The organism is Mucilaginibacter sp. OK268, assembly GCF_900103125.1.
Classification (GTDB): domain Bacteria; phylum Bacteroidota; class Bacteroidia; order Sphingobacteriales; family Sphingobacteriaceae; genus Mucilaginibacter.
This window is the reverse complement of the sequence record NZ_FNJV01000002.1, coordinates 461371-519041: the sequence shown is the minus strand read 5'-3', so window position 1 is coordinate 519041 and position 57671 is coordinate 461371. Positions and strand designations below refer to the sequence as shown.

The following is a 57671-nucleotide window of genomic DNA, read 5'->3' as shown; positions in this document are numbered from 1 at the left end:
GTTGGCCAAGGCGGAGCTGGTTGAGCACAGCCTGGAACCGGGAGATCCTGGAGTATAATTTGGGAGATATACCTACATATTGCTTAAACCTGCGTTCAAAACTACGCTCCGAAAGTTGCAGATAATCCTGCAACTCCTTGAGGGAGATATTTCCTTTGGATTGAACAATACGGGTTATGGCAAATTGCATGGTCTCATCTTCGTACCGGGTATTTTTTTGGAGCTTAAAAAACAGGTAGGCGCACAATACCTCTATGCGGTCGGCCAGTGATTCAGTCTCCAGTAGCTGCTCTGATAATAAAAAGCCGTCTTTGCGGGCTATCAGGTCAAGGCAGGTGCAATCGTCGGTAAGTTCATAGGCATCAAACCCGAATATGGCTTTGATGGCGTTTGGGAAAAAACAAACACCAATGGTACTAAAAACGGCGCCAAACTGGATATCGGCATGGCGGGTTGATTGCCCGTAGATGAAAATATGGGGTAGTTTTTTATCAAACTGGTACATCGGTCCCTTATCCGGCGATTGAAAGATCAGGCCCGGGCAGCCTTCGGCCATGGTTCTGAAAGAACGGGTAAACACAGCCGAATCGTCGCTTTCCAGTGTCCAGAAAAAGCGGATGTGGTTTTTTAGATAGTCAGGCGGTGATAACTGACGGTAATTCATTATGGTTTCAAGCAGGTGATATACAAATATAAGTATATTCTTTATCAGATATTTATGCGATAATCCTCTTTTTTATGGACGTTATTCGCATCATTACAAACCAATATCTTTTTCAAGTTTGTCATCCTGAGCGGAGCGAAGGATCTATTCGTAGGTATGTATGGCGCAGACCCGCTCTTGGCCGCGGGAGGGCCAGTCACGTTTGTCATGCTAAACGGAGGGTAGTATCTGTTGTGAACAGATATGTTGAAGAAGATCCTTCGTTCCTCAGGATGACAAACTTTTTGGGTTGCAGGTATCACCTGATTGCAATTAAAGAAATCCTGGTAATCCCGAAATCCAATAAATCATGGTTCAGGCAATTATCTGCTTTCGCCCGAAGCTGTTCTGCTGACGGGGAAGAAGAAATCAGTAATTCACTAAATCATTAATTCAATAATTAAAAAAGCGCCCTCCGGAAAACCGGAAAGGCGCTTTTAGTTTTAGTTTAGTTAATGTTACAAAGTTGCCATATCAATTACAAAGCGGTAACGTACGTCGCCTTTCAGCATACGCTCGTATGACGCGGTGATGTCTTTGATATCTATCAGTTCAATATCAGAAACGATATTGTGTTCGGCACAAAAATCAAGCATTTCCTGAGTTTCTGGAATGCCTCCTATACCAGAACCAGCCATGCTTTTACGACCAGCCAGTAAGGAGAATGGCTGAATGGAGTAAGGTTGTGATGGTACACCTACACCAATCAGCGTGCCGTTTGTTCTTAATAACGACAGGTACAGGTTCATATCATGCTCGGCCGAAACGGTATCCAGGATAAAATCAAAGGATCCGCTAACGGCTTTTACATGCTCAGGGTCGGAAGTAACCACAAAATGATGTGCCCCTAATGCTTTGGCCTCAACCTCTTTTGAAGGTGATGTACTGAGTACGGTTACTTCGGCACCAAAGGCAGCACCAAATTTAACCCCCATGTGGCCTAAACCACCTAAGCCTAAAACAGCTAATTTGTGACCTTTGCCCACCTTCCAGTGGCGTAATGGCGAGTAGGTAGTAATACCGGCGCAAAGTAACGGAGCTGTTGCGGCAAGCGGCAATTTGTCTGACACGTGCAGTACAAATTCTTCACGAACCACAATAGTGTTGGAGTAACCACCGTAGGTAGGTACACCGCTTCTGTCGTTGCTGTTATACGTTTGGGTGCTACCTTCCAGGCAGTATTGCTCCAAACCGTCTTTACAGTTTTCGCAAACCTGGCATGAATCAACCATACAGCCAACACCGGCAAGCTCGTCTACCTTGAATTTTTTAACATGATCACCTACTTTAACAATTTTGCCCACAATTTCGTGGCCAGGTACCATCGGGAATATCCCCGGGAACCAATCGTTTTTAATCTGGTGAAGATCGGAGTGGCATACACCACAGAAAAGTATTTCTATCTGAACATCATGAGGCCCAACCTCACGGCGTTCAAAACCCCATGGCGCCAGGTCAGTTTCAGGCGTTTGGGCGGCATACGCTTTTGCTTGTATCATAATAAATGTTGATTTTATGTTTTCGTTAAAGCAAAGTTATAACGGCCGGCTTGAACAGCTGTTAAACGTTTCAAAGTAATAATTATACTTTTCAAAGAGTTTTGCGGAGGGCCATTGGTGTAAGCCCGGCGTGTTTCTTGAAAAAGTTATTAAAGTACGATGCATAATCAAAACCCAGGCTGCGGGCTATTTGGGCAACGCTCCAGTTGGTGTGCGTTAATAATGATTTGGCCTCGTTCAATATCCTGTCATTAATGTGTGCGGTAGTTGATTTTCCGGTGATCTCGCGCACGGCAGCATTCAGGTGGTTTACGTGCACAGCCAGTTTGTCGGCGTAGTCGCTGGCTTTTTTAAGTACCAGCGTATACTGCGGCGAATCAACCGGGAATTGTTTCTCGAGCAGTTTCAAAAACAACTGCGCAATGCGCGAGGCCGCGTTTTGCGGGTTATAAAAAGCCACTGCCGGTTGCATTTTAATAGCCTCATGTATAATGAGGTTCAGTTGGTTACGGATCAGCTCATATTTGTAGATATAGTCGGTTTCAGACTCCTGCAACATGCGCTTAAACACGCTGCCTATATAGCTTGCCTGTTCGTCGGTCAAAAAATAAACCGGGTCGCCGCCAGCCTTAAACAGGTTTGATTCTTCGAGGCTTTCCATGCGGTTGCCGTTTTGCAGAAACTCATTCGTAAATACACAGAAGTAGCTATCGGGGCCTACGTGGTCACCTTCCCAGGAGTAAGGAACCATCGGATTGGTGAACACCAGCGCGGGTTTATCAATTTCAATACCCCGGTTGGCGTACATCAGCTGACTTTTGCCATGCAGGGTTAGCGTGATCTTGTAAAAATCACGGCGATTAAAAGAAGCCAGGTTGCAATAACCCTCGTAGCTGGGTGCAACCCTGAACTGCCCGGGTTCGTTGCTTAAATTTTCCAGGTATTCGTTAGTGATCGCTTTTTTTATACCGATGGCTTCCATGTCCAAAGTTAAACATTTCAAAGAAAAATGTTACTGATGGATGGATACCGATGGATTGAAGTGCCTTTTATAACAAATACTTTACCTAAAGTATGATAAACCGGCTATTGGTTTTGCATTTCGCGTACTTCGGCATAGCCACCAAACTCATAAATGGGGCAGGAGGCTGCTATCTGTGTTGCCTCATCAATGCTGTCCGCTTTAATTAGCAGATAACCGCCTACTATCTCGCTGCCTACCCGGTGAATATCTGTTACGATGCTACCGTTTTCTTTGATAATGCGGCCTTCCAGGGTTAGCCCGCTTCCTCCGGCCAGTTTGCCAGCTGCTCCCCATTGGTTAAACCAGGCGGCCCAGTTTTCCTGGTGCTTTTTGATCGCTTCGGCCGGATGTTCATCAACGCGGCCATCCGGTTCGCGGAATAGTACAATATAATTTTTCATGATGGATTTTATTTTTACAATTATAAAATGATCAGGAATAATGACATAAAACAAACCATCAAATGACATTTTTCTGACTTTTTATCCCATCGGGTTAAAAGATTATTTTTCAAAACACTTGCATCTTTTGTATCACATCCGTTACATTTAGAAAAATTATAAACCAAAATGCAAAAACACATCCTGATTGTTTATCTATTGGTTGCCTGTAGTGTGGCGGGTATCCTGTTCACGTCCTTTATTAAAAACAGATATTTTAAAAAGGGCTAATCTAAAACCTGCAAATGTGCATGTGTAAAGACATGCACATTTGCACAAAAATTCCTCTTGCTGTTGGTGATCTCTATCCCGTTTGCATAAAGTATTAGTTTTTAGCTAAATACTGACTTCTGCTAATCATCCAGATTTACAGTTTATAACGTATCCGTAAAAAAAATATCTCAAAAATATTGCGTAGTTAAATAACTACATATATATTTGTAGTCAAATGACTACGCAATGAATTTAAGACGAGACGTATTTCAGGCTATCGCCGACCCGACACGAAGGGCCATACTGTTGCTGGTTGCTTCGCAAGCCTTAACAGCCGGAGCCATAGCCTCCAATTTTGATACCGCCAGACCAACAGTATCCAAACACTTACAAATACTTACCGAGTGCGAATTATTGGAACAAAAACAAACCGGCAGGGAAATTTACTATCACATTAACGCGCAAAAAATGAAAGATGTAGCAGACTTTATTGAACCATTCCGCCAAATGTGGGATGATAGATTTAACAAACTGGAAGCCATAATGAAAAACTATCAATCCAAAAAATAAAACACGATGGAACTAAAAACAAAGATCCATGCCGAAAACGGCCAGCATGACTTAGTGATCACCAGGGAATTTGATTTACCTCTGGAGCTACTTTTTAAAGCCTATGAAGAGCCTGAGCTAGTTGAGCAATGGATGGGGACTAAAGTGCTGAAACTGGACAATAAAAAGCACGGCGGTTATCAATTTGAAACATCTGATGCCAAGGGAAACGTGGTTTTTAAAGCCAATGGGACAATCCATGAGTTTGTTCCGAATCAGAAGATCACCCGGACGTTTGAAATGGAGAATGCACCTTTTGACGTTCAGCTGGAGTTCCTGGAATTTGAACAACTTACCGGCGACACCAGCAAACTCACTATGCATGTTGTATACAGATCGGTCGCACTCCGTGATCAAATGCTACAGTTGCCTTTTGCCCAGGGCATCAATATGGCACATAACCGCTTGCAAAACATTGTAAACCAATTAAAATAATTAAAAAATGGAAAAGAAAAAACTGATTTGGTATTGGATAATTACGGTAATATTATCCTTCTGCATTTTTTCGGGTGGATTAGCACAGGCTCTACAGACAGAAGGAGTGGTGAAGGGTTTTAAGCCTTTGGGATATCCTACTTACTTTATTTCGATTATAGGCGTCTGGAAAATGTTAGGTATAATAGCGATATTAATTCCCGGATTTAAATTGCTAAAGGAATGGGCATACGCGGGTATATTTTTTGTGATGAGCGGCGCGGTGATTTCGCATATTGCCAGCAACGACATCTCCGCACAAATAATTGCTCCGTTAATATTGGCCGTTTTTGCTGTTTTATCCTGGTATTTGAGACCAGCCGATAGAAAGATCATTTCTGTTGATTAATAAATTCTAAAAGTGACAGGAAGAGAATGAGGAAACGGGCGTTTGAAATATGAAATTTAACAATGGAGAAATATAAATCAGAAATTACAGGGCATTTGGACATTTTTGTTGTAGATAATGAAGATGAGTTTGAAGGTGAAAAAGTGAAATGGCAAGACGTATTAATTCACGGTGACCCCGAAGGTCTGAAATCTTTTGCGAAGCTTTTAATAAGAATAGCAGACTTAAATCAAGATTCTGTAAAAGACCTTCCAATTGGAGCGAGAGAACATATTCATTTACGACCGAATTTGGACATAAGTAAAAGTTCTGCCGAAGTAATTGTAGGTAGAATTGATGCAAAAGGGACAAATGTTTTTTATAGTCGATACATTGAGAAAAATAATGAACATTGACCTAGCTAATTGAAATGTTTTAAGTCAAGAAAACTTGCAAAACATAAAATACAAAACAACATGAAGAGTAATAAAAAACAATTGTCACCAGAACAGTGTGACGAATTGATCAATACATTAAAAAGCCGTTTTGAGAAAAACAGGAACCGCCACAAAGGTATGGAATGGGCTAAAGTACAGGCGAAGCTGGAAACCAATGCTGAAAAACTATGGGTGCTTGATGAAATGGAAATAACCGGTGGTGAACCGGATGTTGTTGGGCATGATAAAAAGACGGGCGAATACATTTTTTATGATTGTTCGGCCGAAAGCCCTAAAGGCCGCCGGAGTATTTGTTATGACCATGAAGCGCTGGAGGCCCGGAAAGAACATAAACCCGAAAACAGTGCCGTGGAGATGGCACGGGATATGGGTATTGAATTGTTAACGGAAGAACAATACCGGGAACTACAGCAATTGGGAAAGTTTGATACCAAGACATCCTGCTGGGTAAAAACACCTGCTGATATCCGGAAATTGGGTGGGGCGATATTTTGTGATCGCCGGTACGATACCGTTTTTGTATACCATAACGGTGCAGAATCTTACTATGCCGCCAGGGGTTTCCGGGGCTCACTAAGGGTTTGATTTTGTGCGCAGTTAAAAAGAAGAACATGAATCCTAAAGTTGATTTTTATTTTAACAAGGCCCAAAAGTGGCAGGAAGAACTGGAGCAATTGAGAATGATTGTTCTTGACTGCAGACTCAGCGAAGAATTGAAGTGGGGCTGCCCTTGTTATACCTTTCAAGAAAGCAACATCGTTTTAATACATGTATTTAAAGAGTACTGCGCGTTATTGTTTTTTAAAGGGGCTTTGTTAAATAATGCCGATGGCCTCCTGATCCGGCAATCGGAGAATGTACAAGCGGCGCGCCAGATCCGGTTCACCCATGTTCTGGAAATAGTAGAACAAAAGCCCATCCTGAAAGCCTATATTTATGAAGCTGTTGAAGTGGAAAAAGCTGGTTTAAAGGTGGAATTGAAAAAGACGGAGGAATTCCCTGTCCCGGAAGAATTTCAAAGTAAACTGGATAGGATCCCAGCCTTGAAAACCGCTTTTGAGACATTAACGCCGGGACGGCAAAGAGCCTACATTCTCCATTTTTCTAAACCCACGCAATCCAAAACCCGGGAGGCAAGGGTCGAAAAATATATGCTGCAAATACTCAGCGGGAAAGGGTTGAATGATGTGTGATTACTAAATGTTTATTTCCCCATTTTTTGTTCTGGATTTTATGAATAAAATATCTTTTGTCACTCCGTCTCGAGTTTTAAAATATCATTCTGAAATCCTGTGTAGTAATAACCTATCCTTACATACAAGCCTGGCTTAATTACTCCGCCATGCGACGCGGCATTATTATAATGGCCGCCTTCGTCATAATCGGAGAACCAAAACTTCACTCCTTTAACTTCAAAGTATTCGTTTTCATGTCCGGCATAAGGCATAGGGCTGTATTCGGTCACTCTGCCTTCAATATACTGGAGCTGATTTTCGTTGTAAATGTTTCTTACCCTTATGAGTGGGGGTACAGACAAAAATGTCACAAAACATAAAAATACACCACTAAATACAGCACCCATTAAGGCTGAATTCCAGGCATTTTCCTCGAAAGCCAGTTCGAAGAGCTTAGTTAGTATATTTTCTTTTTTACGATAGTAAGCAACGGTGGCGGATGTGAATATGATAAAGAAAACGCTGGTAATGACCGGGAATTCAAGTCCCGAATAATCATCAGTAACACAATAAACTAAATGTAGTGCGGGCATGATACTTTGCTGTAGTAAAGCTATTAAAATGGATGTACTATCAAAAATGGAAAATTATTCTTCCGTCAGCCCCGTGTAAATAAACTAAACAAGCAATTTAAACAAATGTTTTAATCAATCGTTTGATTAATTTTGTCGAGAAGTTTTATCATTAACTTTTTAGGAATAATCAAATGGCTGAAACCGGCATCAAAAAATGGATCATTACCATTACAGTTATCACAGCATCATTGCTGGAACTGATCGACACCACTATCGTTAACGTCTCCATCCCCCAGATACAGGGTAACCTGGGCGCCACCATTACCGATGCCGCCTGGGTAGTTACCGGCTACAGTGTGGCCAACGTGATCATCCTGCCCATGTCTGGCTGGCTGGGCAGTTTCTTCGGACGTAAAAACTACTTTTTAACCTCCATCATTGTATTTACCATAGCCTCTTTTTTATGCGGCAACGCGCACAGCCTGTCCGAATTGGTGATGTTCAGGATATTACAGGGCCTGGCTGGCGGTGGTCTTATCTCTACAGCGCAAGCCATCCTATTGGAAACCTGGCCGCCTAACCAGGTGGGTACGGCTACCGCTTTATTTGGTTTGGGTGCCATAGTTGGTCCAACTATTGGTCCAACTATTGGCGGTTATATTACCGACCATGCCGCCTGGCGCTGGATATTTTATGTGAATATACCCGTAGGCGCCCTGGCTGCCACCTGTACCTATATGTTTGTGAGGGCCACCCCGAGCGACGGCAAAGGAAAACCTATTGACTGGTGGGGCATAGGCTTGTTGGCCGTAGCCGTAGGGAGCCTGCAAACTATATTGGAAAAAGGAGAAGATGAAGACTGGTTTGCCACACCTTACATCACCGTATTAACTGTAACTGCTGTTTTTGGCTTGCTGCTGTTTATATGGCGCGAGCTCAGTACCGAATACCCGATCATCAATTTCAAGATCATGCGGCACCGGAGTTTTTCGGCCGGTATGGTCACCTCCTTTATTCTGGGTGTGGGCTTATATGGTTCCACTTTCGTATTCCCGGTATTTTGCCAGGGACTATTAGGCTTTTCGGCACAACAAACCGGCGAAATATTATTCCCGGGTGGGATGTTCACTATAGTGATGATGCCTTTTGTGGGGATCATGCTCAATAAAGGCATACCAGCCCAGTTTATGGCGACGATAGGGATGCTATTGTTTTTTGTGTTCTCGGCCATGTTGAGCCACTCTACCTTATCATCCGGTATTGGCGATTTTTTCTGGCCACTAGCTATCCGTGGTGTTGGGTTGTCATTGCTTTTTGTGCCGCTCACTACGCTGGCTATAGGCGGCCTAAAAGGGCAGGAAGTAGGGCAGGGCACCGGCTTAAACAATATGATGCGGCAATTAGGCGGCTCATTTGGTATAGCCGGTTTAAATACCATGATCCACATACGGCAGGCTGTGCACCGCAATAACTTGCTGGTGAATATTAACAATTATAACCCTTTTTATAACGATAGGTTTAATGGTTATGTACAGGCTTTTATAGCCAAAGGCAAATCTATCAGCGATGCTACACGCATGGCTTATGGGGCTATCGAAGGCGCGGTACAAAAGCAAAGCACGCTTTTAAGTTATAATGATGCTTATTGGGTAGTGGGCATTGTGATGCTATGTGCCATTCCAATGGTTTATTTAGCGCCATTTGTGAAAGGACAAAAAGCCGTATCCGATTCGCATTAAGCGTTTAATTGTGGCTGCTAATTTGTTGGCTAATAGTTAGCTTTACACCATTAACACCAAAATGACAGCAACCACTGAACTATCAACAGAAGAAAAAATAAAAGACGCGGCCAGGAGGATTTTTACTAAGAAAGGCTTCCTGGCTACTACTATCAGGGATATCGCTACCGAAGCGGATATCAATGTGGCATCTATTAATTACTACTTCCGTAGTAAAGAAAATCTTTTTGCCTTTATTATGGACGAAACCATCAAAAAGCTTTTCGACAAGATAGAACCGGTACTGAATGATGAAGGCACCAGCGTTACCGAAAAAATAGAACTTTGTGTGGGTTACTACATTGACCAGGTATTGGAAAATCCCGACTTTATCTTTTTTATGGTGAGCGAAGTAATGGGCGGCTTAACCAAATTACCCATGATCAATACTATGAAGCTGCTGGTTACCTCGCATTTTGCCCGGCAGCTCCGTGAGCTGAAAACGAATGGCGACATTAATTTTCACCCGGTTAATCTGCTGTGGAATATCACCGGCATGATCATGTCGCCATTCCTGAGCCGCCCGCAGATGCTACATTCTGGTTATTTTACCTCCGGAGAGTTTTTTGAACTGATGCAGGAGCGCAAAAAACTCATCCCGCTTTGGATGAAGCTGATCATCAAGGGCTGATCGGGTATATAAGATTCAAAACTGTTTCGGTACGGTAACCACTGCACCGGCCAGTTCATCATTAACGCTAACAGCGCAGGCCAACACGTTTTTTGTACCTTGATGATAACCGTTACTGATCTGTACCAGGCAGCTGCCACAGCTGCCCATACCACTGCATAAACCAAAACCGGGTATAGCCAGCTGATCAGAAATCAGCGTCATCAAACTATAGTATTGATTAGGATAAGTGCGTATTTCAGTTACCTGACCCTGATAAACTATTTTGAATAGGATGATGTTTTCGGCTGTTGGCATTTGAAACGTAAATATCATAAAACGTTGCCGTTGTTTTACACCTGATAGTATTACTTAATGCCCGAACCATCATAAATCAGTTTTCCATCGGGCGAAAATATCATGAAAACAAATTTTGCCATTTTCACGCCATCCTTTTTGATGTATTTGGGTAATATGCCCACAGCATAATCATCAATGTATGATGTAAGCGCAAAATTTCCGTCGGGAAGTTTTGTCCAATAGTCCTTTATTCTTTCACCTGCATCAATTTCAAACCACCACATTTGCTGGCGGTTGAGTTTTTTTAAATAATCTTCGGCTTTCTGATTGTTCCAACTGTAATAGCCATGAAGAGCTTGTCCGTTGCTATTAATAAAAGTGATAGTACATCCAGGTTTTGCTATGCAGCTATCTATCATAAATGCGTGGGTTTTTAAGAAAGAGGCGAGTGTATCTTCGGCAAATTGGGTTAACGCCTTTAGCTGGTTCTTTTTGTTGATTTTTAATATTCCGGCAATAATAATGTGTTTATTCAGCTTTTTGGGACTAAAAAAATATTGTGAACTATCATTATTGTAATTTACAGCTTTAACAATATTAAAATGCTGCTGAATATATTTGAAGTTTTCAGGCTCAAGCTCTTGCCAGCGCAGGCGCTCGAAGGCGTCGCGGGCATATAAATAATCTACATGGTCATAAATACTGTAATTGATGCGTTCGCCTGCTATACGGTGATGTATAACACCTGTGGCGTTTATAAAGAATTTGTTGATGTTTAAATCATAGGTAGGCACATCGTTTACCCGCCACGGCATCATATATTGCGTTTGCGCGGTAGTGATTACCTTAACTGTATCGCCTTGTTTTTTCACGATCTCCATAACCGAGTAGGGATAGTCATCTGTCCAGAAATCATGCTGTATGGTATCCAGCAAATGGTAAAGCTTTGCCGGGGTATCAAAAAAAGAATTAAATAATCGTACACGTTTAGCATCCATCCCTTTCAGGTAGGCGGTATCAATCTGATGGGTGAGCTTGGGGATGGATAGATGCAGGTCGACGGGATTCAACCTGGGTTTGATTTTGCTGATGGCTTGCAGCAATAAATTGATGGAATCCTGTGGGATGGTTTTTATAAAGCGGTGTTCTATACTATCCCTATGTTCTATCATTTTTTTAGGGTCGCGTACTCTGGGATTCATTCGTTGATATTGTTCGCGTACCTGGTAGCTTTCCCACTGCCCGTTCCGGAGTATCAGGTCATAATCATTACGGAAAAAGGCGCCGAGGTAACTGGCTCCGTCGACCATGTGAATTTTAGCTATATTATTGATGGAAACATTAACCTGGGCAGAGGCTATGCCAGTAGTGGCAATTAAAAACAGGAAAATAAAAGTAAGACGTATACGCATAAGGTTTGGTTTATATTCGGATAACGATGATGTTCGATAAATTATTTTAGCTGGCGTGAATATAATATAGGCATACTTAAATTAAAACTTGTCCTAGGGCAATTTCCTGCAAGCCCGACCTTGTTTTCTACTATCGTGTTGCATTAAAGCCTATATTTGTGGTAATAAAGTTCTTTACTTTTTTTCAGCAGTGTGGTTTCCTGCCTTACCAGGCAGGGATTAATAAGGAACCGTGTGCAAATCACGGGCTGTCGCGCAACTGTAAGTAACTATAAAAAATTGATGCCTTTTACCAGGTCCATTGTCCCGACTCATCGGGATGAGAAGGATGGCAGCAATGTTACGAGCCAGGATACTTGCCCCATTGTATAAAAGACAATGCTTTCGCGTTTTGAAGCAGTAGTCAAAGAAAAAGAATAGCACTATAGGCAATCATGTGCCTGTAGGTTATGCTTTTGCCTTTTATTACCATTTCCCGAAAGCATACCGAAAACCGTAAGGAGCATTAATTCAATTTAATGTTTAACCAAAAAAGTTTTATGCGTATGCTCAAAAACAATCTCGGGTATCCTCGTGTAGGTGCCCTCCGTGAACTTAAAAAGGCCAATGAGGCGTACTGGGCGGGCCAATTTACCCGCGACGAGCTGTTTGCCGTTGCCCGTAAGCTCCGCATCAGTAATTGGCAAACCCAGGTTGATGCAGGTATCGACCTGATCCCCTGTAACGATTTTAGCTTTTATGACCAGGTATTGGATACCTCGTTGATGTTAGGCGTTATCCCTGAGCGTTATACGCCTGTTTTAACCCAAAACAAAGCCAATACCGAGATCGATCTGTATTTTGCCATGGCTCGTGGTTACCAAAAAGACGGCCTGGATGTAACCGCCATGGAAATGACCAAATGGTTTGATACCAATTACCACTACATTGTGCCCGAGTTTGTACAGAACCAACAGTTCAGGCTATTTTCTGAAAAAGTGTTTGATGAGTTTACGCTCGCCAAACAGCATACTGGTAATACACCTAAGCCGGTATTGATAGGCCCGGTAAGCTATCTGTTGCTGGGTAAAGAGAAACAAGCTGGCTTTAACAAGATCGATCTGATCAAAAAACTGGTGCCGGTTTATATCGAAGTGCTGAAGCGACTGAAAGAATACGGTGCTGTTTGGGTACAACTGGATGAGCCTTTCCTGTCGCTTGATTTGACCCAGGCCGAAAAAGAAGCCTTTGTGTATGCCTATGCCGAGATCAGCAAAAACACTCCGGGTATCAAAGTACTGCTCACCACTTATTTTGAAAGCCTGAAGGATAATACCCAGCTGGCGGTAAATCTGCCGGTGAGTGCCCTGCATATCGACCTGGTGCGTGCCCCGCAACAACTGGACGAGGTGCTTACCCTGCTGCCCGAAAAGCTGAGCCTGTCGTTAGGCGTCATCGACGGCCGCAATATCTGGAAAAACGATTACATCAAATCCATATCACACATCAAAAAGGCTATTGCTGTATTGGGTAAGGATAGGGTGATCATAGCCCCGAGCTGCTCCCTGCTGCATACGCCCTTTGATCTTGATCTGGAAACGACTATCAATACCGAGATCAAAAACTGGATGGCCTTTGCCAAACAGAAACTGAACGAAGTTAACGAATTGGCTCAGATCATCGATGGTAATAACGATCTGCTGCAGGCCAACATTCAGGCTATCAGCAGTCGAAACCTGTCAAAACTGATCCATAAACAGGAGATCAAGCAACGCACAGCCGCTATCACTGATGCGGACGCGCGCCGGGACAATCCATTCAGTGCTCGTCAAAAAATACAGCAGCAGCGTTTTAAATTACCTCTGTACCCTACAACTACCATAGGCTCATTCCCTCAAACCAATGATATACGCACGCTGCGTGCACGCCTCAAAAAAGGTGAGCTAACCGAAGCCCAATACGACGAACAAATAGAAAAGGCCACTATCGAAGCTATTCGCTGGCAGGAAGAGATCGATTTAGATGTATTAGTGCACGGTGAATTTGAACGTAACGACATGGTAGAGTACTTTGGTGAACGTTTGGATGGTTTCCTGTTTACCAAAAACGGCTGGGTACAAAGCTATGGCAGCCGCTGTGTTAAACCACCGGTTATTTATGGCGATGTAAGTCGCCCGGCAGATATGACGGTGCGTTGGAGCAGCTTTGCGCAGGCCAATACCGATAGATTGATGAAAGGAATGCTTACCGGCCCGGTTACCATACTGCAATGGTCGTTTGTGCGCGATGACCAGCCCCGCTCCGAAACCACTTACCAGATAGCACTGGCCATCCGTGATGAGGTAGTAGCACTGGAAAAAGCAGGGATCAAAGTGATCCAGATAGATGAGCCCGCCATACGCGAAGGTTTGCCATTACGCAAAAAAGATTGGGAAAGCTACCTGAACTGGGCGGTGCGGGCCTTTCGGATATCGGCCAGCGGGGTAAAGGACGAAACACAGATCCACACCCACATGTGCTATAGCGAATTTAATGACATCATTGGAAACATAGCCGATATGGACGCCGATGTGATCACCATAGAAACCTCGCGCTCACAAATGGAATTGCTTAACGCCTTTGCCGATTTTAAATATCCCAATGAAATTGGCCCTGGCGTTTATGATATCCATTCGCCACGTGTGCCCACGGTTGATGAGATGGCGGCACTGCTCGAAAAAGCATCGACATTGCTGCCTGCAGGCAATTTATGGGTTAACCCCGATTGTGGTTTAAAGACCCGGAAATGGCCCGAAACACAGACCGCACTGGTGAATATGGTACAGGCTGCAAAACAACTTCGTCAGTTAGTTGTAGAAACAACAGTTTCCTGACCATGAAAAACAGGCAATTTCCGTATAATTGCCTGTTTTTTGAAGAATTTTAGTATTTATGAAGTTAAATAGCAGCGCAGTTATAACGGGTATAGGTGGTTATGTTCCAGATAGTATCCTGAGTAACAGTGATTTAGAAAAAATGGTTGATACTAACAGCGAATGGATAGTGTCAAGAACCGGGATAAAGGAACGAAGAATTTTAACCGATAAAACGCTCGCTACTTCTGATATGGCCACCTGGGCCATAAAAAACTTACTAGATAGTACTAAAGTTTCTGCCGACGAAATTGACTGCGTGATCATCGCTACATCAACTCCCGATCATTTGCTGCTATCAACTGCCAGCATTGTTTGTGATAAGGTGGGCATGACCAACGCCTGGGCTACGGACGTTAACGCTGCTTGCAGCGGCTTTCTGTACGCCTACACCCTAGGCTCCAGTTTGGTTGAAGGTGGCCGTTATAAAAAAGTGATCGTGGTAGGTGCCGATCAGAACAGCGCTATTATCAATTATAAAGACAGGAATACCTGTATACTTTTTGGTGATGGTGCCGGAGCGGTTTTAATTGAACCGACTACGGATGGCACGGGCTTAATTGACAGTGTTTTTAAAACCGAAGGTAAAGGCAGGGAGCATTTACTGGTACCGGGTGGGGGCTCAAAAGTTCCGGCAACGGCCGAAAGTGTTGCTGCCAACAAACATTTTATACACCAGGACGGCCGGGTAGTTTTTAAAGCCGCTATTAACGGTATGACAGATACCTGTAAAGCTGTGCTGGAACGTAACGATTTGACCATTGATGATATCAACTGGCTGATACCACACCAGGCCAATTACCGGATCATACATGCCGTTGGCGATCACTTAGGTTTACCTGCCGATCGTGTAAAGGTGAATATTGAAAGATACGGAAACACAACTGCTGCCACCATACCACTTTGTCTTTGGGATTTTAAAGACGACTTTAAATATAACGACAACATGATACTAACCGCCTTTGGGGCCGGTTTTTCATGGGGCGCCACCCTGCTAAAATGGGGTAAGCTGAGAAAAGCGTAAAGCACATTTTCTTCTTTTATTAATAAGCGCAACAACGTAAAGAACGATGTCATTGTGCGGAACGAAGCAATATCGTAACTGTGCATTTGCCCAGTATCCTGAGGAGATTGCCGCGCTATCGCTCGCAATGACATGTCTTTAAGAGCGATTGCGTTCAACAACAAAACATCATGACAACAGACGAAAGGATCAAAGCATCCGAAACACGCATATTTAAAGCTGTATTTCCAAATACAACTAATCATTATGATACGCTTTTTGGCGGTACCGCCATGCATATGATGGATGAGGTAGCTTTTATTACAGCTACCCGTTTTACCCGTAAAAGAATGGTAACTGTATCTTCAGACCGGATAGATTTTACCCGTCCTATACCGGCAGGTACCATTATTGAATTGATCGGGACGGTATCGCATATCGGCAATACGAGTTTAAAGGTACAGGTAGAGATCTACATTGAAGAAATGTACTCCTTTGAACGCGAAAAGGCCATAACCGGTACGTTTACCTTTGTGGCCATTGACGAAAATAAGCACAAAATAAGCGTTCTTTAAGCGAAAAGCCGACTTTAAGCTGAAAGCCGAAGGCCTAAAGCAAAAAGCCAAATACGTAATAACCAATACACAAACACGTCATTGCGAGGTACGAAGCAATCCCTAACTGTACAGAGCGGCTCTGCTTATCGGGGATTGCCACGCTACGCTCGCAATGACGGTTTTCTATAAAGCAACAAAAGCCCCGGTATACCGGGGCTTTTGTTGCTTTAGTCTTTAATTTGTTTATTTCAACGCAAAGTTAAATCCAACATTCAGGCTTCCGCGGGCATTGCGGACGTCAGATCCGGTGTTTCCTTTTGCTATATCTGAGATGCCTGCCTGTCCATCATATTCCAGTGCCAGTTTTATTTTGTCAGATAATGGGATTTTTACGCCAATTCCCAATGCCAGGCCAAAATCTGTACTGTTGATATAAGGTTTTAAATCAGTGCCACCTGTAGTTTCTTTAGCATCTGTTAAGAAACCAACATAAGGGCCAAAGTTTAAATACCAGTTACGGGTTTTACCAAAATGCCAGTTGGCCATTACTGGGACCGTTAAATAATTCAAATGGTAATTACTGATTATACCTACTCCATTTTTTTCAATAACCAGACCATCGTTCCAGCCTTTTTGATCATAAATCAGTTTGCCCTTGATACTCCATCTGTTCGAAAAGTAAAAATCGGCAGCAACCCCGAAATTGAAAGATGATCTGTACGATGAATTAGTGTAATTGTTGTTGGTAACAGTAGAGGAGTTATATCCTGCATTGATACCCAGTTCAACATCGCCTTTTGTTTGTTGTGCGAATGTAGCAGCATAAGCGCCCAAAACAATAATAATTGTGGTAAAGATTTTTTTCATATATGATATGGTTTAGGCCGCAAAGGAAACATTTTTTTTAGCTAAAAGCAGAAGGCGTAAAGCAAAAAGCTAAAAAATATCTTAATTCCCAGTCTGGAGGCTTTCGGCTTTTAGCCTTAATGCAGCCCTTTACGTTTGAGTAAGCCGCCGGTAGTATCATCAATACTTTGTTGTACGATAAATGCTTTAGGGTCAATACCCAGGATGGTTTGTTTAAGCGAGGGGATCTCGAGGCGGGTGGCCACGGTAAAAACAATATCCCGCGGATCGTTGATATGCCCATCCTTGCCGTAGCCACTTTTACCCTGGTAAATGGTAACCCCGCGACCCAGCGTTTCGGTAATAGCTTTGCGGATAGCTTCGCTGTGGGTAGATATCACGGTGATACCTGAGTATTGCTCAATACCATTCAGAATAAAGTCGATCATTTTGGCAGCGGCCATGTAGGTAAGTATAGAGTACATGGCAGGTTCTACACCTAAAAAGAACGCGGCCATACTAAATATCAATACATTGAGCAACAGGATAAAATCGCTCACTTTGAGTAATTGTGTTTTTTTGCTCACTAGTACAGCGGCAATCTCGGTACCATCAAGTACGGCTCCACCGCGCATAGCCAGGCCACTGCCCGTACCTATAAAAACACCGCCAAATACAGCGGTAAGCAATTTATCGTGCGTAACATCAGGAAACTGGACAACGGCCAGAACTATCGAAAGTAAGCCAATAGCAAGCGTGCTTTTGATGGCAAACTGCAGGCCCAGTTTTTTGTAACCAAGCCAAAGGAACGGTACGTTAATAATAAAAATAAGGATGGAGATAGATATATGTGTAATGTCAGACACCAGCATGGCTATACCGGTAGCTCCTCCATCAATAAAATGACTCGATAATAAAAAGCCTTTTAACCCAAATCCGGCAGATAGTATCCCAAGTCCGATAGTTATTGCGTCCTTTACTGTCTTGATAGCGTCCATGCCCAAATATAGCCGTTTGAGGCTAAAGGGAGGCATAGAGTGGGGACAGATTTCGAATTTCGGATGTTCGATTTCGGAATTGACAAACAGGTGATGAAAAAACGAAGCTTGCTTTAAAGTATATTGCGGAATCCGAATATTCCAATATCCGAAATCGAACATCCGAAATCCAAAATATTTTTAATTACTTCACCACCACCTGCGCCGTATTCCTGCTCACTTGTTCCAGCAATACAGTTTTACCTTCGGTGAGTTCCTTCAGTGCATTTTCTGCATGGTGCCTGATGGTGATGAGCGTTAAGCCGGTATTATATTTTACTTTGAAATCCTCCTGCAGACTGTTGAGTAGTTTTTCAAAACGCTCTTCGTAAAAGTCAAAACAAACTGAAAAGCTTAGGGCCGACGTTTGCATCACGTTTACTTTAACCTGGTTTTGAGCGAACAGACCAAAAACATCGCTCAGGTGATCTTCGGTAATAAAAGAATAATCTTTAGAAGATACGGAAAGCAATACCTGGTTTTGTTTCATGATGATGACGGGCTTTATAAACGTGTTTACGCCATCTTCCTTAATGATAGTACCCGAAGCTGTAGGATCGGTAAAGGGTTTAACCAGTAAGGGTATATGGGCGTTTTGTAACGGTTTGATAGTTTTTGGGTGGATAACGCTTGCCCCATAATAAGTCATCTCGATAGCTTCGGAATAGGAGAGCTCATCAAATTTTACAGTATCCTTAAAAAATTTAGGGTCGGCATTCAGGATGCCAGGTACATCTTTCCAGGTAGTTACCGATTTGGCATTGAGGCAGGCCGCGAAAATAGATGCGGTATAGTCAGAACCCTCGCGCCCCAGCGTGGTGGTGAAATTCTCTGATGTGCCACCCAGAAAGCCCTGGGTTACTACGATGCCTTTATCCAGCAAAGCCGGGATGTCCCTGGTAATGCTTTCGCGGGTTTTATCCCATTGTACAATGCCTTCGCGGTAAGTATTATCGGTATGGATATAGCCGCGTACATCCAGCCATTGGTTTTTCAGGCCTTCTTTGTTTAAGTAGGCGCTGATGATACGGGTGGATACCAGTTCGCCGATGGATACGATCTGATCATAAATAAAATCGTACTCATCCTGGGGTTCATCCTCTATCATCCAGTCAATTTCCACAAAGGTGTTGGCTATCTCGTCAAACACGGGATGTTTGGGTTCAAACAGTTCATGCAGAATGTCAAAATGATATTGTTTGATGCCCTCGTAGATGAGATGCATATTGTCCGACTGATCCACATAAGCCCTGGTAAGACCTTCCAACGCGTTGGTGGTTTTGCCCATGGCCGATACCACGATAAGTAATTGTTCCCCTGTATATTTTTTAACAACGCTGGCCAGGTTAATAATGCCACCAGCATCCTTAACAGATGCACCTCCGAATTTAAAAACAAGCATTTATTTGATGTATTTGGTCACGACCGTATTCGGCCGTAGTAATGATTTTATTTGTGAATAGGGGATAACCAGGGTAGTAGTACCGGCCGCATAAGGCTTGATCTCGTACTGGTTATAAAAGAATTTAAGACCGAGAGGGGTGATCAGGAAATTATCATTAAGGGCGAATTTATTATCCTTGAAAAAATAATCGTTGGCCAGCGAGGCAGTAGCGCTCAGCTTTTCATCTTTCCTGAAAACGGCTTCTGCAATATTTTTCAGCTTGTCCTGGTAGCCTGTGTTAAATATGTCGTCCAATATCAGGTCCTTATTGGCCTTGGTGTCCCAATTGATAAAAAAGGTAGCCGATCCTCCGTGGGCACCGCCCTGGTAAGTATAGCCACCAAGCTCAAGCGCGGCAAAGCTTGAATCCTGTAACAACACCTTCGCATAGCTATTCAGTTCATAAAACATTTCCGTACGCGGATCTGTTTTTTTGAAATCAGCATAAGCTTTCAAAAAGTTTTTGCTCATGAGCTCGATGCTGCTATCCGGTTTGCCATCGGTAGCAAACAGGCTGGTTAGCTTTTGAGTCACGGAATCGTTCAGCTTTTTCTGTCCGACAAATACCGGGTATTTTACCTGCACAACGGTGCAAGCGCTGTCTGGTTTACTGCCACAATCTGCTGCCCGCTCATGTATCGTTTTATAGGTATAGGAAAGTGTGTCATTGCTGGTTGTATCTTTGTTCTTTGACGGAACACCCCATTGGCATGACGCAAAAGCGAAACTAATAATGATAAAACAAAACAGGTAGCTGGTTTTCATAGCTTAATAGTTTAAAAGCTGTTCTTTTGATAGCGAGGCATTGAGCCATCCGGCTTCAATATTAGCCTCGTATTTTTTGTAAAAGTTGATAGCCGGCTCGTTCCAGTCGAGCACTTGCCATACCATGCCGCTAAAGCCTAATTCTTTAGCTTCGGCAATCAGTACGTTGAATAATAATTTACCAACACCTTTACCGCGATATTGTTCGGTAATGATGAGGTCTTCCAGGTACAGGCGGCAGCCTTTCCAGGTGGAATAGCGTATGTAATAAACCGCGAAGCCAATTATTTGTCCTTCAACTTCGGCAACAAAGGCTTTCCATACAGGTTTTGGGCCAAAGCCTGCGTCCTCAAACTCCTGCAAACTCACAGTTACTTCTTCTGGCGCTTTTTCAAAAAGGGCCAGTTCATGTACCAGTTCCATTAAACGCGGGCAATCTTCTTTTTTAGCAACTCTTATATCAATGTTCATTAGTTCAATTGTTCATTAGTTTATTTGGCTTTGCAAACCAATAAACCTTATTCTGTTAATTCTTTAATCCTGAGAATTCTGATTCAGACATTAATTATTTTTCCAGTGCTTAATAACCCGGTTGCCAAAAATAGTGCTGCCTACGCGTACCATGTTGCTGCCTTGCTCAATAGCCAGTTTATAGTCTGATGACATCCCCATCGACAGGGTATCAAAAGTATCTATCTTGCGGAAATAGCTTTGCTTAATGCCATCAAAAAATGTCTTCAGCTCGTAATATTCATCCCTGATCTGCTTTTCGTTATCCGTATTGGTAGCAATGCCCATCAGGCCGCGGATGTGTACGTTATTGAAAGTTGCAAACTCTTCGGAACGCAGCAGTTCAATAGCTTCGTCAAAACCCAATCCATATTTGGTTTCTTCATCGGCAATATATATCTGCAACAGGCAGTCAATCACCCGACCAGCTTTTTCAGCATGTTTATTGATCTCATGTAGCAATTTCAGGCTGTCGACAGATTGTATCATGCTCACAAAAGGCGCAATATATTTAACTTTGTTGGTCTGTAAATGTCCTATCAGGTGCCATTGGATGTCCTTTGGCAGTTGCTCATATTTCTCTACCATTTCCTGAACGGTGTTTTCGCCAAACAGGCGCTGGCCGGCATCATAGGCCTCCTGCAGGTCGGCGGCAGGTTTAGTTTTCGACACTGCCAATAAAGTTACCCCTGGCCCCGTTTCTTTTTTTAAGCTTTTGATGTTATCTGCAATGCTCATTTATCCGTAAATTTGTTGTAAAAATAGACCTCTCCTAAATCCTCTCCAAAGGAGAGGACTTTAAATTACTATTTTTGAACCCTCTCCAAAGGAGAGGGCAGGGTGAGGTAAACTTAAAATTTGCTTAATTAATTAGCCGCTAAATTACAGAATGCATAAATATTTAACCTTGTTTTTTTCAGTATCACTATTTTTATGTGCCTGTAAAAACGATAAACCCCCTGGTGGGCTTATAAAACCCGATGTAATGGTTGGCTTACTAACCGAAATTCACATCACCGACGGACGTTTATATACCGGTTTACAAACCCCCGATACCTTGTACAAATATGGCATGGGTAATTACCTGGCGGTTTTTGAACGGTTTCATACCGATTCAGGAACTTTTAAAAAGAGCCTGAATTATTATGCCACATATCCGGATAAGCTTACGGCTATATATGATAAGGTTGATGAGCGGATCAAAGCCCTGTCTGATTCGGTTAACAAGGTATCGGCCCAAAAACGCCAGGCCGATTTAAAAGCCGATTCCATCAAAATGGCCCATAAAGCCGATTCTATTAAAAAAGCTGCGAAAAAGCCTGTAAGGGCTATGGAAAAAGCTGATTCTATTAAAAAAGCCGCGAAAAAGCCTGTAAAGGCTTTGAGCAAGGCCGATTCTCTAAAAAAGTTAAAACAAAAACATCCTGATGCTTTACCCAAAAAATAGTGTTGATAAGCTGGGGTTTACCGAGGTAAAAGAATTAATAAAAGCGCATTGCCTGAGCGAAATGGGTCAACAAATGGTTGACAAGATACAGGTGATGAGCAATTACGATCTGATATACAAGTTCCTGAACCAGGCCAATGAATTTAAAAATATCCTGGTTAACGATGCTGCCTTACCCATTCACCACTTTTTCGATATAAAAACCTTAGCCAATAAAGCCCGTATTGAGGGTGTATTTTTGTCTGAGGAAGAATTTTACCAGGTGCAGGCCTCCCTGCAAACCGTGTTCGCGGTGATCGCTTATTTCAGCGAGCGTGAAGGGCTGTATCCCAACCTCGAAGCTTTATTTGAACACCTGCCCATTGAAAAGGCTATCCTTAAAAAGATAGATGCTGTTATTGATGCCAAAGGGAAGATAAGACCCAACGCTTCGCGCGAGCTGAATGAAATTACCCTGGGCATTGCCAAAGCCGAACAAGAGGCCCGCAAAAAGATAGACCAGATATTTAAAGCCGCGTCAGGCAGTGGCTGGACGGCCGATGGTTCGCTTACTGTACGCGATGGTAGGCTGTGTATCCCCTTGCTGGCCGAAAATAAGCGCAAGCTTAAAGGATTTATTCATGATGAATCCGCATCGGGCCAAACCGTTTATATGGAGCCGGAGGAGGTGTTTACGTTGAACAATCGTGTACGCGATCTGGAGTTTGAGCGTCGCCGCGAGATAGTTAAAATACTAACCACGCTCACAAACGAATTAAGGCCCTATACACCGCTTTTGTTATCGTACCACAGCCTGTTAACCAAGCTTGATTTTGTGCGTGCCAAGGCCTTATTTGCTATTGATATAGAGGGCGAAATGCCGCAGGTAGTGAATGAAGCCCGTTTGAAATTATACAATGCACGTCATCCACTGCTATTCCTGAATTTTAAAGCCGAGCAAAAAACGGTGGTGCCGCTCAATGTACATATTGATGAGGGTACCCGTATTATTGTGGTATCAGGGCCTAACGCCGGCGGTAAGTCGGTTTGCATGAAAACTGTTGGTCTGCTGCAAATGATGGTGCAGGCCGGTTTGCTGATCCCCGCTGCCGAAGCCAGTGTGGTTGGGGTGTTTAAGCAGCTATTTGTTGATATTGGCGATGATCAGTCGATTGAGAGTGATCTGAGTACCTATAGCGCTCACTTAAGCAAAATGAAAACTTTTGTGGAGGATGCCAATGGCAAAACGCTGATCCTGATCGATGAGTTTGGTACAGGTACCGATCCGCAGTTTGGCGGCCCTATTGCCGAGGCTGTGCTGGAGTCATTGAATCATAAAAAGGTACGGGGGATGGTAACCACTCACTACTCCAACCTCAAAATATTCGCCAGCAATACCGAGGGTATCGAGAATGCTTCGATGTTGTTTAATAACGTGGAGATGAAACCGCTTTACCAGCTGGAAATCGGTAAACCCGGCAGTTCATACGCGTTTGAGATAGCCCAAAAAATAGGCTTGCCCGCCAATGTGCTTAACCTCGCCAAAAATAAAATAAGCGAAGGCCAGAAAAAGGTAGATACTTTACTGGTTGACCTGGAACGTGAAAAGCGTGAGATATTTGAAACCAGGCAAAAGCTGGATAAGCAGCAACGCCGTGTGAACGAGCTGCAAGCCGAAAATGAAAAGCTGAAAAGCTACCTGGATGAAAATAAAAAGGTGCTGATCAAAGAGGCTAAGGATCAGGCTAAAAACATTATCCTGAATGCGAATAAGCTGGTAGAGAATACCATATCTGAAATAAAAAGCAGTAATGCCGATAAGGAAGTGACCCGTACCCTGCGCGAAAACCTGAATACAGAGCTGAAAAAGAATACCGTTAAGGTTGAACCGGTAAAACCAAATCCGGCCACTGATGAGGAGTTGAAACCTGGCGATTGGGTAAAACTAACTGACTCGGAAACTACCGGACAAATAATTGAACTGATCAAGGATAACGTGGTGATTGCCATTGGCGATCTGCGTACCGTGGCCAAAAGGAAACGGGTGATCAAGGTTTCTAAATCGTCGGTACCTAAGGATATTCGCAGGAACTTTAATTCGCATACCAGTGATCTGGCCAGTTTTAGTCCGGAGATAGATGTGCGGGGTATGCGTACTGAAGATGCCTTGCATGCCATTGAAAAACTGTTTGACCGTGCCCTGATGATGGGCTTTAATAACCTCAAGATCATTCATGGCAAAGGTGATGGCATCCTGCGTAAAATGATCAGGCAATACCTTAAAAAATACGACCAGGTTGACCGTTTGGAAGATGAACACGCTGACCGGGGGGGAGATGGTATAACATATGCATATTTAAAGTAAATTAGCTGTTTAAGAGAGAGCCAAGAATTAAGAGTCAAGAACCAAGACAACTGAGCCTAATAATTACTATTAGTGTTATTTAACCATCTTGATTCTTGATTCTCGACTCTTGCTTCTAAATAATAAACTATGGCATTAAAAAGTATCACTCCTATGTTGTATACGCTTCGTGTTAAGGAAAGCGTTGATTTTTATGTTAGTAATCTGGGTTTTACCTGCGTTGGTTTTGATGAGGACTGGGGCTGGGCAACCGTAAGCAGGGATGATATCGAAATTATGCTGGCACTTCCCAACGAGCACGAAACATTTACAGTGCCCAAATTCACAGGTTCGTTTTACATCCGCACCAATAATGTGGATGAGATCTGGAACGAAATGAAGGAGAAAGCTGTGATCTGCTATCCCATTGAGGATTTTAGCTATGGCATGCGGGAGTTCGCGGTTTTTGATAACAATGCCTATATATTACAGTTTGGTACCCCTTTGGACTAATGTCGTGCTATTTATGAATTGACGTTTTGCCAATGATATTTATACCAAAACATGGTTTACACTTTTTGTTGGAAATAAAATATAAGTATTTGATTAGTAGTAATTTGTACGTATGTTAACCATGAAAAGTGTAAACCATGTAAACCCACATTTTTGTTAATTGAATCAACCCATGCGTAAGATTTGCTCTGTAGTTTTGTTTCTCATTTTTGCTGCCGGCTTAGGCTGCTCTAATGCCCAAATCGCGGTACTTAAAAGTAAAGACTCACATATTCGCTATACCGGTCGTATCAACATGACCGACGAAGCCGCAGAACTTTATTGGACGGGTTCATCAATCCGCATCAATTTTAACGGTACCGGTGCTTCGGCAATGCTACAGGATGAGCGCGGCGAAAACTATTTTACTGTAATTGTTGATGGTAAGGTGATCAATACTATCCACCTGGATAATACCAAACGGGTTTACACCCTTGCCGAAGATTTACCCGCCGGTGCGCACAGCCTGGAATTATTTAAACGTACCGAATGGGAAATGGGTAAAACCATTTTTTACCAGTTTATATTAGCCAAAGAGGCTACGGTTTTGCCTGTACCACCTGCTAAAAAGCACCGGATAGAGTTTTTCGGAAACTCCATCACTTGCGGCTACGCGGTAGAGGATACCACCGGGAAGGACAGGGGCAGCGCTCCTTACGAAAATGGCTATATTAGTTATGCCGCCATTACCGCCCGTCATTTTGATGCGGATTATGTATGTACCTCCAAAAGCGGTATCGGTGTTCTGGTAAGCTGGTTTCCGCTCATCATGCCCGAAATGTATAACCGGCTTGATCCTACAGATCCTACCAGTTTATGGGATTTTTCGAAATATACACCGGAGTTGGTGGTCATCAACCTGTTTCAAAACGACTCCTGGATAGTTCAGCAACCCAACAACCAGCAGTTTAAAGAACGCTTTGGCACCAAAGCTCCAGAACCCGACCAGATCATTAAAGCTTATAGGGAGTTTGTAAAAAACATTCGCAAAAAATACCCCAAAGCACAGATCATTTGCGCGCTGGGCAGTATGGATGCTACCAAAGAGGGTTCGCCATGGCCGGGCTATATCGAAAAAGCGGTAGCCAGCCTCAACGATAAAACTATTTATACTCACTTTTTTCCATTCAAAAATACGCCAGGACATCCCAGCGCCAAAGAGCAGCAGGCTATGGCCGATGATCTGATCGGCTTTATTGATAAGCAGTTAAAGTGGTAAGGTATACAGAATAGAGTCAAGATATAAGAGTCAAGAAACAAGAAGGGAAAAGCTTTATTATATGCTATTTCTTATGTCTTGATTCTTGACTCTTAATTCTTATCTCTAACTTTGAGCAACCAATTATTGAACATGAATAAAGTAGTTAGTGGTGCCGATGAGGCCATCCGCGATATTCAGGATGGCATGACTTTAATGCTGGGTGGCTTCGGACTTTGCGGGCTGCCCGAAAATTGTATAACGGCGCTGGTAAAACAGGGACGTAAGGAATTAACCTGTATATCCAACAATGCCGGAGTTGATGATTTCGGTATCGGCTTGATGCTGAAACAACGCCAGGTAAAAAAAATGATCTCCTCGTACGTTGGCGAAAACGCTGAATTTGAACGCCAGTTGCTCAGTGGCGAGCTGGAAGTAGAGTTGCTGCCACAAGGTACGCTGGCTACCCGCTGTATGGCTGCCGGTTATGGTATGCCGGCCATTTTTACTCCCGCCGGTGTAGGAACCGAAGTAGCCGAAGGCAAAGAAACACGCAATTTTAATGGCAAGGATTATCTGATGGAGATGGCCTTTGACGCTGACTTCGCCATTGTAAAAGCCTGGAAGGGCGATACCATGGGCAACCTCGTATACCGGTCGACCGCGCGTAACTTTAACCCCGTAATGGCCATGGCTGGTAAAATAACCATTGCCGAAGTAGAAGAACTGGTGGAACCCGGCGAGCTTGATCCCGATCATATTCACACCCCAGGTATTTATGTACACCGTATTTTCCAGGGGAAAGATTATGAGAAAAGGATAGAGCAAAGGACAGTGCGGGTGAAGGAGTAAGGTAACAAAGATTATAAACACCCACGCGTCATTGCGAGGTACGAAGCAATCCCCGACTTACAGAGTGACCCTGTATAGTATAGAGATTGCTTCGTACCTCGCAATGATGGGAGGGAAGAAAGCAATATTAAAATCATGCTTGATAAAACAGGAATAGCAAAGCGAATAGCTAAAGAAATAAAAGACGGTTACTACGTTAACCTGGGTATTGGTATCCCGACTTTGGTTGCCAATTATATACCCGAGACTATGGATGTGGTACTGCAATCAGAAAACGGCTTATTGGGGATGGGCCCATTTCCGTTTGAAGGGGAGGAGGATCCGGATGTGATCAACGCGGGGAAGCAAACCATTACCATGCTGCCGGGCTCGGCCATATTCGATTCGGCTATGAGTTTTGGCATGATCCGCGCCAAAAAGGTTAACCTCACCATACTGGGCGCCATGGAAGTATCCGAAAACGGCGATATCGCCAATTGGAAAATTCCCGGTAAAATGGTAAAAGGCATGGGCGGCGCGATGGACTTGGTAGCCTCTGCCGAAAACATCATCGTAGCCATGCAGCATGTAAACAAAGCAGGCGAATCAAAACTACTGCCCCACTGTACCCTGCCTCTCACCGGTGTGCACTGCGTGAAAAAGATAGTGACCGAACTGGGTGTATTTGATGTATTGCCCGAAGGTGGTTTTAAGCTGTTGGAACGTGCGCCGGGTGTAAGTGTAGAGGATATTAAAAATGCTACAGCCGGTAAATTGATTGTTGAAGGAGAGATTCCGGAGATTGTTATTTGATCAATAAAAAAGAGACGCATGTAATGCGTCTCTACGAATATTTTTTGTAGAGACGTATCACATACGTCTCCTGTCAAATTAAAATAATTTATTTCTCAGTTCCGCTGATATTTCTTCAGTTACGGCAATGATATCCTGAGCAACGTGACTGTTGTTGATAATCACCCGGTCACATTCGTCTTTATAAGGCAATAAAAACTCTTTATAGGCTGGTACCACATGGTTTACCCATTTGTACATGGCATCATCGTGCGAATAGCCGCGCTCTATCAGGTCACGTTTAAGGCGCCGCTGTAGGGCCACATCTTCGTCGGCTTCAATAAAAATTTTCATGTCCAGTATATCGGCAATATCCCTGAAATGAAGGATAAACAAACCCTCCACAATTAAAATAGGTGCTGGTTTTATTTCCAGCATCTTGGGTACCACATTAGGATTGTTAAAAGTATACTCGGGCTTAATAACGGTTTCATTATTAAAAAGCCTACTGATATCCTGCTGAAAATGCTCGTGATCGATAGTCGCCGGCAGGTCAAAATTATACTCCTTATTTTCTTCGGGCGTCATATTATGGGCCACCGGAAAATAGTAGTCATCCTGCGATACCAGGCACACTTCTTCGGCAGTAAAATGCTCCAGGAAACATTTCAAAAAAAAGGTTTTGCCGGATCCACTACCACCGGCAATTCCAATAATATAAGGTTTATTCATTCGGGTTCGGACTGCCGTAGCTGATGTTTACGTGAATGCGTTTATCTAAAGCACCTAATGCGTCGGCAGTGTTCTTGGTCATAACAATAAGCACGTCCTTGGTAGCCTCGCTGTCGGTAAATCTGCCTACAACTTTAGCATAGGTGGTATGGTTGTTCATGGGGTTGGTAATCTTGATCACGGTACCAATAGGCGCGGTACGGTGTAATACCAGTTCTTTTTTAGGGTCAAGGCTGGTATCATCTATCCAGGTGGCTACACCTGTTTCATTTTTTTCGTATAAACCAAATTTATTGGCTTTCAATTTATTACCCGCGCTGTCAATAGCTGCCACGGTCGAATCCTGGGTTACTACAGCATCCTGTTTGGCTACCGGTCTTTCTTCTGGTGGTAAGCCCGAACGTACTTTGATGATCTGGTTTGGTGCAAGCGTACTGGAGGTTAAGCCATTAAGCTTGGTAATATCATCAACAGAGGTACCAAAACGTTTGGCTATGGAATAAAGTGTTTCGCCTGCCGATACTTTGTACTGCTGCACATTATCCATGTTAACCGGTTTGGCAGGTGTGGTATCGGCTGGTGGTGTTGTAGTAGCTACTGTTGTTGTGGCTGGTTGCTGTGCCGGTGCCTGTTGTTGAACTACCGGTTGCTGCGTTTGCGGTTTTGGCTGCTGTGCTGCAGGTTGTTGTACCTGAGGCTTTGGCTGCTGAACCGGCGGCTGCACTTGTGGCTTGGTTTGTTGAACAGGTGCAGGTGTTGTCGCAGTAGTTTGTAAAAATGATTGTTCGGTAGGTACTTTTATAATACCGCCAATTTTAAGGGCCGCATTGTTATTGAATTGGATGATAGCCTTAGGGCTTACATTATAACGGCGACCGATAGAGTAGTAATTATCTTTAGGATCAAGTTTGTGTAGAACAACTTTTTTTCCGTTCAGGTTTTCAACTCCAACAGAGTCTACAACCGGGTTTGCAAAAATAGATATGGACAGGGTAAGTAGGGGAGCGATGACTAATAAAATCTTTACTTTCATAATGAATTATAATACAGTAACTTATAAGTTTAAAACTATTAATGCTGATCGTTCTTTTAAATAGATCAGGTTATTCTTATGTACTACAAACGCCTCGGGCTGCAATTTTTGTATGTTGGTGTTCAACAAATCCTGGTAAACAACTATGCCTTCGCTGTCGATAATATATAAATGCTGTTTTATTTTTTCCTGAAAAAACGTGTGCAAAGATACAATTCTGTAGCTATTGTGCTCCAAATAATGAAGGGTATTTGCATAAGGTTCGGCAGGTAAGGGTAATTCTTTCAACGCCTCAGCCGGGAGCATCTGTGGCACAATAATATGGTTGTATAATGGAGTATCTATTACCGGTTGATGAGCCCGTAAAAGCTCACCTGTTTTCATATCAACCAAAAATAATTTCTTAGGTTGTATCTGGACATTATAAACCATAGGGCCATTCACAGACAGATGATCGAACGCCAAAGTATAATTGCTCCACAAGATTTGCCCGCTCATACCATCAATAGCCATTAGGCCTTTATGCCCGGGGCCATTTTCTGATTGGTAATTATGTACAAGCATTACACCATCATAAGCAGCTTCAATGCCTGTGAGCCATCGTTCTGGCGTGGTTACATCCTTAAAATAGATCTTACCGTTGAGCAGGCTAACCGCGCCAAAAGCTACTTTTTTCTCCTCGCTGTTACGTAATTCAACAAACAAAATGGAGGTGGCGTCATCAATTTCCATGCGCCAGATGGGCCAGTCAAATTGTTGATTGATAAAAGGTAGCATCTGTGTCATAAAGTGTGTAAATATGGGCAATAAATTCAAATCTGCTTATATTTACCAAACATTGCTGCCAAGCTAATGTTAAACATAAAAATCACTATTTATATATGAACGCTAAAGAAATTAGTCTGGAAGAGGGTAAAGTAAAACCTGTTGTTGACCACTTAAATGACCTTTTGGCCAACTATCATATCTACTACCAAAAAGTACGCGGCTGCCACTGGAATATCAAGGGGCAAAACTTTTTTACCCTGCATTTAAAGTTCGAAGAATTGTATACCGCCGCACTAACTACCATTGATGAGCTTGCCGAGAGGATATTGACACTGGGCAAATCTCCATACAGCACTTTTAAGGATTACATCGAAGAATCGGCTATCAAAGAGATTCAAACCATTGGCTTAAAAGACACCAAAATGGTAAAGGCTGTTATTGATGACCTGGCCGTTTTAATTGCTAAAGAAAGAGAGATACTGGACATCACTGCCGAAGCTGGCGATGATGGCAGTAACGATATGGTGAACCGCTTTATGCAGTTTAACGAAAAAAATACCTGGATGCTGCGTTCGTTTGTGAACGAAGATTAATAAACACCGGTCAAGTATCATTTTTTAAAGCCGCTGATACTTTATGTCAGTGGCTTTTTTATTGCTTTTATGTTAATATGGGTACTCAGCGCAAACGTTTGAGTAGAATAAAGGGCTGAATACTTTTGATTTAAAAAAGATACGTTGTAGAATTGCCATACCAAATCGTAAAAGCCTTGAAAGTAATACACAGCGTACACCCCGAAGATTTTAAAAGTTATCAAACCGCACAAATAAGAGAACGTTTTTTGATTGACCAACTGGTACAGGCTGATAGACTGAATTGTACCTATACCCATTACGACCGCATGATTGTTGGAGCAGTGCATCCGGTAACCAAATCATTGGAACTGGAGAACTACCCAAACCTGCGTGCCGACTATTTTTTAGAACGACGCGAGATAGGGATCATCAACGTAGCTGGTGATGGCGAAGTTACTGCCGATGGCCAAGCTTTCCAGGTAAACAAGCTGGATTGTCTTTATATAGGCAAAGGTGTAAAAAGCGTAAAGTTTACCAGTAAAAACAGCGCGCAGCCAGCGGTATTCTATCTGCTTTCGGCCCCGGCACATGCAGTATACCCTACTACCTTAATGACTAATGAAGATGCTGCCAAAGTACACACCGGTTCTATCGAAACGGCCAACAAACGTACCATCAATAAATACATTCACCTGGAAGGTATCAAAAGCTGCCAACTGGTGATGGGACTGACCATACTGCATGATGGCAGCGTGTGGAATACCATGCCGTCACATGTGCATGATCGTCGGATGGAGGCTTACTTTTATTTTGACGTGCCTGTAGGACAAAGAGTATTTCATTATATGGGCGAAGGACAGGAAACCCGCCACATCCTGATGGATAATTATGATGCAGTGGTGTCGCCACCATGGAGCATACACTCGGGCAGCGGTACGGCCAGCTATAGTTTTATATGGGGCATGGCAGGCGAAAATCTCGACTATACTGATATGGATGCTATCGCCATACCAGATATCAGATAAAGATCAATTGATTAATAAAATATAAAAGACATTGGAAAATTCATTTTCATTAGCCGGTAAAGTTATTGTAGTAACCGGAGGTACCGGCATCCTGGGCGATGCGTTTGTAAACGCTATTGTGGAAGCAGGAGGTGCGGTAGGCATACTGGGCCGTAAAAAAGAAGTGGCCGAAGAGCGGGCCGAAGCCATCAACAAAAATGGTGGTAAAGCCATAGCGCTGGTTGCCGATGTACTGAACGAAGAAGAACTGATAGCCGCTAAAGATAAAATTGTAGCTGCTTTTGGCCGGGTTGATGGCCTGGTGAATGGCGCAGGCGGTAATATGCCCGAGGGCGTTTTGGCCCCTGAAGAGGATATTTTTAAAATGAACATTGCCGGTATGAAAAAGGTGATGGACCTGAATACCTGGGGAACTATCATTCCAACACAGATATTTGGCGAAGCCATTGCTACAACCGCAGGTAGGGGCAGTATTGTGAATATATCATCCATGAACTCTAAGCGTGCTATCACCAAGGTATTGGGCTATAATATTGGCAAGGCCGCGGTTGATTGTTATAACCAATGGTTCGCGGTTGAGCTGGCTAACCGTTATGGCGATAAGATCAGGATGAATGCCCTTGCACCCGGGTTTTTCCTGACCGAACAAAACCGTAACCTGTTAACCAAACCCGAAGGTGGTTATACCCAACGTGGAGAGCTGGTGATCAAGCAAACGCCATTTAAACGATTTGGTCATGCCGATGAATTGAAAGGTGCATTGACCTGGTTATTGAGCGATGCCTCGGCATTTGTAACCGGTTCTATGATCTGCGTTGACGGAGGGTTCTCGATATTTGGCGGGGTATAAATATTTGTCAGGCTAAAAGGCCGGTTATAATATAAGGCTCCGTTAGGAGCTACCTATTTGTAGCAAATAAAATGGTAGGATTTTGCTCCGTAGGTGCAATCCCAATTAAGGGTAGTCTCTATGAGGCAAAAGGGTTCATTATTTACATTACTACAAATAGATAGCTCCTATGGAGCAACACAAATTGTCTGTTACAATTGTTATTAACAATAAACACATTTTTATGAAACTGAAATTAATTATAATAATCTTGTTAATGAGTGCAGGCTTAGCAGCCAGTGCGCAAACCGTTACGCTCGATTATTATTTTAACCACGAAGTACATAAAAATAAAGCAGGGCAACAGGAGCGTTTTCATTACCTGTGGGGCGAAAAGCAAAATTCGGGCTTTTCTATATTCGGTGCTACTTTTACCACTGCGGGCGCCAAACTGGATTCCCTTGACCATGTACCTACTGCGGATAATCTCAAAAACACGGCTATCTATATCATTGTTGATCCGGATACAAAAAAAGAAAGCCCAAACCCTAACTATATCCAGCCGAAGGATGTGGAAGAGATTACTAAATGGGTAAAAAAGGGCGGTGTACTTTTAATGATGGCTAACGACAGTGCCAATGTAGAGTTGCCTCACTTTAACACGCTGGCAGCCAAATTTGGTATGCACTTTAACGACGACCTGCAAAACCATGTAATTGATGATGCCCATTTTGAAGATGGCGCTGTAAAAACCACCGGTAACCCGGTATTTATAACAGCCAATAAAATATTTATGAAGGATGTATGCTCCATTGGGCTTACAGGTCCGGCAAAATCCGTTTTGAAAAACAGCAATGGCGCTACCATTATTGCCAGTGCCAAATATGGTAAGGGCACAGTAGTTGCCGTAGGCGATCCCTGGTTATATAATGAATATGTAAATGGCAGGCTACCGGCTGGTTTTGAGAATGATAAAGCCGCTAACGATCTGGTGCATTGGTTATTGCAATTAGCTATTAGTAAATAAACGGACAGGAAATCGCAGATATAACGCCAGGCTGACAAGTACTTGTTGGTGAATGGGGCAGTAAGTAGTATATTTGCGTATATTTTCCTGTGGTGTAATGGTAGCACTTCTGATTCTGGTTCAGACGATCGTGGTTCGAGCCCATGCAGGAAAACTTAAAAATAATTTGCCGGTTCGACTCCGGCGCTGAGTACACAAAATAAGGGCTAACAATTTAATTGTTAGCCCTTATTTTGTAAAAACCACACGTTCTGTAAAGTCCAACTGTGTTTACAGCATTTTCTTATAGGCTATAAATGAGTTTTTGTCCCTTTTTAAGCTGATATCCCTCCTTTTTATCGGTCAGCTTCAAATCGCCTTTCTTCCAAACGTAGTTTCCTTTTTTACCGGTTCTGATCAGGATTTGGCTCTCTTTGTAATCAGACAGAAATATCTCTGCTTTTTTGTTATTGTCACTAAAAATAACGGCTGCAATAGTGGAAAAACTCCTCTTTGGATCGACTTCCTTTAGCTTAATTTTTTGCGCGAAGGTTTGTATGCAATCTTTTTTTATAACGGAATAGGTATACCCAGCCGATCCGATGCAGCCATGTTTGTCGCGGTCGCTACCGGTTGCTTTTTGTGCATAACTGATTGATGCAAAAAGCATAAAAACTGTACTGAGAATTAGTGATCTTTTGCTCATTTTTAAAAGGTTTTAGGTTAATCCTTACTCTAAAGGCTTTTCAGGAACCGCCAGTAATTATTTGATACTTGTATAAATATAATAAAAAAAGGAATTTTACTATACCGGTATTAAAACTGAAGAATTAACCAATATCCGGCCTGTCTTTTTTTAATATGATTTTATACGATGGGGTGATCGGTTTTCTTTAAATTCTTTATAAACTCGGTCCTTAGCAATGCTGTCTCGGGTAGGGAAAGTCTGATATGAAAGCGTTAAGCTCTGTTATTTATTTTGTTCATCACCAACATCCTTCAATTTTGCAAGCTGGTTAATGCTCTTTGCCTACTAAAATCGGGTTAGGATAATGATCACTCTGATCTTCTATAGTAACATCCAGGCATTTAAAGTCTTTTTCAATTAACAAATAAAGTGAACCATCGGTGCCTTCAAAACCCACTCTGTCGGTTAAAGTCCATTCCCGGGTCATTTGTTCGGCCACAAAAAGTGTGATCTTGTTATTTTGTAAACTGGTCGACAAAGCATCCTGATTATACTGTTGCAGGGCATAAATAAAAGTGCTGTTGCCAAAAGAGGTAATCTCCTCGAGGTAACCCTCTTTCGAAAATTGTTCAATATCTGTTTTGGTAAGCCTGTAGCGTATCGAATTGCCTTTTATCCTAATTTTCATATCAACTTTATCTTTATCGTAATTATAAATGTTCAATACTTAGACCCGCAACCTCGCCTATAATAATAATGGCCGGATGGGTTAGTTGATGTGAGTCTGTCATTTCGCGCAGGTCCTTAACCAAACCCCTGGCTACTTTTTGCTGTGGCAATGAGGCATGCTGTATTATTGCCGCGGGTGTATCACCCCTTCCTTCGGATATATAGGTTTGGGCAATGGCATCTACTTGTTTCATACCCATATAAATGGCTACGGTAGCGTTGCTTTGCATGGCCAGTTTCAGATCGGCAGATAATGATCCGTCTTTTTTAGTGCCGGTAATGATCCATACCCCTTCGCTCATGGCCCTGTGGGTTAGTGGTATGTCTAAAAAACCCGAAGCTTGTATACTGGTAATACCGGGAATGTAGTGGGTTTTGATGCCCTGCTCCCGGGCATATACGATCTCTTCAAAACCACGACCAAATATAAAAGGATCGCCGCCTTTTAGTCTTACAACACTTCCTTTAGTAAAGGCATAATGTTTTATCATCTCGTGGATGGTTTCCTGCGGGGTATAACTACCATAAGGATGTTTGCCTACATAAATTTTTTCGCAATCGGGTTTGGCTATATCTAATAGTGCTTTGTTGGCCAGGTTGTCATATAATATAACATCGGCCTGCTGTAAAATTTTATATCCCTTCACGGTAATCAGTTCCGGATCTCCGGGGCCGGCACCCAGTACAAATAATTCTGGAATTGGAGTATTTTGTTTCATGTTTTCAATTAGAAATTGAATTGTCACCAATAATAATCAATTTAAGTCACTAAAAAATGATAATTATCATAAAAAAGTGTAAATAATTAAGTTGTTAATCATTAAATTATTATAAATATCATAAAAATGATCGAATTTCAATTTTTTATTGTTCTAAAAAATTGAAATTCTGAATTAATTAGTTAATATTGTTATTGTAATGCTTTAAGGTCGCAACTATAATGCATTATAAATACAGTTTTTGCTTTAACATTTAAAAAATAAAGGTATGTTTCAACCAACCATCGTAGTTGTTGGCAATGGAATGGTAGGTTATAAGTTTTGTGAAAAACTATTAGCCAAATCATCACATTTCAATATCATTGTTTTTGGCGAAGAGGCCCGCATTGCTTATGACAGGGTTCACCTCAGCGAATATTTCAACGGTAAATCAGCAGATGACCTATCGCTATCTTCATCTGCATGGTATGTTAATAATGGCATAAAGTTACATCTTAATGATCCTGTTCAGGAAATAAACCGCGCCGAAAAAACAGTTCATTCTCTAAAAGGCTTCACCGTAAAATATGATTACCTGGTGCTGGCTACCGGTTCATCGGCTTTTGTGCCCGATATTCCTGGTGTCGAGAAAGAGGGTGTGTTTGTTTACCGTACCATTGATGACCTCGATCTGATCAAAAACTACGCTGTGAATGCCCGGGTGGGCGCAGTAATGGGTGGTGGATTGTTGGGACTCGAAGCGGCAAAAGCTTTGATAGATCTCGGTATAGAAGAAACGCATGTGATTGAGTTTGCTCCCCGTTTGATGCCGCGGCAAATAGATTCTGCGGGTAGTGGCATGCTGTTATCCAAATTAAAAAGCCTGGGCCTAAATATTCATCTCAATAAAAATACTGCAGCCTTCGTTGGTGATCACAAAATTGAAGCGCTAAAGTTTAATGATGATAGCAGTTTACCCATCGATATGATGGTGATATCTGCAGGTATCAGGCCACGTGATGAACTGGCTAAGCTGGCGGGTTTGCATACTGGCACCCGCGGCGGTATTATAGTTAATGAAAAAATGCAAACCAGTGATGAGTGTATTTTCGCTATAGGTGAGTGCGCTCTTTATGAAGGTATGATATATGGCCTTGTTGCTCCCGGTTATGAAATGGCCGATGTGGTTGCCTCTTATCTGTCGGGTAATGAAAAGGGTTTTTATGGCTATGATATGAGTACCAAGCTCAAGCTGATCGGTGTTGATGTAGCCAGTTTTGGCGATGCATTTATTACCGAGCCCGATTGCCGTACCATCGTATTTGAAGATACGCACAAGGGAGTATACAAGCGTATTAATATCAGTAATGATGGTAAGTATCTGTTAGGTGGTATTTTAATTGGCGATGCTGATGCCTATAATATGCTGCTGCAAACCGTTAATAATAAAATTGCCCTGCCACCCAATCCTGAAGATCTGATACTGGGCTCCAGGGGTGCCGAAGCTAACGAAGGTGCAGGTGTTATGAGTCTACCCGATGATGCGCTGATCTGCTCTTGCGAGGCGGTGAGTAAGTCGGCTATTTGTTCGGTAGTGAATGATGGGGCTTGTGGTGTTGATGATATCAAGAAATGTACTAAAGCAGGTACGGGTTGCGGTGGTTGTGTGCCATTGGTGAAAGACCTGATCGCTGGTACAATGAAGGCGAATGGTCAGTATGTTAAAAATGTAATCTGTGAGCATTTTGAATACTCCCGCCAGGAATTGTTTGACCTGGTTAAAATAAACAAGGTTAAAAACTACGACCTGGTATTGGATCATTTTGGTAAAGGTGATGGCTGCGAGGTTTGTAAACCGGTAGTAGCCAGTATCCTGTCGAGTTTATGGAATGATGTGATCGTAAAGCAGGATACCATTCAGGATAGTAATGACCGGTATCTGGCCAATATACAAAAGGGTGGTACTTATTCGGTAGTGCCGCGTATTCCCGGGGGGGAGATCACTCCTGATAGGCTGATCGTGATTGGGCAGGTGGCAAAAAAATATAGTCTTTATACCAAAATAACAGGCGGTCAGCGTATAGATATGTTTGGCGCACATGTGAATGATCTGCCCGAGATCTGGGAGGAGTTAATTGATGCTGGTTTCGAGAGCGGGCATGCCTACGGTAAAGCGTTGCGTACGGTTAAAAGTTGTGTAGGCAGTACCTGGTGCCGGTTTGGACTGCATGATAGTGTATCCTTCGCCATTGAAATTGAAGAGCGGTATAAAGGCATCCGCGCACCGCATAAAATAAAAGGTGGTGTGAGTGGTTGTATTCGCGAATGTGCCGAAGCGCAGTCAAAAGATTTTGGCATTATCGCTACCGAAAAAGGCTGGAATCTGTATGTGTGTGGCAATGGTGGGTCCAAACCGCAACATGCCCAATTGCTGGCTACCGATGTTGATAATGCAACCTGTATTAAATATATTGATAGGTTCCTGATGTTTTACATTAAAACCGCCGATCCGCTAACCCGTACCGCAACCTGGCTAAATAAAATGGATGGCGGTATGAGTTACCTGAAAAATGTAGTGATCAACGATAGTTTGGGTATTGCCGAAAAACTGGATGAGGAAATGCAGCAACTGGTGGATACCTATCACTGCGAATGGAAAGAAGTGGTGGAAAATCCCGCTTTGCGTAAGCGCTTTGCTCATTTTGTGAATGCTCCGGAGGAGAAAGATCCTTCGGTGAAATTTGAAGCCATGCGCGAGCAGGTGAAAGCAAAGTGGTAAAACTTATAACTGTAAACAGATTAAAAGAAAACACAACATGGAAACTACAACTACGATAGATATTGAATGGATTTTAGCTTGTTACACAGATGATGTTCCCGAAAACGGGGGCGCCTGTGTAAAACATGGCGATGAGCAAATAGCATTGTACAATTTTTCACGGCGGGGGGAGTGGTATGCCACGCAAAATCTTTGTCCGCACAAGCAGCAGATGGTGCTTTCGCGTGGCATGATAGGCAGTACCGGCGATGATTGCAACCCGAAGGTTGCCTGCCCGTTTCATAAAAAATCTTTCTCGCTTTTAACGGGAGAGTGTTTAACGGGTGACGATTATCAGATTAAAACCTATCCCGTAAAGGTAGAGAACGGGAAGGTTTATATCGGTATGGTTTAGTTTGATTTAAAGAAAAACAATATCCTGCGCCAGTTTTAAAAGTTCATCGCGATTAAGGAGGCGGATGCTTTTGCCCGATAGATCGATCAGTTTTTCATTAACAAGTTCGTTCATCATCCGGAATACGGTTTCGTAGGTGGCCCCGGCGTACGAGGCCAGGTCCTGCCGGCTCAGGTCGATGTTGATAAAGCCGTCTGGGGTAATTCCAAACTGATTTTGTAAAGATATTAATGCTTCTGCAACACGCCCTTTTACAGGCATATGCGCCAGGTTGCGCATTTTTCGTTCCGATTGTTTCAATTCTTCTGTCAGGAACATGAGTAATTGGTAAGTGAAACCGGAGTTTACTTTTAAGGTTGCTTCAAAAAAAGCTATATCTACATAACAAACAACCGTTGGTTGTAGCGCTGCCGCTGATATGGGATAAAAGCCCCCCTTGCCTAAACCTCGATGCCCGAAAAGGGAGCCTTCCCGGGCAAAGCGTACGATCAGTTCTTTATCCTTGTCCCATTTTTTATAAACTTTTATACAGCCGGAATTAACAAAGTAGATCCCCGTTACCGGATCGCCCTCTTTAAAAATAACCTCACCCTTTTTTACTTTGTAGGTGGTTTTATGTGCCGAAATTGCCGGCTTCCACTCTTCTAAGCTGTTTTTACATAAAAAACAGCTCTCTACATCACAAATATTTTGACCTTTTTTCATTTATGCCTATTTTATTCTATATAAATAACAGTATTTGCAATGCTAATTAATAATTACCATAAATCATGTGTCTTAATAACATGATAAATGTCACAATTTGTAACATTTTTATAAAATTTAGAAAAATAAAATCGAAAAATCAACAAATAATTTGATGTTAAATAAATTATGGTCAATTAAAATTGATTAAAGATGAATTTTTTATTACGAAAATGTTATTTACATCGTTTTTAAGTGATGTGAAATTAATGATTTGATAAAAAAATGAATTTTTATGATTTAAATCATAAAAATTATAAAATAACATTGCATAAATTGATACATAACATCAATTTGGATATATTTATGACAATAAAAAGCTTAAAAGAAAAGAATTAAAAAATTAAATGCCTATGGATATAAACATTTAAATACAAAACATAAAAAAGCCCTGCCGGGAGGTCGCATTCCCAGACAGGGTTAAACAGTTTTCATTGCTTTAACAAATAAAAAACTATCTCAAATGTACAAAAATGTATTAAACCAATACACTATTCCTGCTATTGCATTTATTATTGTTTGCTTCTCTTCTTTAAATGCAAATGCACAGCTATCGTTCGCGGGGCAGTTACGTACCAGGGGCGAATTCAGGGATGGGTACGGTACCCTGCAAACCACCGGGTACAAAGATGCAGCGTTTGTTTCCCAGCGAACGCGTTTAACGCTTGATTATAAATCGAGCAAACTTATTTTTCACACCTCGGTTCAGGATGTCAGGCTATGGGGCCAGGATGCATCTACCATAACCCCTGCTGATGGCAATAAATTAAGTTTGCATGAAGCCTGGGCCGAAATTATTTTATCCAACAAAAAAGACACTTCCTTTAAGATCTCCCCAGTTGATTATTTTGCCATCAAAGCCGGGCGGCAGGAACTGGTTTATGATGATGAACGCTTGCTGGGTAACCTGGATTGGACACAACAGGGGCGGCGCCACGATGCCATCGTATTAAAATTATTGCAAAATGGCTGGCAGCTTGATCTTGGCGCGGCATTTAATCAAAACTCCGATGCTATTAATTATAATGGCACCTTTTATACCCCTGCAAATATCCCAGCTACAGTAAAAGACAGTAAGGGTAACCTGGTCAATACTCCGGCAAACCTGATCCCGCTTGTTAACAGTGCCGGACTGAGCGCTAAAAATGGCAGCCCCGCTTATTTAAACTCTCCCGGCAGTAATGCGGCCACTCAAAACTATAAGGCCTTGGAGTATCTATATGTGGCCAAAAAGTTCAGTAAAACCAAAATATCAGGCTTGTTCCTGGCCGATCAATTTAGTAAATACATACTGGATTCGGTTAAAAATACTTCGGGTACCGATGTTGGTTATGTGTATGGTAAGCGTTTTAATCAAACTGGTGTAAATACCCGTTATACTACCGGTCTGTTAATCAATCCGGCCTTTGGCGATAAAAATCAGCTGGCATTAACCGGCGGGTTTTACTACCAGGGCGGTCATGACCGTGATGGATCGGAATTAAGCGCGTATACTTTTACGGCTTCGGTGGCCTATAAACCCAATGTGTTAAGCTATACGGCTGGTTGGGATTATCTATCCGGTAACGATGCATTTTCTACGTCAAAAACCAATCATCGCTTTGATCCCCTATATGGCACGCCTCATAAGTTTTGGGGATACATGGATTATTTTTACGCGGTAAGTGGTTCGCCAACGGGTGGTTTGAGTAATCCGTATTTAAAAATAAAGTATACCTCATCAAACAGCAGGTTTACTACGGAACTGGCCAACCACTATTTTATGCTGGCTAAAGACCAGAAAGACATTAACGGCAACCCGGTAAGTAAATATCTGGGTACCGAGTTTGACCTCACTACCGGCTATAAACTCAATAAGTTTACAGGGATCGACCTTGGCTTTTCCTACATGGCGGCTACCCGCAGTATGGAATACGCCAAAAATATCACACCCGGCACCGCTAATTTAAAACCAGTATGGGCCTACCTGCAGCTTAACATTAAACCCGAATTTTTAAATAAATAACCCCTGCTTTTAAAATTCAGAATTATGGAAAATCAACTGACTAAACTCAATATATTCTCAGTAAAAGGCGTGCAAATGCGCACGTTCCACATTACCTGGCTCATGTTTTTTGTGTGCTTTTTCGGCTGGTTTGGCCTGGCTCCACTGATGCCCACCATCCGTACCGAACTGCATTTAACTAAAGGTCAGGTAGGCAATATCATCATCGCCTCGGTATCGGCAACCATTATTGCACGCCTCATTATAGGCAAGCTTTGCGATACCTGGGGGCCGCGTAAAACCGCCATCAGGCTGTTGCTGGTAGGCTCGCTGCCCGTATTTTTTGTAGGCCTGGCACATGATTATACTACCTTTTTATTGTTCAGATTGGCTATCGGTATTATCGGCGCTTCGTTTGTGATCACGCAGTTTCATACCTCAATGATGTTTGCACCACAGTTAAAAGGTACGGCAAACGCGGTAACCGGTGGTTGGGGCAACCTGGGCGGCGGCGTAACCAATATGGTGATGCCCTTAATATTTGCAGCCATAGTAGGTTTTGGCTATACCAAGGCCGAAGCCTGGCGCTATGCCATGATAGTACCTGGTGTTATGATGCTGGTTATCGCTTACTTATATTATAAATATACCAAGGATACCCCTAACGGCAACTATGATGAAGTTGGTTATACACAAGGCAAATCATCTAAAACCGACTGGAGTGTACTGGCCGATTGGCGCATCTGGGCCCTGACCATGGCTTACGCCATGTGCTTTGGTATGGAGATCACTTTTGATAACGTGGCCTCCCTGCATTTTGTCGATTCGTTCCATCTGTCTCAAAGCCAGGCCGGTTTTTGGGCGGGCATATTCGGCTTTATGAACCTGTTTGCCCGTGCATTGGGTGGCATCGTATCAGATAAGGTTGGTCGTAAGTTTGGTATGCGTGGCAAGGGTTTGCTGTTGGCCGGTGTGCTATTGTTTGAGGGCCTGGGGTTGATATTATTCGCGCAATCGGGCACCTTACTGGCGGCTATCGTTTCGATGTTATCATTCGCGCTTTTCCTTAAAATGGCCAATGGTGCTACTTATGGCATTGTGCCATTTGTAAATACCAAAAATGTAGGTTTAGTGAGCGGCATAGTAGGAGCTGGTGGCAATTTTGGAGGGATGTTGTTCGGCTTCCTGTTCAAGTCAAACTCTATTACTTATGTGCAGGCATTTACCTATATCGGCTACACGGTTATTGCGGTGGCCTTAGTTGTTTTTATTACCCGTTTTTATAAACAAACAGTTCCCAGTACAGAAGCTGACCCGGTAATAGCGGGCAGTATCGCATAAAACATAATGAGCGTAAAAGCATCATCATCAAAAAACAGGTTAACCGCCAATGCCGTAACCTCTACCTGCTGCTATTGTGGGGTGGGTTGCGGCGTTGTGCTGAATAAAGAAAAAAACGGCAGCGTTACACTACAGGGCGATAAGGATCACCCGGTAAATAAAGGTATGCTGTGCAGCAAAGGCATGAACCTGCACTATACCGTGAATGATAAAAGCGACCGCTTGCTTTACCCGCAAATGCGCTACAACAAAAGCATGCCCATGCAGCAGGTAAGCTGGGATGAAGCGCTCGATCGTACTGCCGCCGTTTTTAAAACCTTCATCGATAAGTACGGGCCAGATTCTGTGGCGTTTTATGCTTCGGGCCAATGCTTAACCGAAGAGTACTATGTAGTTAACAAACTGATGAAGGGTTTTATCGGCAGTAATAACCTGGATACCAACTCACGCTTGTGTATGAGTAGCGCGGTAGCCGCGTACAAAATTGCTTTGGGCGAGGATAGCGTGCCGCTTTGTTATGATGATATTGAACTGGCCGATTGCTTTTATATTATGGGTGGTAACCCGGCCTGGTGTCATCCTATTTTATGGCGCAGGGTAGAGGCTCACAAGGCCGCTAATCCCGACACAAAAATTATTGTGGTAGATCCACGCGCTACGGATACCTGCGCCATTGCCGATCTGCATTTGCAGATCAACCCCGGTACCGATATAACGCTCAATCATGCTATTGGTCGCCTGTTGATCGAAAATGGCGATATCGATATCAACTTTATAAATAACCATGCCGAAGGCTTTGAGCAATACAGCGCTATCGTTTTTGAAAAAACGCTGACCGAAGCAGCTCAAATCTGCGGGTTAAGCGAAAGCAGTATCCGCCTGGCGGCAACCTATATTGGCGAGGCCAAAGGTTTTATTACCATGTGGACGATGGGGCTTAACCAGAGCGCCATAGGGGTAAACAAAAATCTGAGCCTGATTAATCTGAATCTTATCACCGGGCATATTGGTAAACCCGGCTCTGGCCCCTTATCATTAACGGGGCAGCCCAATGCTATGGGCGGCAGGGAAGTTGGTGGATTGTCCAACATGCTCCCGGCCCATCGCAACCTGGGCAATCCGCTGCACCGGGAAGAAGTTCAAAAGTTTTGGGGTGGTACTACCATTCAACCCAAACCGGGATTAACCGCAACAGAAATGTTTGAGGCCTTGAACGATGGCCGTTTAAAAGCCATCTGGATCATGTGTACCAATCCGCTTACCAGTTTGCCCAACGTTCGCCTGGCCGAGGAGGCTTTAAAGAAAGCGAAGTTTGTGGTGGTGCAGGAGATCAGCAACAAACCCGAAACTTTAGCTTATGCCGATGTGATACTTCCGGCAGCAGCCTGGGCCGAAAAGGAGGGCACCATGACCAACTCCGAGCGGCGCATCAGTTATTTAAACAAACTGATAGACCCTCCCGGCGAGGCTTTACCCGATGCCGAGATCATTTGTCGCTTTGCCCGCAAAATGGGTTATAAAGGCTTTGATTTTGAAAACCCCGCAGCTATTTATGCCGAGCATGTAAAACTTACCGCCAAAACCAATATTGATATCAGCGGCCTGAGTTATGCTGTTTTGAAGGAGCAAAAAACGGTGCAATGGCCTTATAAAAAGAAGAACCCTGCTAAAGGCACACCACGTTTATTTACAGACAATATTTTTTATACCCCTTCAACAAAAGCGGTGATCAGTCCGGTTGCGGATACTTTAACCAGTGAAGCGCCGGATGATGATTACCCATTCATCCTCACCACGGGCCGCATTCGCGATCAATGGCATACCATGAGCAAAACGGGCAAGGTAAACAAACTGAATCAGCATTATAAACAGGCTTTTTTAGAGATCCATCCCGATGACGCTGCCGCTTTACACCTCAATGAGGGTGATATTACCGTTATTACCTCGCGTCGGGGCGAAGTGCGTGTGCAGGCTAAGCTAAGCACCCAGATAAAACAGGGCGTGGTGTTTTTGCCTATGCATTGGGGCAAAATTTTAAATAACGACCTGAACCGGGCCAATAATGTAACCAGTGACCGGGTTGACCCTATATCCAAAGAACCCGATTTTAAATACTGTGCCGTAAATCTGAAAAGGTATAAAAAACCTTTTCAGCGTATTGTGGTGGTGGGGGCAGGTGCGGGAGCCTATGGTTTTGTAAAATCATACCGGGAGCTGAATCCCGATGATGAGATCACCATATTCAGCAAAGAAAACCATCCATTTTATAACCGCGTTATGCTGCCCGACTATATCAGTGGCGAACAATCCTGGGAACAACTGGTGAAAATGAAAGACTCGGAAGAACCCGCCTACAACATCAAAATGTTGCGGGGTGTAAGTATTGAAAAGGTTGACCGTGTTAACAAACAGGTTACCGATTCGCGCGGCGTTAAAACTTCGTATGATGTGTTGCTACTGGCTACAGGAAGCCGGGCGTCAGTGCCCAAAAATGTACCATCGTTGCCGGGTATTTTCACCATGCGCAGCCGTAACGATGCCGATGGTTTCACCAAACATGTGTCGCAGGGTGGCCATGTGGTTATTGTAGGTGGTGGTTTGCTGGGTTTGGAAATGGCCGCTTCCTTGCGCGAAATTGGCATGCGCATCACTATTGTACAGCGGGTTTCGCGCTTTTTAAACCGGCAACTGGATGTGCTGGGCAGCCAGCTATTGGCCGAAGAAATGGCCGACCAGGGTTGCGACATTTATTATGACGACGAGGTGCAGTTATTTTACGGTAGATCGAAATTAACCGGGGTGGGCTTAAAAAGTGGTAACAAAATAGACTGTGACGCCATGATCCTGGCTATAGGAACCACGCCCAACCTGGAAATAGCTAAAGACTGCGGACTGGAATGTAAACGCGGCGTAATTGTGAACGAGCGCATGCAAACCAGCGATCCCGACATTTATGCCATTGGGGAGATAGCCGAGTTTGAAGGCACTATGTATGGCATTACCGCCGCCGCGGAACAGCAAGCCGAGGTAATGGCTAAATACATGAACGGCGACATTGCCAGCTATTACAAAGGCACGCTGTTTATGAACATCATCAAAATTCATGGCTTTGACCTGTGCAGTATTGGTTTGTCTGAATGCCCGGATAATCAACATTACGAGGAGATCGTATTTATTGACAAGGCCAAACGCTATTATAAAAAATGTATCATCCATGAAGACAGGCTGGTGGGTACCATCCTGATAGGCGATAAAAGCGAGTTTCAGGAATTCAGGGAGCTGATAGCTAATAAAACCGAACTAAGCGAAAAACGCATCCAGCTATTACGCAGTGGTAACAAGGCCGAACCCGTATTGGGTAAACTGGTGTGCAGCTGCAATAATGTAGGCAGCGAAAACATCCAGAACAAAATAGCATCGGGCTGCAATAACCTGAAAGACCTGTGCGCGACAACGGGTGCGGGCACTGGCTGCGGATCATGCCGTCCCGAAGTGAAACGGTTATTAGAAGAAATGCTTAAAGGCGAGGTATTGGTAAAATAAAATTGCTATGGACAAAAAAGAAACCTGTTGTATCAAAGTAAATCTGCCCGGTGGCGTAATATCCGCGGGCGATCTGTATGAGTTATTGCTCATCGCCGAAAATGCAGGGGCGCAGGCTGTCCGTATCGGAAACCGGCAGCAGTTGTTTTTTTGCATCGATGCCGGTCAACTGGAAGATCTGGAAATGGATATGCTGCGGGCCGAGGTTAGCTATGAAATAAATGAAGATGAGTTTCCAAATATTATCAGCTCCTATGTTACCGATGCCATTTTCAATACAGAAAGCTGGATAAAGGAAGGGGTTTATAAAGATGTATTCGACCTGTTTAATTTTAAGCCCAAATTAAAGATCAACCTGATTGATCAGCATCAAACCTTTGTGCCCTTTTTTAGCGGCAATTTCAATTTCATCACCTCGCCGGTAAGCAATTACTGGTATTTGTATATCCGCTTTCCTAAAACAACCGATATTTATTGCTGGCCCTCCCTGGTTTATTCGGATGATATACCTGCGCTGAGCCAGATAGCCGAAAAGGTGATCATGGATCATCAAACCCTATTCTATGACCGGCAAAGGATCAATCATCAAAAATTTCATGCGCTTATCATGGCTCAAAAAGACTTTGTAGATCAGCCTATTACCGAACCTTTAAAATTGCCCGATTTTCAGCTGCCCTATTATGAGGGTTTTAACCGGTATGTAAATAATAAATACTGGCTGGGCATTTACCGGCGCAATGAGTTGTTCGCTATTGATTTCATGAAGGATATTTGCACCATCTGCCTCAAAAATCGTATTGGTCAGGTATATACCACGCCCTGGAAATCATTCCTGATCAAAGGCATCAGTGAAACTAATCGTAAAGATTGGGGTATTGTCCTCAATAAATACCGGATCAACGTACGCCACGCATCCAACGAACTAAACTGGCAGCTGGAAAACCTGAACAGTGAAAGCCTGGAACTTAAACAACAGCTGGTGCGCGAATTCGAAGAGCACGACCTGCGTACTTACCGGCTTTGTTTCGCTATAAAAATGCAGCCCAAAACGGGTTTGCCGGGTTCTGTCATCATCAAAAAACGTGCGCCGGGTGTTTTTGATATTTTGCACACACGGGATTTTAACCCGAACACTAAGGATGATATCATTTACAAAGAAAAAGTGCCCGTAGCAGATCTTGGGCAATGTTTAATTGAGCTGTGCAATTATTTCTATGGTATTTTAATTGATGATAGTGTCGTGCTCTCTGTTACGGAACCCGAAGCTGACGAAAAAACCGGTAAAGAAGCCTCACCTGTTTATCAGTGCAAAAACTGTTTCAGTATATATGATCAAACTTATGGCGATGCTATGAATGATATTGCTCCCGGAGTAGATTTTGAATTGCTGGCCGATTACGCCTGCCCGGTTTGCGACTCGTCAAAAGAAAGTTTTATACGCATTGAAAGCAGAACAATCAGCACTATATAGAAAAATAAAGGTTTATTAGGAGTGATTAAGATAACAGAGATTGTATTAGGACATAAATTATTAAGCTAAAATATTAAATTCGCGCCTTTATTTAAGTAATAAATATACTATGGAAAAGTTCAAAGCATTACAGGATTTAGTAGCCGCTACAGAAAAAGAAGCAGCAGCATTTTATGAAAAAGGAAACAAGGCTGCCGGAACACGGTTAAGAAACGCCATGCAACAATTGAAAGTTGTGGCTACCGATATCCGCAAAGAAGTAACCGAAAAGAAAAACGCATAATTAGAATTAAATCTATTTTGGGTAGAAAGCCTGATCTCCGGATCGGGCTTTTTTAGTTTGACAGGTACCCATGTTCGAAAACTTAAAATGGATAAACCTGGATAAATTCCGTGGTTTGCCCATTTTTATTTTACCCGTATTTTACCCGGTTGTGCGGTAGGTGTTTACACCTATTGGGTCATGGGGTGTATTTTCTGCAAAAACTGTCTTTAGATAATTTAAACTCACTATAACGCTAATTTTTACTAGTTATTATACCGGTTAATTTTTTTACTATTTTTTAATTTTAAAGACAATAATGGTTGCTATGTTTATTAAATATAAAATTAATGTCGTTGTATTTTAATATATTTATAATCGTAAACAACCAGCTGGCCGGCTATTACAATGATTGTTTATAATTATTTTTTAACTATTAACAAAATTAGAGTACCGACAAATGAAAAAACAACTCTTGTTTAAGATGGGGGTATGCATTGCATGTGCATCTTCCTTACTAACTGCATGTACTAAAAACAACCAAGGCGCCGATACAAAGGCCAACCCTAAAACCGCAATCTCTGCCGATGTAGCCCAAAAAATTAAAAACCTGGGTTTTAGTGCAGACAATGTACGTAAAATGGGTGGCAATTACATCGTAGAAGGCGATATCATGCTAACCCCGGCCAATTTAAATGAAGCCAACACTACCAGTCCTGTTCTTAGAGTAGCCGAAACAGAGCAGTACCAGACACACAACCTGGTTAAAAACTTACCAAGAACCATTACCGTATCCGTTTCAAATTTACCAACAGTTTATGCCACAGCTACAGCTAACGCGGTAGCACGCTACAACGCGTTAAACCTTACGCTTAAATTTCAGATAGTAAGCAGCGGTGGTAACATGGTTATTACCGGTTTTGATGAAGGTGTTGATTCTGATGGCTTTATCACTTTAGGCTATTCAGGTTTTCCAACGGCGGCAGGTAACCCTTACAATGCTATCGGCATGAACACTAATGTTGATGCATACGGAAGCAATCCTGATGTAGGATATCTTACTTCTGTTATCCAGCATGAAATGGGTCATTGCATAGGTATGCGCCATACCGACTATTTTAACCGGAACCTGAGCTGCGGTGCAGGCGGCGGCGGTAATGAAGGCAGCACTTACAGCAGCAGCGATCCGCAGGATTATCCTGGTGCTATCCACATCCCGGGCACACCTACCACTACATTTGATGCCGGCTCATGGATGCTGGCCTGCTCAAGTGGTACCGACCGTACATTTAACGCGAATGATAAAATAGCATTGAACTACCTGTACTAAAACTATATTGTATTACTCCTTATTGATCAATGAAGTAATTGTTATTGATATCCAGGAGGGTATTAGCTCCCCTGGATATCATTTGAGTATTAACTAAACTATTTAACAAAATTAGAGTACCGACAAAATGAAAAAACAACTCTTGCTAAAAATGGGATTATGCATTGTATGTGCATCTGCCTTACTAACTGCTTGTACTAAAAACAATCAAGGCGCCGACAAAAAGGTCGATCAAACTCCACAAATCTCTGCGGATGTTAGCAGTAAGATCACTGCCCTGGGTTTCAGCACCGATAATATGCGTAAGATAGGTGATAATTACCTGGTAGAAGGTGATATTTTGTTAACCCCGGCTAACCTTTCTGAAACCAGCACCAGTCCAACCCTGAGAATTGCTGAAGTTGAGCAATACCGGACAACTAACCTGGTTAAAAATCTTCCAAGAACCATTACCGTATCGGTTTCAAATTTGCCAACAGTTTACGCTACAGCTGCAGCTCAAGCCGTTGCTCGTTACAACGCGTTAAACCTGACGCTTAAATTTCAGATCGTAAGCAGTGGCGGTGCTATCCAGCTCATCGGTTTTAATGAAGGCCCAAGCGGTGGTTTTATCACCTTAGGTTCTTCTGGTTTCCCAACTTCATCAGGCAATCCTTACAGCCAGATCCAGATGAACACTAATCCTGCCGCTTACGGAACTAATCCTGATCTGGGATACCTTACTTCTGTTATTCAGCACGAAATGGGGCACTGTATAGGTATGCGCCATACCGATTATTTTAACCGTAACCTGAGCTGCGGAACAGGCGGCGGCGGTAATGAAGGTTCTTCAGGTGTTGGAGCAGTTCACATTCCGGGTACACCAACTAAAACATTTGATGCCGGCTCATGGATGTTAGCCTGCTCAAGTGGTACCGACCGTACCTTTAACGCAAATGATAAAATAGCGTTAGACTATTTGTACTAAAAAACCTTATCTTATTGCTTCTTATTGATCAATCAAGTAGTTTTACAAATAAAGGGGAGCGTAACTCCCCTTTATTTTTTTAATATGCAGTATGGTTAAAAAATTACTCTGTTTTATACTGGGATTTTTATGTTTTAAATGCTCCTGGGCGCAAAAACCAATGAACGATAAAACCATTGGCGAGCTTTACAAAGCAGCGCCCGCTGCCCGGCCATTGCAGGGGAATAACGCGGTTAAATATTACCTGGTTAAATTTAAAGAACCGGATAAGGCCGACGTTAAAAAACTTCGCCCGGTAAAACGGGTATCTTATAATTTTTATGTGGTAGCCAGCACCGCTGATGTATCAACCGATGCCAATATACAGGAGGCTACACCCGCGAATTTCTTGTGGAAAGCCACCGACAATTTATTGCAACTTTTGCAAAAGCATCCTTCCGCTAACCAATCGGTCGATCTGTCGGTTACCTCCCACAGCGATTCGGTGATCAGCGATATCAAAAAATACGGTGAAATAACCGCTCAAACCACCAACACAGTCACCCTCAATATTTCATTGCAGCGCCTTACCAATCTGTTGCAGCAATCCTATGTTACTTTTGCCAATGTTACCCGGAAAGCCCATGCCGAACTGGTGATCAATGATATTGACCTGGGTATTAACCAGATCTCGGCCATTGCCGATAACTTTCCGGCCATCGATGGCAGCGGCATTAACGTAGCCATTAAGGAAGAACGGTATGATGATGATATCGACCTGCTGGGCCGTTCTTTCAGCTCGTTTCCGGCGGCGGCCATTACCTCGGGGCATGCCACCACTATGGCCACTTTGATAGGAGGTAACGGCAATTCATTTATCAGGGGATTGGGCTCCGCGCCTAAAGTAAGGTTCACCTCATCAGATTTTGCCCGTTTGCTGCCCGATAGCACCGCGCTTTTTAAAGCCTTTAATATTGGCGTTGAAAACCACTCCTACGGCACCGGCGTCGAAAATTATTACGGGGTTGAGGCGGTAGCTTACGATCAGCAGGTGATGCAGAATGATTCCATCATCCATGTGTTCTCCTCGGGTAATATCGGTACTACGGCACCTACAACAGGCTTATATAATGGCATCTCGAATGTGGCTAACCTTTCGGGGACTTTTAAACAGGCCAAAAATGTATTGGTTATCGGCGGTACCGATCAAACCGGTGTGCCGGCAGATCTGAGTTCGGAGGGTCCGGCTTATGATGGCCGGGTGAAACCTGAGCTGGTATCCAACGGCGAAGATGGTACATCAGGTGCCGCAGCCCTGGTTTCGGGAACAGTGGCCCTGTTACAGCAAGCCTACAAAAAGCAATTTGCTCAGCTGCCTTCGGCTGCGCTCATCAAAAGTATACTCATCAATTCGGCGGATGATATTGGTTTGCCCAATGTAGATCATAAAACTGGTTACGGACAACTAAACGCCCTGGAAGCTTTACGTACACTTACCGATAACCGGTTTAAAAAAGGAGCTGTAAGTAACCAGCAACAAACCGACTATACCATCAATGTTCCGGTGGGCAGCAGCCTGTTTAAAGTGTCACTGGCATGGAATGATCCACCGGCGGTATTGAATGCCCCCACAGCGCTTATAAACGACTTAGATCTGTCTGTTACTACCCCCGATGGTCAAACCTTGCTGCCATGGAGCTTAAGCGCTTATCCATCTACAGATTCCTTAACAAAACCAGCCGTACGCCGCAGGGATACCCTGAATAATACCGAACAGGTTAGCTTGCAAAATCCTGTTGCCGGTAATTACATCATTCATGTAAAAGGAAACAGAGTAAGCTCCGGCGCGCAAACGTTTTATATAGCGCATGGAGCTACGTCGGCTAATCGTTTTGAATGGACCTATCCCTCGGGGCAGAACCATCTTTTCGCGGCCGGTGAAAACTACCTGCGCTGGCAAAGTTCGTTCAGCGCCACAACTGGCCAGCTGAGCGTAAGTTATGATCATGGTAACACTTGGAAAGCCATCAGCAGCGTTACCCTGAAAAATAGGTATTACGATTGGACCGCCCCCGACGTTTTTACAACCGCCATACTTAAAATGGATATCGGCAGCCAGTCGTTTATCAGCAAGGAGTTTGTGCTTTCTCAACCTATCAATTTGGAAGTGGGATATAACTGTACCGATGGTATCCTGCTGCACTGGAAAGCTCAACCCGGCAGCAAAGGTTATGTTATTTATACCATTAAAGATAATTTGCTGCAAAAGTTAACCACTGTTACTGATACCACCATTCTGATATCCGCCCAGCAACAAAGCTCATCTTACTTTGCGGTAAGCGCGCAGGGTGATGGTTTTGAAGGGTTAAAAAGCCTGACCATTGATGCCAAGAACCAGGGGGTAGGCTGCTATGTTAAAACCCTGCTGGCCAGTGTGGTGAATAATACCATTGTGCTCGATCTGCAGATCGGCAGCGTGGTCAACTTAAAATCCATCACCTGGCAAAAACAAACCGGCGCCAATGCTTACGCCAACCTGGGTACAACTACGGTAGGCTCGGCTTTAGCTTATCAGTTTACAGATGCCAATCCAAAAAAAGGGATTCAGTATTACCGGGTAGAATTGCTGACTAACGATGGCAAGGTCACCTATTCCGATCTGGCTAATGCCACGTTTTTACAAGCCAGCCAGTTTACCCTTTATCCTAACCCGGTAAGCACACAGCTCAATATCCTGAGCGGCGATATCAACAATACGTATGATTTTAAACTATATGATGCCGTTGGACATATAAGTCTGGAGCGGAGCATTACCCAATTGCAAAATACTTTTCAATTAAACCTCAATCCCGGGATATATATTTATGTGATCATGCTCAAAGGAAAGATCATTACGCGGGGTAAGTTGATTAAGGTTTAAACTTTTAAAAACTGGTGTCATGCTGAGCTCGTCGAAGCATGGTGGGCAGGCCTCTGCGCGCGACCCTTCGACAGGCTCAGTGTGACAGGCCCCTTACAATTTTAAAAACGGGTGTCATGCTGAGCCCCGTCGAAGCATGGTGGGCGGCCTCTGTTCACGACGCTTCGACGAGCTCAGGGTGACAGGCCTATTTGTTTTTAAAGGTTTTCGCTAATTCTGGCAATAGATCCCACTTGCCATTTATAATAGCCTCTTTCTTTTCGCGCCGCCAGCCTTTTACTTGTTTTTCAAAAACGATTGCCTGATTGACATCGTTAAACACTTCATTGAAAACAAGTTGTACAGGCAGGCGTTTGTAAGTATAGCATCCTGGGTTTTCGCCTGATTGATGTTCTATTAATCGTCTTTCGATATTGTTGGTTATTCCAGTATAATAAGTGCCGTCGCTGCAACGCAATATATAAACATGATAGTGGTTCATCAGTTTAAAGATAACTAATCACCTTGGTAAAAATAGAAAAAACGGGTGTCATGCTGAGCTCCGTCGAAGCATGGTGGGCAGGCCTCTGCGAGCGACCCTTCGACAAGCTCAGGGTGACAGGCCTTTTTGCAATTTTCAAAAAGAGGGTATCTCTTGGAGCCCGTCGAAGCATGGTGGGCAGGCCTCTGCGCGCGCGCCTTCGACAGGCTCAGGGTGACAATCAATTCCCTCCCCACGGGAGGGGTGTGGTTGGGTGGTGTTGTGGCAGGGAGGGGTTTATTCATGCGGCATAAACCGGTATGATGTATAAACCCCTTCTTTCCCCTTCCCGAGGGAAGGAATCGCACGTGGCCCGGGCTTTTAATGGAGTGTTATGTTTCGATAGTCAGGGTGACAGCCCCTTTATCAAACAAAAAAGCACTACCCTATTAAAGGTAATGCTTGTTTTTGCGGCCGGTCAGGACCATTTAACTAAGCATATCACCAACAATATACTTAATCTTGTTTGCACTTTCTCAAGGTGCTTTTCATAGGTGTTATTCTTAATAAACTCCCCTAAAGAAGTTTGATATATTCGTAAACAATGAAATGAATGATCTAAGGTGTGGTATCAATCCCCAACTGGGACGTAAACCATCAGTTATGACATTCACCAATTGATAGTTTGGGCGTTGTACTAAAATGGCCAAAAGCAGGATAAAAAAAATAAGTACTTTACCAGTTAACCCTAATTTCATTATCAGCAGTTTTAGTAAAACGCATTGATACAAATGTAAGTAGAGTTATAAGCCTCCGCAATCCGTGAAAACACCGTATTTTCAAATATAAAATTACCGGTGTTTTAGCTTGTTATTTGAAGTAAATTCTCTGTATTTCAGGGCTTAAGCTGATGTAAGGGATGTGATAATCCATAAAGAAGACAAACAAAAACAAAAGCCATCCCGAATTTCGGGATGGCTTTTTTATGAATGCAGATTTCTATCTTGATTCCTGGTTCTTATCTCTTGCCTCTTTTATCTTGACTCTAACCCCTACAACTTGATCTTAACAAAATAAATGCTGTTATGGTCAACTGTATTAGTAGCTGGCAGTATCTTGGCTGCGAAACCGCCTTTGCCATTATCCAGCACGCCAAAATCATCATCGTTAGAGATGGCCAGGATATTGCCTGGTAGCAGGGCCAGTCCTTCGGCTTTATCATGCGGATAAACGGTTGGCAGGTCTTTTAGCAGGTCGAGCACCAGGGTTTTTGACACCGGGGTAATACCAGCTCCCTGCAAACCGGCCTGATCATTCAACTCTTCCACTGTTTTGGTGTCATAAAGCTTGCCCGTGGCACTGTTTGCCTCATCGGAGATATCCGTAGCGCCTGTAAGGCTTATTTTAAAGACTTTTTTAAAGGTAGCCGGCTTGGTTGGCGCGCCGCCGTATAAGCCATCACGCTCGATAGTTAAAAAGGTAGTGGCGTTCACCGCTACAATATCACTCACACCGGTAAGGGACACATTGTCCATCACATAAGCATATTGTTTGGTAGCGCCTGTGGCGATATCAAAAGTTAAAATACGCAGTATAGTTGAATTGGCGACAGTTGTTTTATTGCGGTTAAGCATTGGCGATTGCATCATGCCCACCAGTGTTTTGCCGTCGGGGGTAATGGTGAGGCCTTCCATGCCGCGGTTGGGTTTGCGTTTGGCAAATACCAATGGTATTTTACGACCACCGGTTCCCGTCCCGAATGGGTTAATACGCTCAATAGTGCGGCCTGAAGCATCAAAATGTACAATATGAGGGCCATACTCATCACTGATCCAAAAGGTGCCGTCGGAGGCTAAAACCATGCCTTCTGAGTCGATGCCGTCGGCGCTTGGTGCGATCTGGTTACCGCTAAGATCAAAAGCGATCTCGCCGGTAGCACCCTCGCCTGTAGGATTAGGTAAACCGTTTAGAGGTTGTCCGGCAGTATTTTTAAGCTGAATGGCTTGCTCCAATACCAGCTTGCCGTCTTTCAATCTGAATTTACCTATCTCAGGAGTAAAGTCGGCTTTGCCAAATATGATGGCGTTGGCAACTGAACCGGCGGCATTTGGTCCGCGGTCGGTAAGCAGGTAAAAAACATTAGCATCTTTAGAATCGGGGGCAATGGCCGAACCAAAGCCACCATTATATACTTTTACACCATCGGCGGTGGTCATCAAAACGGCCGGATCGGCTGCTTCGGCCATATCCGGGTAGGGTGGGGCAATATTTACTTGATGGTCCTTTTTACAAGCACTAAGCGCGATAGCGCTAAAAGCAAATAGGGTTAATAAAGTTTTTTTCATGGGAGGTAGGGTTTATAGAATAAGTTGCCACAAAGTAAACCCCGGTTTGTAAAGGAATTGTTAAGTTAAAAATAATTGATTGGTGGTGCTCTGCACTTCATTGCGAGGAACGAAGCAATCTCTATGCTATACAGAGACGCTTTACTTGGCGCAAACCCGCTCTTGGCCGCGGGAGGGCCAGTTACTTTTGTCGCCACAAAAGTAACCAAAAAGGCTTTCAGCAGAAATGCTTCTTTGCGCACAAGGCCTTCGCCCTGCAAACCGGACAGAACCACGGGCTGCAATTATTTTGCCCAACTTCGTTCGCACATTTCCCTGCGCTTCAGCAAAAACTTGCTATGCCCCTGCAGCCACACAGGCCAACATCGTTCTGCCCGCTTTCACCTGAAGCTGTTCTGCTGACGGAAGATAAAGTATGGACCGGAAAAATTCCTCCCACCCTCTTTCCGCCGCAGGCGAAGAGGGGCAGCGAACGCAGCGATGCCGGGCTGAGTCGTCGACTGCGTTCAATCAGACAAAACCTCGTCACCAGATCTTCCCATAACTTTTCGTATATTTATATCAATCAGCAGCCCGGTCCTCTTTTTACCAGAGAACCGGGCTGTTTGGTTAACAGAAAAACAAGCCCAAAATAGGCTGTTTTGTATATAGTTATTTGATAATCAGTAAATTAATACTTTTTAAAGTTTTAAAAACACGTTAAAACAGTGTTAAAATTTGTTAAAAAGTGTTAAAATGAGGTGTTTTCGAACGATTTTGAGCTGTTTTTGCCTCGCTTTTAGACAGAAAAGTGTTAAAATTATACCTTTAAAAAGTTTTTATACCGATATCTATCTCCAAAATGAATACAAAATTCAGCCTGTTATTGTCCGCCGGATTATTGATCGCCTTTGCCGGTTACGCGCAGCAAAGTAACCCTGATACCGGAAAAAATAAACCCGTTGTTGCCAAAGAGGATTTCCGGGACGACTGGGCAGCGATCTCTCATTATGCCCGGGAGAATAAAGAGGTTGGCGACCCCAAACCGGGCGAAAAGCGGGTAGTTTTTTTAGGGAGCTCTGTTTTTGAAAGATGGAAAACTACTGTGCCTGAGTTTTTTAAGGGTAAACCTTACCTGGACAGAGGTGTGAGCGGACAGATCTCGGGGCAACTGCTTATCCGTTTTCAACAGGATGTGATCGACCTGAAACCCAAAGCGGTGATTATACTGGCTGGCAGTAATGATATTGCCTCCAATTACGGCCATTTGACCAATGATTACATCATGAACAATAT

At 43.3% G+C, this 57671-nt stretch carries 54 protein-coding genes and 1 riboswitch (2 of these 55 only partly in view); of the genes, 32 read left to right on the top strand and 22 right to left on the bottom strand.

What is annotated here, in order from left to right:
* The 4 genes from BLR84_RS08055 to BLR84_RS08040 form a co-directional block, all read right to left on the bottom strand.
* Nucleotides 1-664, bottom strand: the 5' portion of a protein-coding gene (locus BLR84_RS08055) for a helix-turn-helix domain-containing protein (RefSeq protein ID WP_090466724.1). It extends 152 nt beyond the left edge of the window; the window shows 664 of its 816 coding nt (coding positions 1-664); its start codon is at nucleotides 662-664; its stop codon lies beyond the left edge, outside the window.
* A gap of 497 nt (nucleotides 665-1161) precedes the next feature.
* A complete protein-coding gene (locus tag BLR84_RS08050; protein WP_090466722.1) occupies nucleotides 1162-2202 on the bottom strand; it encodes an NAD(P)-dependent alcohol dehydrogenase in 1041 nt (346 codons plus the stop codon).
* 91 nt (nucleotides 2203-2293) lie between these two features.
* Entirely contained in the window at nucleotides 2294-3184 is an 891-nt protein-coding gene (locus BLR84_RS08045) for a helix-turn-helix domain-containing protein (protein WP_090466720.1), read from the bottom strand.
* A gap of 104 nt (nucleotides 3185-3288) precedes the next feature.
* Nucleotides 3289-3627, bottom strand: a complete 339-nt coding sequence (locus tag BLR84_RS08040) for a YciI family protein (protein WP_176851993.1) — start codon at nucleotides 3625-3627, stop codon at nucleotides 3289-3291.
* A gap of 498 nt (nucleotides 3628-4125) precedes the next feature.
* Here BLR84_RS08040 and BLR84_RS08035 point away from each other — a divergent pair, with 498 nt between their 5' ends.
* The 6 genes from BLR84_RS08035 to BLR84_RS08010 all read left to right on the top strand — a co-directional run bounded on the left by BLR84_RS08035 (nucleotide 4126) and on the right by BLR84_RS08010 (nucleotide 6941).
* Nucleotides 4126-4449 (top strand): ArsR/SmtB family transcription factor, encoded by a 324-nt coding sequence (locus BLR84_RS08035; protein ID WP_090466716.1) that lies wholly within the window; start codon nucleotides 4126-4128, stop codon nucleotides 4447-4449.
* Between the two features lie 6 nt (nucleotides 4450-4455).
* Nucleotides 4456-4923, top strand: a complete 468-nt coding sequence (locus tag BLR84_RS08030) for an SRPBCC family protein (protein WP_090466712.1) — start codon at nucleotides 4456-4458, stop codon at nucleotides 4921-4923.
* Between the two features lie 7 nt (nucleotides 4924-4930).
* Nucleotides 4931-5311, top strand: coding sequence for a DoxX family protein (locus tag BLR84_RS08025; RefSeq protein ID WP_090466710.1), 381 nt, complete (start codon nucleotides 4931-4933; stop codon nucleotides 5309-5311).
* Nucleotides 5312-5373: 62 nt separating this feature from the next.
* Nucleotides 5374-5706, top strand: coding sequence for an Imm32 family immunity protein (locus BLR84_RS08020; protein WP_090466708.1), 333 nt, complete (start codon nucleotides 5374-5376; stop codon nucleotides 5704-5706).
* Nucleotides 5707-5766: 60 nt separating this feature from the next.
* Nucleotides 5767-6333 (top strand): DUF4256 domain-containing protein, encoded by a 567-nt coding sequence (locus tag BLR84_RS08015; protein WP_090466706.1) that lies wholly within the window; start codon nucleotides 5767-5769, stop codon nucleotides 6331-6333.
* Nucleotides 6334-6359: 26 nt separating this feature from the next.
* A complete protein-coding gene (locus tag BLR84_RS08010; protein WP_090466704.1) occupies nucleotides 6360-6941 on the top strand; it encodes a YdeI/OmpD-associated family protein in 582 nt (193 codons plus the stop codon).
* A 59-nt stretch (nucleotides 6942-7000) separates the two neighbouring features.
* Here the strand turns inward: BLR84_RS08010 and BLR84_RS08005 are convergent, their stop codons facing one another.
* Nucleotides 7001-7516, bottom strand: coding sequence for a hypothetical protein (locus BLR84_RS08005; protein ID WP_090466703.1), 516 nt, complete (start codon nucleotides 7514-7516; stop codon nucleotides 7001-7003).
* Between the two features lie 173 nt (nucleotides 7517-7689).
* Between BLR84_RS08005 and BLR84_RS08000 the strand changes: the two genes are divergently transcribed.
* Both BLR84_RS08000 and BLR84_RS07995 read left to right on the top strand, forming a co-directional pair.
* The gene (locus tag BLR84_RS08000) at nucleotides 7690-9237 is read left to right on the top strand and encodes a DHA2 family efflux MFS transporter permease subunit (RefSeq protein ID WP_090466701.1); all 1548 of its coding nucleotides are present in this window, start codon (nucleotides 7690-7692) and stop codon (nucleotides 9235-9237) included.
* 61 nt (nucleotides 9238-9298) lie between these two features.
* The gene (locus BLR84_RS07995) at nucleotides 9299-9907 is read left to right on the top strand and encodes a TetR/AcrR family transcriptional regulator (protein ID WP_090466700.1); all 609 of its coding nucleotides are present in this window, start codon (nucleotides 9299-9301) and stop codon (nucleotides 9905-9907) included.
* A 15-nt stretch (nucleotides 9908-9922) separates the two neighbouring features.
* Here the strand turns inward: BLR84_RS07995 and BLR84_RS07990 are convergent, their stop codons facing one another.
* Both BLR84_RS07990 and BLR84_RS07985 read right to left on the bottom strand, forming a co-directional pair.
* Nucleotides 9923-10222, bottom strand: coding sequence for a 2Fe-2S iron-sulfur cluster binding domain-containing protein (locus BLR84_RS07990; protein WP_143013862.1), 300 nt, complete (start codon nucleotides 10220-10222; stop codon nucleotides 9923-9925).
* Nucleotides 10223-10254: 32 nt separating this feature from the next.
* Entirely contained in the window at nucleotides 10255-11598 is a 1344-nt protein-coding gene (locus tag BLR84_RS07985) for a hypothetical protein (protein WP_090466696.1), read from the bottom strand.
* 176 nt (nucleotides 11599-11774) lie between these two features.
* A riboswitch (cobalamin riboswitch) is annotated at nucleotides 11775-11977 on the top strand.
* A 166-nt stretch (nucleotides 11978-12143) separates the two neighbouring features.
* Between BLR84_RS07985 and metE the strand changes: the two genes are divergently transcribed.
* The 3 genes from metE to BLR84_RS07970 all read left to right on the top strand — a co-directional run bounded on the left by metE (nucleotide 12144) and on the right by BLR84_RS07970 (nucleotide 16067).
* Entirely contained in the window at nucleotides 12144-14450 is a 2307-nt protein-coding gene (gene metE, locus BLR84_RS07980) for a 5-methyltetrahydropteroyltriglutamate--homocysteine S-methyltransferase (RefSeq protein ID WP_090467654.1), read from the top strand.
* A gap of 58 nt (nucleotides 14451-14508) precedes the next feature.
* Complete coding sequence (locus BLR84_RS07975; protein ID WP_090466694.1) at nucleotides 14509-15513, top strand: beta-ketoacyl-ACP synthase III; 1005 nt, start codon at nucleotides 14509-14511, stop codon at nucleotides 15511-15513.
* 170 nt (nucleotides 15514-15683) lie between these two features.
* Nucleotides 15684-16067, top strand: coding sequence for an acyl-CoA thioesterase (locus tag BLR84_RS07970; protein ID WP_090466692.1), 384 nt, complete (start codon nucleotides 15684-15686; stop codon nucleotides 16065-16067).
* Between the two features lie 225 nt (nucleotides 16068-16292).
* Here BLR84_RS07970 and BLR84_RS07965 read toward each other — a convergent pair whose 3' ends face one another.
* From BLR84_RS07965 to BLR84_RS07940, 6 genes are all read right to left on the bottom strand, one after another.
* Nucleotides 16293-16916 carry a porin family protein gene (locus BLR84_RS07965; protein WP_090466690.1) on the bottom strand — a complete coding sequence of 208 codons (624 nt, stop codon included), beginning with the start codon at nucleotides 16914-16916 and terminating at the stop codon, nucleotides 16293-16295.
* A 116-nt stretch (nucleotides 16917-17032) separates the two neighbouring features.
* Nucleotides 17033-17893 carry a YitT family protein gene (locus BLR84_RS07960; protein ID WP_090466688.1) on the bottom strand — a complete coding sequence of 287 codons (861 nt, stop codon included), beginning with the start codon at nucleotides 17891-17893 and terminating at the stop codon, nucleotides 17033-17035.
* A 184-nt stretch (nucleotides 17894-18077) separates the two neighbouring features.
* The gene (locus BLR84_RS07955) at nucleotides 18078-19334 is read right to left on the bottom strand and encodes an aspartate kinase (protein WP_090466686.1); all 1257 of its coding nucleotides are present in this window, start codon (nucleotides 19332-19334) and stop codon (nucleotides 18078-18080) included.
* The gene (locus BLR84_RS07950) at nucleotides 19335-20141 is read right to left on the bottom strand and encodes a DUF3298 and DUF4163 domain-containing protein (protein WP_090466684.1); all 807 of its coding nucleotides are present in this window, start codon (nucleotides 20139-20141) and stop codon (nucleotides 19335-19337) included. It lies immediately after the preceding gene.
* Nucleotides 20142-20144: 3 nt separating this feature from the next.
* A complete protein-coding gene (locus tag BLR84_RS07945) occupies nucleotides 20145-20612 on the bottom strand; it encodes a GNAT family N-acetyltransferase (RefSeq protein ID WP_090466682.1) in 468 nt (155 codons plus the stop codon).
* A gap of 90 nt (nucleotides 20613-20702) precedes the next feature.
* The gene (locus tag BLR84_RS07940) at nucleotides 20703-21389 is read right to left on the bottom strand and encodes a YggS family pyridoxal phosphate-dependent enzyme (RefSeq protein WP_090466680.1); all 687 of its coding nucleotides are present in this window, start codon (nucleotides 21387-21389) and stop codon (nucleotides 20703-20705) included.
* A gap of 151 nt (nucleotides 21390-21540) precedes the next feature.
* On the opposite strand from BLR84_RS07940, the gene BLR84_RS07935 reads away from it, so the two are divergent.
* From BLR84_RS07935 to BLR84_RS07910, 6 genes are all read left to right on the top strand, one after another.
* Complete coding sequence (locus BLR84_RS07935; RefSeq protein ID WP_090466678.1) at nucleotides 21541-22098, top strand: DUF4296 domain-containing protein; 558 nt, start codon at nucleotides 21541-21543, stop codon at nucleotides 22096-22098.
* Nucleotides 22079-24442 carry an endonuclease MutS2 gene (locus BLR84_RS07930; RefSeq protein WP_090466676.1) on the top strand — a complete coding sequence of 788 codons (2364 nt, stop codon included), beginning with the start codon at nucleotides 22079-22081 and terminating at the stop codon, nucleotides 24440-24442. The genes BLR84_RS07935 and BLR84_RS07930 overlap by 20 nt, the downstream gene beginning before the upstream one ends.
* 129 nt (nucleotides 24443-24571) lie before the next feature.
* Nucleotides 24572-24934: a VOC family protein gene (locus tag BLR84_RS07925; RefSeq protein ID WP_218128255.1), complete on the top strand. Its 363-nt coding sequence runs from the start codon at nucleotides 24572-24574 to the stop codon at nucleotides 24932-24934.
* A 172-nt stretch (nucleotides 24935-25106) separates the two neighbouring features.
* The gene (locus BLR84_RS07920) at nucleotides 25107-26192 is read left to right on the top strand and encodes an SGNH/GDSL hydrolase family protein (RefSeq protein WP_090466674.1); all 1086 of its coding nucleotides are present in this window, start codon (nucleotides 25107-25109) and stop codon (nucleotides 26190-26192) included.
* A gap of 132 nt (nucleotides 26193-26324) precedes the next feature.
* Nucleotides 26325-27023 (top strand): CoA transferase subunit A, encoded by a 699-nt coding sequence (locus tag BLR84_RS07915; protein WP_090466672.1) that lies wholly within the window; start codon nucleotides 26325-26327, stop codon nucleotides 27021-27023.
* Nucleotides 27024-27158: 135 nt separating this feature from the next.
* Nucleotides 27159-27815, top strand: a complete 657-nt coding sequence (locus BLR84_RS07910) for a 3-oxoacid CoA-transferase subunit B (RefSeq protein WP_090466670.1) — start codon at nucleotides 27159-27161, stop codon at nucleotides 27813-27815.
* Nucleotides 27816-27893: 78 nt separating this feature from the next.
* Here BLR84_RS07910 and BLR84_RS07905 read toward each other — a convergent pair whose 3' ends face one another.
* Genes BLR84_RS07905 through BLR84_RS07895 form a run of 3 tightly spaced genes read right to left on the bottom strand, consistent with a single transcriptional unit; the run spans nucleotide 27894 to nucleotide 30345 of the window.
* Nucleotides 27894-28526, bottom strand: a complete 633-nt coding sequence (locus BLR84_RS07905; RefSeq protein WP_090466668.1) for a uridine kinase family protein — start codon at nucleotides 28524-28526, stop codon at nucleotides 27894-27896.
* Nucleotides 28519-29559, bottom strand: coding sequence for a LysM peptidoglycan-binding domain-containing protein (locus BLR84_RS07900; protein WP_090466666.1), 1041 nt, complete (start codon nucleotides 29557-29559; stop codon nucleotides 28519-28521). The genes BLR84_RS07905 and BLR84_RS07900 overlap by 8 nt, the downstream gene beginning before the upstream one ends.
* Nucleotides 29560-29580: 21 nt before the next feature.
* Nucleotides 29581-30345, bottom strand: coding sequence for a DUF4905 domain-containing protein (locus tag BLR84_RS07895; protein ID WP_090466664.1), 765 nt, complete (start codon nucleotides 30343-30345; stop codon nucleotides 29581-29583).
* Nucleotides 30346-30440: 95 nt separating this feature from the next.
* Between BLR84_RS07895 and BLR84_RS07890 the strand changes: the two genes are divergently transcribed.
* The 4 genes from BLR84_RS07890 to BLR84_RS07875 all read left to right on the top strand — a co-directional run bounded on the left by BLR84_RS07890 (nucleotide 30441) and on the right by BLR84_RS07875 (nucleotide 33783).
* Complete coding sequence (locus tag BLR84_RS07890; RefSeq protein WP_090466663.1) at nucleotides 30441-30920, top strand: Dps family protein; 480 nt, start codon at nucleotides 30441-30443, stop codon at nucleotides 30918-30920.
* A 176-nt stretch (nucleotides 30921-31096) separates the two neighbouring features.
* Nucleotides 31097-31927, top strand: a complete 831-nt coding sequence (gene kduI / locus BLR84_RS07885) for a 5-dehydro-4-deoxy-D-glucuronate isomerase (RefSeq protein WP_090467650.1) — start codon at nucleotides 31097-31099, stop codon at nucleotides 31925-31927.
* Nucleotides 31928-31958: 31 nt separating this feature from the next.
* Entirely contained in the window at nucleotides 31959-32777 is an 819-nt protein-coding gene (locus BLR84_RS07880; RefSeq protein ID WP_090466660.1) for an SDR family oxidoreductase, read from the top strand.
* 256 nt (nucleotides 32778-33033) lie between these two features.
* Nucleotides 33034-33783 carry a DUF4350 domain-containing protein gene (locus BLR84_RS07875; RefSeq protein WP_255366880.1) on the top strand — a complete coding sequence of 250 codons (750 nt, stop codon included), beginning with the start codon at nucleotides 33034-33036 and terminating at the stop codon, nucleotides 33781-33783.
* A 283-nt stretch (nucleotides 33784-34066) separates the two neighbouring features.
* On the opposite strand, the gene BLR84_RS07865 is transcribed toward BLR84_RS07875, so the two are convergent.
* From BLR84_RS07865 to cobA, 3 genes are all read right to left on the bottom strand, one after another.
* Complete coding sequence (locus BLR84_RS07865) at nucleotides 34067-34468, bottom strand: hypothetical protein (protein ID WP_218128254.1); 402 nt, start codon at nucleotides 34466-34468, stop codon at nucleotides 34067-34069.
* Nucleotides 34469-34778: 310 nt separating this feature from the next.
* Nucleotides 34779-35138, bottom strand: coding sequence for a DUF7009 family protein (locus tag BLR84_RS07860; protein ID WP_090467645.1), 360 nt, complete (start codon nucleotides 35136-35138; stop codon nucleotides 34779-34781).
* Between the two features lie 22 nt (nucleotides 35139-35160).
* Nucleotides 35161-35898, bottom strand: coding sequence for a uroporphyrinogen-III C-methyltransferase (cobA, locus tag BLR84_RS07855; protein ID WP_090466658.1), 738 nt, complete (start codon nucleotides 35896-35898; stop codon nucleotides 35161-35163).
* A gap of 268 nt (nucleotides 35899-36166) precedes the next feature.
* On the opposite strand from cobA, the gene nirB reads away from it, so the two are divergent.
* Both nirB and nirD read left to right on the top strand, forming a co-directional pair.
* Nucleotides 36167-38656, top strand: a complete 2490-nt coding sequence (gene nirB / locus BLR84_RS07850) for a nitrite reductase large subunit NirB (RefSeq protein ID WP_090466656.1) — start codon at nucleotides 36167-36169, stop codon at nucleotides 38654-38656.
* Between the two features lie 37 nt (nucleotides 38657-38693).
* Entirely contained in the window at nucleotides 38694-39050 is a 357-nt protein-coding gene (gene nirD / locus BLR84_RS07845) for a nitrite reductase small subunit NirD (RefSeq protein WP_090466654.1), read from the top strand.
* Nucleotides 39051-39056: 6 nt separating this feature from the next.
* Here nirD and BLR84_RS07840 read toward each other — a convergent pair whose 3' ends face one another.
* A complete protein-coding gene (locus tag BLR84_RS07840; protein ID WP_090466652.1) occupies nucleotides 39057-39755 on the bottom strand; it encodes a Crp/Fnr family transcriptional regulator in 699 nt (232 codons plus the stop codon).
* A gap of 502 nt (nucleotides 39756-40257) precedes the next feature.
* Between BLR84_RS07840 and BLR84_RS07835 the strand changes: the two genes are divergently transcribed.
* The 8 genes from BLR84_RS07835 (at nucleotide 40258) to BLR84_RS07800 (ending at nucleotide 53591) form a co-directional block, all read left to right on the top strand.
* Nucleotides 40258-41799 (top strand): alginate export family protein, encoded by a 1542-nt coding sequence (locus BLR84_RS07835; protein WP_090466650.1) that lies wholly within the window; start codon nucleotides 40258-40260, stop codon nucleotides 41797-41799.
* 24 nt (nucleotides 41800-41823) lie between these two features.
* Entirely contained in the window at nucleotides 41824-43119 is a 1296-nt protein-coding gene (locus BLR84_RS07830; RefSeq protein ID WP_090466648.1) for an MFS transporter, read from the top strand.
* A gap of 6 nt (nucleotides 43120-43125) precedes the next feature.
* On the top strand, nucleotides 43126-46662 hold the full coding sequence (locus tag BLR84_RS07825; RefSeq protein WP_090466646.1) for a nitrate reductase: 3537 nt from the start codon (nucleotides 43126-43128) through the stop codon (nucleotides 46660-46662).
* A 7-nt stretch (nucleotides 46663-46669) separates the two neighbouring features.
* The gene (locus BLR84_RS07820; protein ID WP_143013861.1) at nucleotides 46670-48133 is read left to right on the top strand and encodes a rubredoxin; all 1464 of its coding nucleotides are present in this window, start codon (nucleotides 46670-46672) and stop codon (nucleotides 48131-48133) included.
* Nucleotides 48134-48242: 109 nt separating this feature from the next.
* Nucleotides 48243-48416, top strand: a complete 174-nt coding sequence (locus BLR84_RS07815) for a histone H1 (RefSeq protein ID WP_076372516.1) — start codon at nucleotides 48243-48245, stop codon at nucleotides 48414-48416.
* A gap of 439 nt (nucleotides 48417-48855) precedes the next feature.
* Nucleotides 48856-49725, top strand: a complete 870-nt coding sequence (locus tag BLR84_RS07810; protein WP_218128252.1) for a M57 family metalloprotease — start codon at nucleotides 48856-48858, stop codon at nucleotides 49723-49725.
* A gap of 127 nt (nucleotides 49726-49852) precedes the next feature.
* The gene (locus tag BLR84_RS07805; protein WP_218128250.1) at nucleotides 49853-50692 is read left to right on the top strand and encodes a M57 family metalloprotease; all 840 of its coding nucleotides are present in this window, start codon (nucleotides 49853-49855) and stop codon (nucleotides 50690-50692) included.
* 160 nt (nucleotides 50693-50852) lie between these two features.
* Nucleotides 50853-53591, top strand: coding sequence for a S8 family peptidase (locus BLR84_RS07800; protein WP_176851991.1), 2739 nt, complete (start codon nucleotides 50853-50855; stop codon nucleotides 53589-53591).
* 187 nt (nucleotides 53592-53778) lie between these two features.
* On the opposite strand, the gene BLR84_RS07795 is transcribed toward BLR84_RS07800, so the two are convergent.
* Nucleotides 53779-54072, bottom strand: coding sequence for a GIY-YIG nuclease family protein (locus BLR84_RS07795; protein ID WP_090466643.1), 294 nt, complete (start codon nucleotides 54070-54072; stop codon nucleotides 53779-53781).
* 1031 nt (nucleotides 54073-55103) lie between these two features.
* The gene (locus BLR84_RS07785) at nucleotides 55104-56396 is read right to left on the bottom strand and encodes an esterase-like activity of phytase family protein (RefSeq protein WP_090466639.1); all 1293 of its coding nucleotides are present in this window, start codon (nucleotides 56394-56396) and stop codon (nucleotides 55104-55106) included.
* Between the two features lie 841 nt (nucleotides 56397-57237).
* Between BLR84_RS07785 and BLR84_RS07770 the strand changes: the two genes are divergently transcribed.
* Nucleotides 57238-57671, top strand: partial view of an SGNH/GDSL hydrolase family protein gene (locus BLR84_RS07770; RefSeq protein ID WP_090466633.1) — the 5' portion only. 307 nt of this gene lie beyond the right edge of the window; 434 of the gene's 741 nt are visible here — the first part of the coding sequence; it begins with the start codon at nucleotides 57238-57240; the stop codon falls past the right edge of the window.

Coding starts and splice junctions, on each gene's coding strand:
- BLR84_RS08050 (WP_090466722.1), bottom strand. CDS start 2,202: ATGATACAAGCAAAAGCGTATGCCGCCCAAACGCCTGAAACTGACCTG.
- BLR84_RS08045 (WP_090466720.1), bottom strand. CDS start 3,184: ATGGAAGCCATCGGTATAAAAAAAGCGATCACTAACGAATACCTGGAA.
- BLR84_RS08040 (WP_176851993.1), bottom strand. CDS start 3,627: ATGAAAAATTATATTGTACTATTCCGCGAACCGGATGGCCGCGTTGAT.
- BLR84_RS08035 (WP_090466716.1), top strand. CDS start 4,126: ATGAATTTAAGACGAGACGTATTTCAGGCTATCGCCGACCCGACACGA.
- BLR84_RS08030 (WP_090466712.1), top strand. CDS start 4,456: ATGGAACTAAAAACAAAGATCCATGCCGAAAACGGCCAGCATGACTTA.
- BLR84_RS08025 (WP_090466710.1), top strand. CDS start 4,931: ATGGAAAAGAAAAAACTGATTTGGTATTGGATAATTACGGTAATATTA.
- BLR84_RS08020 (WP_090466708.1), top strand. CDS start 5,374: ATGGAGAAATATAAATCAGAAATTACAGGGCATTTGGACATTTTTGTT.
- BLR84_RS08015 (WP_090466706.1), top strand. CDS start 5,767: ATGAAGAGTAATAAAAAACAATTGTCACCAGAACAGTGTGACGAATTG.
- BLR84_RS08010 (WP_090466704.1), top strand. CDS start 6,360: ATGAATCCTAAAGTTGATTTTTATTTTAACAAGGCCCAAAAGTGGCAG.
- BLR84_RS08005 (WP_090466703.1), bottom strand. CDS start 7,516: ATGCCCGCACTACATTTAGTTTATTGTGTTACTGATGATTATTCGGGA.
- BLR84_RS08000 (WP_090466701.1), top strand. CDS start 7,690: ATGGCTGAAACCGGCATCAAAAAATGGATCATTACCATTACAGTTATC.
- BLR84_RS07995 (WP_090466700.1), top strand. CDS start 9,299: ATGACAGCAACCACTGAACTATCAACAGAAGAAAAAATAAAAGACGCG.
- BLR84_RS07990 (WP_143013862.1), bottom strand. CDS start 10,222: ATGATATTTACGTTTCAAATGCCAACAGCCGAAAACATCATCCTATTC.
- BLR84_RS07985 (WP_090466696.1), bottom strand. CDS start 11,598: ATGCGTATACGTCTTACTTTTATTTTCCTGTTTTTAATTGCCACTACT.
- metE (WP_090467654.1), top strand. CDS start 12,144: ATGCTCAAAAACAATCTCGGGTATCCTCGTGTAGGTGCCCTCCGTGAA.
- BLR84_RS07975 (WP_090466694.1), top strand. CDS start 14,509: ATGAAGTTAAATAGCAGCGCAGTTATAACGGGTATAGGTGGTTATGTT.
- BLR84_RS07970 (WP_090466692.1), top strand. CDS start 15,684: ATGACAACAGACGAAAGGATCAAAGCATCCGAAACACGCATATTTAAA.
- BLR84_RS07965 (WP_090466690.1), bottom strand. CDS start 16,916: ATGAAAAAAATCTTTACCACAATTATTATTGTTTTGGGCGCTTATGCT.
- BLR84_RS07960 (WP_090466688.1), bottom strand. CDS start 17,893: ATGGACGCTATCAAGACAGTAAAGGACGCAATAACTATCGGACTTGGG.
- BLR84_RS07955 (WP_090466686.1), bottom strand. CDS start 19,334: ATGCTTGTTTTTAAATTCGGAGGTGCATCTGTTAAGGATGCTGGTGGC.
- BLR84_RS07950 (WP_090466684.1), bottom strand. CDS start 20,141: ATGAAAACCAGCTACCTGTTTTGTTTTATCATTATTAGTTTCGCTTTT.
- BLR84_RS07945 (WP_090466682.1), bottom strand. CDS start 20,612: ATGAACATTGATATAAGAGTTGCTAAAAAAGAAGATTGCCCGCGTTTA.
- BLR84_RS07940 (WP_090466680.1), bottom strand. CDS start 21,389: ATGAGCATTGCAGATAACATCAAAAGCTTAAAAAAAGAAACGGGGCCA.
- BLR84_RS07935 (WP_090466678.1), top strand. CDS start 21,541: ATGCATAAATATTTAACCTTGTTTTTTTCAGTATCACTATTTTTATGT.
- BLR84_RS07930 (WP_090466676.1), top strand. CDS start 22,079: ATGCTTTACCCAAAAAATAGTGTTGATAAGCTGGGGTTTACCGAGGTA.
- BLR84_RS07925 (WP_218128255.1), top strand. CDS start 24,572: ATGGCATTAAAAAGTATCACTCCTATGTTGTATACGCTTCGTGTTAAG.
- BLR84_RS07920 (WP_090466674.1), top strand. CDS start 25,107: ATGCGTAAGATTTGCTCTGTAGTTTTGTTTCTCATTTTTGCTGCCGGC.
- BLR84_RS07915 (WP_090466672.1), top strand. CDS start 26,325: ATGAATAAAGTAGTTAGTGGTGCCGATGAGGCCATCCGCGATATTCAG.
- BLR84_RS07910 (WP_090466670.1), top strand. CDS start 27,159: ATGCTTGATAAAACAGGAATAGCAAAGCGAATAGCTAAAGAAATAAAA.
- BLR84_RS07905 (WP_090466668.1), bottom strand. CDS start 28,526: ATGAATAAACCTTATATTATTGGAATTGCCGGTGGTAGTGGATCCGGC.
- BLR84_RS07900 (WP_090466666.1), bottom strand. CDS start 29,559: ATGAAAGTAAAGATTTTATTAGTCATCGCTCCCCTACTTACCCTGTCC.
- BLR84_RS07895 (WP_090466664.1), bottom strand. CDS start 30,345: ATGACACAGATGCTACCTTTTATCAATCAACAATTTGACTGGCCCATC.
- BLR84_RS07890 (WP_090466663.1), top strand. CDS start 30,441: ATGAACGCTAAAGAAATTAGTCTGGAAGAGGGTAAAGTAAAACCTGTT.
- BLR84_RS07875 (WP_255366880.1), top strand. CDS start 33,034: ATGAGTGCAGGCTTAGCAGCCAGTGCGCAAACCGTTACGCTCGATTAT.
- BLR84_RS07865 (WP_218128254.1), bottom strand. CDS start 34,468: ATGAGCAAAAGATCACTAATTCTCAGTACAGTTTTTATGCTTTTTGCA.
- BLR84_RS07860 (WP_090467645.1), bottom strand. CDS start 35,138: ATGAAAATTAGGATAAAAGGCAATTCGATACGCTACAGGCTTACCAAA.
- cobA (WP_090466658.1), bottom strand. CDS start 35,898: ATGAAACAAAATACTCCAATTCCAGAATTATTTGTACTGGGTGCCGGC.
- nirB (WP_090466656.1), top strand. CDS start 36,167: ATGTTTCAACCAACCATCGTAGTTGTTGGCAATGGAATGGTAGGTTAT.
- nirD (WP_090466654.1), top strand. CDS start 38,694: ATGGAAACTACAACTACGATAGATATTGAATGGATTTTAGCTTGTTAC.
- BLR84_RS07840 (WP_090466652.1), bottom strand. CDS start 39,755: ATGAAAAAAGGTCAAAATATTTGTGATGTAGAGAGCTGTTTTTTATGT.
- BLR84_RS07835 (WP_090466650.1), top strand. CDS start 40,258: ATGTACAAAAATGTATTAAACCAATACACTATTCCTGCTATTGCATTT.
- BLR84_RS07830 (WP_090466648.1), top strand. CDS start 41,824: ATGGAAAATCAACTGACTAAACTCAATATATTCTCAGTAAAAGGCGTG.
- BLR84_RS07825 (WP_090466646.1), top strand. CDS start 43,126: ATGAGCGTAAAAGCATCATCATCAAAAAACAGGTTAACCGCCAATGCC.
- BLR84_RS07820 (WP_143013861.1), top strand. CDS start 46,670: ATGGACAAAAAAGAAACCTGTTGTATCAAAGTAAATCTGCCCGGTGGC.
- BLR84_RS07815 (WP_076372516.1), top strand. CDS start 48,243: ATGGAAAAGTTCAAAGCATTACAGGATTTAGTAGCCGCTACAGAAAAA.
- BLR84_RS07810 (WP_218128252.1), top strand. CDS start 48,856: ATGAAAAAACAACTCTTGTTTAAGATGGGGGTATGCATTGCATGTGCA.
- BLR84_RS07805 (WP_218128250.1), top strand. CDS start 49,853: ATGAAAAAACAACTCTTGCTAAAAATGGGATTATGCATTGTATGTGCA.
- BLR84_RS07800 (WP_176851991.1), top strand. CDS start 50,853: ATGAACGATAAAACCATTGGCGAGCTTTACAAAGCAGCGCCCGCTGCC.
- BLR84_RS07795 (WP_090466643.1), bottom strand. CDS start 54,072: ATGAACCACTATCATGTTTATATATTGCGTTGCAGCGACGGCACTTAT.
- BLR84_RS07785 (WP_090466639.1), bottom strand. CDS start 56,396: ATGAAAAAAACTTTATTAACCCTATTTGCTTTTAGCGCTATCGCGCTT.